47 protein-coding genes (2 of these 47 only partly in view) are annotated in these 57,671 nt (G+C 49.9%); 30 read left to right on the top strand and 17 right to left on the bottom strand.

Going from position 1 to position 57,671, the window contains the following annotated elements:
• From gntR to gntU, 3 genes are all read left to right on the top strand, one after another.
• On the top strand, positions 1-225 hold the 3' end of the coding sequence (gntR, locus tag A9587_RS13030; RefSeq protein WP_000730265.1) for a gluconate operon transcriptional repressor GntR. It extends 771 nt beyond the left edge of the window; only the last 225 of its 996 coding nucleotides appear in the window; the start codon falls outside the window, past its left edge; the stop codon is at positions 223-225.
• Positions 226-363: 138 nt separating this feature from the next.
• Entirely contained in the window at positions 364-891 is a 528-nt protein-coding gene (gene gntK / locus A9587_RS13025; protein WP_000108330.1) for a gluconokinase, read from the top strand.
• Between the two features lie 3 nt (positions 892-894).
• A complete protein-coding gene (gene gntU, locus A9587_RS13020; protein WP_105263305.1) occupies positions 895-2,235 on the top strand; it encodes a gluconate transporter in 1,341 nt (446 codons plus the stop codon).
• Between the two features lie 285 nt (positions 2,236-2,520).
• Here the strand turns inward: gntU and yhgN are convergent, their stop codons facing one another.
• Positions 2,521-3,114, bottom strand: a complete 594-nt coding sequence (yhgN, locus tag A9587_RS13015) for an NAAT family transporter YhgN (RefSeq protein WP_001002535.1) — start codon at positions 3,112-3,114, stop codon at positions 2,521-2,523.
• A gap of 192 nt (positions 3,115-3,306) precedes the next feature.
• On the opposite strand from yhgN, the gene asd reads away from it, so the two are divergent.
• The 16 genes from asd (at position 3,307) to A9587_RS12935 (ending at position 24,216) form a co-directional block, all read left to right on the top strand.
• Positions 3,307-4,410 (top strand): aspartate-semialdehyde dehydrogenase, encoded by a 1,104-nt coding sequence (gene asd / locus A9587_RS13010; protein ID WP_001517255.1) that lies wholly within the window; start codon positions 3,307-3,309, stop codon positions 4,408-4,410.
• Between the two features lie 271 nt (positions 4,411-4,681).
• Positions 4,682-6,868, top strand: coding sequence for a 1,4-alpha-glucan branching enzyme (glgB, locus tag A9587_RS13005; RefSeq protein WP_000116221.1), 2,187 nt, complete (start codon positions 4,682-4,684; stop codon positions 6,866-6,868).
• Complete coding sequence (glgX, locus tag A9587_RS13000) at positions 6,865-8,838, top strand: glycogen debranching protein GlgX (RefSeq protein WP_000192558.1); 1,974 nt, start codon at positions 6,865-6,867, stop codon at positions 8,836-8,838. The genes glgB and glgX overlap by 4 nt, the downstream gene beginning before the upstream one ends.
• Positions 8,839-8,855: 17 nt before the next feature.
• The gene (glgC, locus tag A9587_RS12995; RefSeq protein WP_000624233.1) at positions 8,856-10,151 is read left to right on the top strand and encodes a glucose-1-phosphate adenylyltransferase; all 1,296 of its coding nucleotides are present in this window, start codon (positions 8,856-8,858) and stop codon (positions 10,149-10,151) included.
• Positions 10,151-11,584 carry a glycogen synthase GlgA gene (gene glgA, locus A9587_RS12990; RefSeq protein ID WP_001197632.1) on the top strand — a complete coding sequence of 478 codons (1,434 nt, stop codon included), beginning with the start codon at positions 10,151-10,153 and terminating at the stop codon, positions 11,582-11,584. The genes glgC and glgA overlap by 1 nt, the downstream gene beginning before the upstream one ends.
• An 18-nt stretch (positions 11,585-11,602) precedes the next feature.
• A complete protein-coding gene (glgP, locus tag A9587_RS12985) occupies positions 11,603-14,050 on the top strand; it encodes a glycogen phosphorylase (protein ID WP_000993434.1) in 2,448 nt (815 codons plus the stop codon).
• 483 nt (positions 14,051-14,533) lie between these two features.
• Positions 14,534-15,238, top strand: a complete 705-nt coding sequence (locus tag A9587_RS12980; protein ID WP_001517251.1) for a fimbrial protein — start codon at positions 14,534-14,536, stop codon at positions 15,236-15,238.
• A 121-nt stretch (positions 15,239-15,359) separates the two neighbouring features.
• Positions 15,360-16,112, top strand: coding sequence for a fimbria/pilus periplasmic chaperone (locus tag A9587_RS12975; protein WP_105263304.1), 753 nt, complete (start codon positions 15,360-15,362; stop codon positions 16,110-16,112).
• 41 nt (positions 16,113-16,153) lie between these two features.
• Positions 16,154-18,745, top strand: coding sequence for a fimbrial biogenesis usher protein (locus tag A9587_RS12970; RefSeq protein WP_105263303.1), 2,592 nt, complete (start codon positions 16,154-16,156; stop codon positions 18,743-18,745).
• Between the two features lie 47 nt (positions 18,746-18,792).
• On the top strand, positions 18,793-19,308 hold the full coding sequence (locus tag A9587_RS12965; protein WP_432243049.1) for a fimbrial protein: 516 nt from the start codon (positions 18,793-18,795) through the stop codon (positions 19,306-19,308).
• A gap of 7 nt (positions 19,309-19,315) precedes the next feature.
• On the top strand, positions 19,316-19,840 hold the full coding sequence (locus A9587_RS12960) for a fimbrial protein (RefSeq protein WP_000199134.1): 525 nt from the start codon (positions 19,316-19,318) through the stop codon (positions 19,838-19,840).
• Positions 19,806-20,582, top strand: coding sequence for a fimbrial biogenesis chaperone (locus A9587_RS12955; protein WP_123057477.1), 777 nt, complete (start codon positions 19,806-19,808; stop codon positions 20,580-20,582). Before A9587_RS12960 ends, A9587_RS12955 begins: the two co-directional genes overlap by 35 nt.
• 13 nt (positions 20,583-20,595) lie before the next feature.
• Positions 20,596-21,726: a fimbrial protein gene (locus tag A9587_RS12950; protein WP_123057716.1), complete on the top strand. Its 1,131-nt coding sequence runs from the start codon at positions 20,596-20,598 to the stop codon at positions 21,724-21,726.
• Between the two features lie 81 nt (positions 21,727-21,807).
• Positions 21,808-23,322 (top strand): PstS family phosphate ABC transporter substrate-binding protein, encoded by a 1,515-nt coding sequence (locus tag A9587_RS12945; protein ID WP_123057475.1) that lies wholly within the window; start codon positions 21,808-21,810, stop codon positions 23,320-23,322.
• A 21-nt stretch (positions 23,323-23,343) separates the two neighbouring features.
• The gene (locus A9587_RS12940) at positions 23,344-23,748 is read left to right on the top strand and encodes a hypothetical protein (RefSeq protein WP_105263298.1); all 405 of its coding nucleotides are present in this window, start codon (positions 23,344-23,346) and stop codon (positions 23,746-23,748) included.
• Between the two features lie 3 nt (positions 23,749-23,751).
• A complete protein-coding gene (locus A9587_RS12935; RefSeq protein ID WP_105263297.1) occupies positions 23,752-24,216 on the top strand; it encodes a hypothetical protein in 465 nt (154 codons plus the stop codon).
• 337 nt (positions 24,217-24,553) lie between these two features.
• Here the strand turns inward: A9587_RS12935 and glpD are convergent, their stop codons facing one another.
• Positions 24,554-26,059: a glycerol-3-phosphate dehydrogenase gene (gene glpD, locus A9587_RS12930; RefSeq protein WP_105263296.1), complete on the bottom strand. Its 1,506-nt coding sequence runs from the start codon at positions 26,057-26,059 to the stop codon at positions 24,554-24,556.
• Positions 26,060-26,248: 189 nt separating this feature from the next.
• On the opposite strand from glpD, the gene glpE reads away from it, so the two are divergent.
• From glpE to A9587_RS12915, 3 genes are read left to right on the top strand one after another with little or no spacing between them, the layout of a single operon-like run.
• Positions 26,249-26,575 (top strand): thiosulfate sulfurtransferase GlpE, encoded by a 327-nt coding sequence (glpE, locus tag A9587_RS12925; RefSeq protein ID WP_001517242.1) that lies wholly within the window; start codon positions 26,249-26,251, stop codon positions 26,573-26,575.
• Positions 26,576-26,619: 44 nt separating this feature from the next.
• Positions 26,620-27,450 carry a rhomboid family intramembrane serine protease GlpG gene (glpG, locus tag A9587_RS12920; protein ID WP_001517241.1) on the top strand — a complete coding sequence of 277 codons (831 nt, stop codon included), beginning with the start codon at positions 26,620-26,622 and terminating at the stop codon, positions 27,448-27,450.
• A 16-nt stretch (positions 27,451-27,466) separates the two neighbouring features.
• Entirely contained in the window at positions 27,467-28,225 is a 759-nt protein-coding gene (locus tag A9587_RS12915; protein WP_000815101.1) for a DeoR/GlpR family transcriptional regulator, read from the top strand.
• Here A9587_RS12915 and rtcR read toward each other — a convergent pair.
• Positions 28,207-29,805, bottom strand: a complete 1,599-nt coding sequence (gene rtcR, locus A9587_RS12910) for a DNA-binding transcriptional regulator RtcR (protein ID WP_105263295.1) — start codon at positions 29,803-29,805, stop codon at positions 28,207-28,209. The two genes, A9587_RS12915 and rtcR, sit on opposite strands and share 19 nt — an antisense overlap.
• Before the next feature lie 188 nt (positions 29,806-29,993).
• Between rtcR and rtcB the strand changes: the two genes are divergently transcribed.
• Together rtcB and rtcA are read left to right on the top strand one after the other, a co-directional pair.
• Entirely contained in the window at positions 29,994-31,220 is a 1,227-nt protein-coding gene (gene rtcB / locus A9587_RS12905) for an RNA-splicing ligase RtcB (protein WP_001517240.1), read from the top strand.
• A 3-nt stretch (positions 31,221-31,223) separates the two neighbouring features.
• Positions 31,224-32,240: an RNA 3'-terminal phosphate cyclase gene (gene rtcA, locus A9587_RS12900; protein ID WP_001517239.1), complete on the top strand. Its 1,017-nt coding sequence runs from the start codon at positions 31,224-31,226 to the stop codon at positions 32,238-32,240.
• Positions 32,241-32,282: 42 nt separating this feature from the next.
• Here the strand turns inward: rtcA and malT are convergent, their stop codons facing one another.
• Positions 32,283-34,988, bottom strand: a complete 2,706-nt coding sequence (gene malT, locus A9587_RS12895; RefSeq protein ID WP_000907051.1) for an HTH-type transcriptional regulator MalT — start codon at positions 34,986-34,988, stop codon at positions 32,283-32,285.
• A gap of 623 nt (positions 34,989-35,611) precedes the next feature.
• Here malT and malP point away from each other — a divergent pair.
• Both malP and malQ read left to right on the top strand, forming a co-directional pair.
• Positions 35,612-38,005 carry a maltodextrin phosphorylase gene (gene malP, locus A9587_RS12890; RefSeq protein WP_000081932.1) on the top strand — a complete coding sequence of 798 codons (2,394 nt, stop codon included), beginning with the start codon at positions 35,612-35,614 and terminating at the stop codon, positions 38,003-38,005.
• Between the two features lie 9 nt (positions 38,006-38,014).
• Positions 38,015-40,099 carry a 4-alpha-glucanotransferase gene (gene malQ, locus A9587_RS12885; RefSeq protein ID WP_000444296.1) on the top strand — a complete coding sequence of 695 codons (2,085 nt, stop codon included), beginning with the start codon at positions 38,015-38,017 and terminating at the stop codon, positions 40,097-40,099.
• A 101-nt stretch (positions 40,100-40,200) separates the two neighbouring features.
• Here malQ and gntT read toward each other — a convergent pair whose 3' ends face one another.
• From gntT to gntX, 3 genes are all read right to left on the bottom strand, one after another.
• On the bottom strand, positions 40,201-41,517 hold the full coding sequence (gene gntT / locus A9587_RS12880; RefSeq protein WP_001131743.1) for a gluconate transporter: 1,317 nt from the start codon (positions 41,515-41,517) through the stop codon (positions 40,201-40,203).
• Positions 41,518-41,878: 361 nt separating this feature from the next.
• A complete protein-coding gene (nfuA, locus tag A9587_RS12875; RefSeq protein WP_000619389.1) occupies positions 41,879-42,454 on the bottom strand; it encodes a Fe-S biogenesis protein NfuA in 576 nt (191 codons plus the stop codon).
• 58 nt (positions 42,455-42,512) lie between these two features.
• Positions 42,513-43,196 (bottom strand): DNA utilization protein GntX, encoded by a 684-nt coding sequence (gene gntX, locus A9587_RS12870; protein WP_001517237.1) that lies wholly within the window; start codon positions 43,194-43,196, stop codon positions 42,513-42,515.
• Between the two features lie 37 nt (positions 43,197-43,233).
• Here gntX and bioH point away from each other — a divergent pair, with 37 nt between their 5' ends.
• Positions 43,234-44,004 (top strand): pimeloyl-ACP methyl ester esterase BioH, encoded by a 771-nt coding sequence (bioH, locus tag A9587_RS12865; RefSeq protein ID WP_001060066.1) that lies wholly within the window; start codon positions 43,234-43,236, stop codon positions 44,002-44,004.
• Between the two features lie 18 nt (positions 44,005-44,022).
• On the opposite strand, the gene A9587_RS12860 is transcribed toward bioH, so the two are convergent.
• The 8 genes from A9587_RS12860 to greB all read right to left on the bottom strand — a co-directional run bounded on the left by A9587_RS12860 (position 44,023) and on the right by greB (position 52,232).
• Positions 44,023-44,388, bottom strand: a complete 366-nt coding sequence (locus A9587_RS12860) for a type II toxin-antitoxin system PemK/MazF family toxin (RefSeq protein WP_105263294.1) — start codon at positions 44,386-44,388, stop codon at positions 44,023-44,025.
• Entirely contained in the window at positions 44,382-44,654 is a 273-nt protein-coding gene (locus A9587_RS12855; RefSeq protein ID WP_032141466.1) for an AbrB/MazE/SpoVT family DNA-binding domain-containing protein, read from the bottom strand. Before A9587_RS12855 ends, A9587_RS12860 begins: the two co-directional genes overlap by 7 nt.
• Before the next feature lie 19 nt (positions 44,655-44,673).
• Positions 44,674-45,612: a recombination-promoting nuclease RpnA gene (rpnA, locus tag A9587_RS12850; protein WP_105263293.1), complete on the bottom strand. Its 939-nt coding sequence runs from the start codon at positions 45,610-45,612 to the stop codon at positions 44,674-44,676.
• Between the two features lie 215 nt (positions 45,613-45,827).
• Positions 45,828-46,064 (bottom strand): [Fe-S]-dependent transcriptional repressor FeoC, encoded by a 237-nt coding sequence (gene feoC, locus A9587_RS12840; protein ID WP_000157586.1) that lies wholly within the window; start codon positions 46,062-46,064, stop codon positions 45,828-45,830.
• 10 nt (positions 46,065-46,074) lie between these two features.
• Positions 46,075-48,396: a Fe(2+) transporter permease subunit FeoB gene (gene feoB / locus A9587_RS12835; protein ID WP_000737036.1), complete on the bottom strand. Its 2,322-nt coding sequence runs from the start codon at positions 48,394-48,396 to the stop codon at positions 46,075-46,077.
• Between the two features lie 16 nt (positions 48,397-48,412).
• On the bottom strand, positions 48,413-48,640 hold the full coding sequence (gene feoA / locus A9587_RS12830; protein ID WP_001200455.1) for a ferrous iron transporter A: 228 nt from the start codon (positions 48,638-48,640) through the stop codon (positions 48,413-48,415).
• Positions 48,641-49,337: 697 nt separating this feature from the next.
• Positions 49,338-51,659, bottom strand: a complete 2,322-nt coding sequence (locus tag A9587_RS12820; RefSeq protein ID WP_000980770.1) for a Tex family protein — start codon at positions 51,657-51,659, stop codon at positions 49,338-49,340.
• A gap of 96 nt (positions 51,660-51,755) precedes the next feature.
• Positions 51,756-52,232 (bottom strand): transcription elongation factor GreB, encoded by a 477-nt coding sequence (greB, locus tag A9587_RS12815; protein WP_001517234.1) that lies wholly within the window; start codon positions 52,230-52,232, stop codon positions 51,756-51,758.
• A gap of 227 nt (positions 52,233-52,459) precedes the next feature.
• Between greB and ompR the strand changes: the two genes are divergently transcribed.
• Both ompR and envZ read left to right on the top strand, forming a co-directional pair.
• Positions 52,460-53,179, top strand: a complete 720-nt coding sequence (gene ompR / locus A9587_RS12805; protein ID WP_001157751.1) for an osmolarity response regulator transcription factor OmpR — start codon at positions 52,460-52,462, stop codon at positions 53,177-53,179.
• Positions 53,176-54,528, top strand: a complete 1,353-nt coding sequence (gene envZ / locus A9587_RS12800; protein WP_001253702.1) for a two-component system sensor histidine kinase EnvZ — start codon at positions 53,176-53,178, stop codon at positions 54,526-54,528. Before ompR ends, envZ begins: the two co-directional genes overlap by 4 nt.
• 90 nt (positions 54,529-54,618) lie before the next feature.
• Here the strand turns inward: envZ and A9587_RS12795 are convergent, their stop codons facing one another.
• Together A9587_RS12795 and pckA are read right to left on the bottom strand one after the other, a co-directional pair.
• A complete protein-coding gene (locus tag A9587_RS12795; protein WP_016249283.1) occupies positions 54,619-55,011 on the bottom strand; it encodes a hypothetical protein in 393 nt (130 codons plus the stop codon).
• A gap of 74 nt (positions 55,012-55,085) precedes the next feature.
• Positions 55,086-56,708 carry a phosphoenolpyruvate carboxykinase (ATP) gene (pckA, locus tag A9587_RS12790; RefSeq protein ID WP_001517232.1) on the bottom strand — a complete coding sequence of 541 codons (1,623 nt, stop codon included), beginning with the start codon at positions 56,706-56,708 and terminating at the stop codon, positions 55,086-55,088.
• Positions 56,709-57,085: 377 nt separating this feature from the next.
• On the opposite strand from pckA, the gene A9587_RS12785 reads away from it, so the two are divergent.
• Positions 57,086-57,671: the 5' end (the start) of a DUF4153 domain-containing protein gene (locus tag A9587_RS12785; protein ID WP_105263292.1), read on the top strand. 1,139 nt of this gene lie beyond the right edge of the window; only the first 586 of its 1,725 coding nucleotides appear in the window; its start codon is at positions 57,086-57,088; the stop codon falls past the right edge of the window.

Genomic DNA, 57,671 nt, shown 5'->3' with positions numbered 1-57,671 from the left:
TGTCAGCGCCTGGGGCTGAAAATCCCTGATGATATGGCGATCGCCGGTTTCCACGGTCACGATATTGGTCAGGTGATGGAGCCACGGTTGGCGAGCGTGCTGACGCCGCGTGAGCGGATGGGCAGCATTGGCGCTGAGCGCCTGCTGGCGCGTATTCGTGGCGAAGCGGTGACACCGAAAATGTTAGATTTAGGTTTCACCTTGTCACCGGGCGGATCTATTTAAGCTCACAAATTTGAAGTAGCTCACACTTATACACTTAAGGCACGGATGGATATTGCTTCTATTTTTGTCCGGCCGGACAATGTTACCGATAACAGTTACCCGTAACATTTTTAATTCTTGTACTGTGGGGGCACCACTTTGAGCACGACTAACCATGATCACCACATTTACGTTCTGATGGGCGTATCGGGCAGCGGCAAATCTGCGGTCGCCAGTGAAGTGGCGCATCAACTTCATGCCGCGTTTCTTGATGGCGATTTCCTCCATCCGCGTCGCAATATCGAAAAAATGGCGTCCGGTGAACCGTTGAATGATGATGATCGTAAACCGTGGTTACAGGCGCTGAACGACGCCGCGTTTGCCATGCAGCGTACCAATAAAGTGTCGCTGATCGTCTGTTCTGCACTGAAAAAGCACTATCGCGACCTGCTGCGTGAAGGTAATCCAAATCTCTCTTTCATCTACCTGAAAGGCGATTTTGATGTGATTGAAAGCCGCCTGAAAGCGCGCAAAGGCCATTTCTTTAAAACCCAAATGCTGGTGACGCAGTTTGAAACGCTGCAGGAACCGGGTGCGGACGAAACCGATGTACTGGTGGTAGATATCGATCAGCCGCTGGAAGGTGTTGTGGCAAGCACCATTGAGGTTATTAAAAAAGGCAAATAAGTAGTGACTACATTAACGCTTGTTTTAACAGCAGTAGGGTCTGTTTTACTGCTGCTGTTTTTAGTCATGAAGGCGCGTATGCATGCTTTCCTGGCTTTGATGGTGGTGTCTATGGGGGCAGGCCTTTTTTCCGGTATGCCGCTCGATAAAATCGCAGCGACGATGGAAAAAGGGATGGGAGGCACTCTTGGTTTCCTGGCGGTGGTTGTCGCCCTGGGGGCCATGTTTGGCAAGATCTTACATGAAACCGGCGCAGTCGATCAGATTGCCGTCAAAATGCTCAAATCCTTCGGTCACAGCCGCGCGCATTATGCCATTGGCCTTGCGGGTCTGGTCTGTGCGTTACCATTGTTCTTTGAAGTGGCGATTGTTCTGCTGATTAGCGTTGCATTCTCAATGGCGCGCCACACGGGCACAAACCTGGTAAAGCTGGTTATCCCGCTGTTTGCAGGCGTAGCAGCGGCAGCGGCGTTCTTGCTGCCGGGGCCAGCGCCAATGCTGCTGGCATCGCAGATGAATGCCGACTTTGGCTGGATGATCCTGATTGGCCTGTGTGCGGCAATTCCGGGGATGATTATTGCCGGCCCGCTGTGGGGTAATTTCATCAGCCGTTACGTTGAGCTGCATATTCCTGACGACATCAGTGAACCGCATCTTGGCGAAGGCAAAATGCCGTCCTTCGGATTCAGTTTGTCGCTGATCCTGCTGCCGTTAGTACTGGTTGGGCTGAAAACCATTGCTGCACGTTTTGTGCCAGAAGGGTCAACGGCTTATGAATGGTTTGAGTTTGTTGGCCATCCATTTACCGCGATTCTGGTTGCTTGTCTGGTGGCGATTTATGGTCTGGCGATGCGTCAGGGTATGCCGAAAGACAAAGTGATGGAGATTTGCGGTCACGCGCTGCAACCTGCGGGGATTATTCTGCTGGTGATTGGTGCGGGCGGTGTGTTCAAACAGGTGCTGGTTGACTCTGGCGTAGGTTCGGCGCTGGGCGAAGCGTTAACCGGGATGGGCCTGCCGATTGCGATCACCTGCTTCGTGCTGGCAGCGGCGGTGCGCATCATTCAGGGATCTGCAACCGTTGCCTGTTTAACGGCGGTGGGGCTGGTGATGCCGGTTATTGAACAACTGAATTACTCCGGTGCGCAAATGGCAGCGCTGTCGATTTGTATCGCTGGTGGTTCGATTGTAGTCAGCCATGTTAACGACGCCGGTTTCTGGTTGTTCGGTAAATTTACCGGCGCGACCGAAGCCGAAACGCTGAAAACCTGGACCATGATGGAAACCATTCTTGGTACTGTCGGTGCCATCGTCGGGATGATTGCGTTTCAGTTGTTGAGTTAATTACCGCGACAAATTACTGCGAGCTTGCTCGCAGTAATTCATTTCTCTTTTCCCCTCTCTTCATCTTTTTGATCTCTCTCGCAAAAACACTGGCTCATTATCCATTCTAATCACTGCGTTAACGGACGCAGGAGAAGATGATGGAGAAACACGGAGCTGAATTGCTGTTACAACGGATGTTAAGTAACGCCACCGCTACCTTCAGGGAAGGGCAATGAGAAGCTATAGATGCTGTGGTTAATCAGCGGCGAAAAATGCTGGTTGTGCGCAGCACCTGTTTGAACATTACCCCTTCATCCACATCCGAATACCGTCGAGGAACATCTGGGTTGCCATCATTACCAGAATCAACCCCATCAGGCGTTCCAGTGCGTTTACCCCTTTCTCGCCCAGCAGGCGCAAAAAGAGCGATGACTGTAGCAGGATGACAAATGTGCCGCCCCAGGCCAGCAGCAGGGCAATCACCAGATGACCCATCTGATTCGGGTACTGGTGTGACAGCAGCATCAGCGTGGCGAGGATAGTCGGCCCCGCCACCAGTGGAATTGCCAGCGGCACGATAAACGGCTCTTCACCTGCCGGAAGTCCACTACTGTTACCCGAGGCGCTGGGGAAAATCATCTTAATGGCAATCAGAAAAAGAATGATGCCGCCAGAAATAGAGACGGTTTCTGCCCGCAGGTTAAGAAATGCCAGAATTTTCTCGCCCGCAAACAGGAACACTAACATCAGCAATAGCGCGATGAGCAATTCTCGCACCATGATTGCCCGGCGTCTTTTCGGTTCAGTATGTTTTAGTACGGACATAAAAATAGGTAGGTTTCCGAGCGGATCCATAATCAGGATCAATAAAACTGCTGCAGAAATGATTTCATTCATAACTCAAGTTCCCTGATAATTGCGGTGGACTTTCTGCGTGCTGTTAAAGCAGGATAAGTCGCATTACTGATGGCTTCGCTATCATTGATTAATTTCACTTGCGACTTTGGCTGCTTTTTGTATGGTGAAAGATGTGCCATGAGGACACAGGCACATTTATACAGCACACATCTTTGCAGGAAAAAAACGCTTATGAAAAATGTTGGTTTTATCGGCTGGCGCGGTATGGTCGGCTCCGTTCTCATGCAACGCATGGTTGAAGAGCGCGATTTCGACGCCATTCGCCCTGTCTTCTTTTCGACTTCCCAGTCTGGCCAGGCTGCGCCGTCCTTTGGCGGCACCTCCGGCACACTTCAGGATGCTTTTGATCTGGAAGCGCTGAAGGCTCTCGATATCATCGTGACCTGTCAGGGCGGCGATTATACCAACGAAATCTATCCAAAGCTTCGTGAAAGCGGATGGCAAGGTTACTGGATTGACGCAGCATCGTCTCTGCGCATGAAAGATGACGCCATCATCATCCTTGACCCTGTTAATCAGGGCGTCATTACCGACGGATTAAATAAAGGCATCAGGACTTTTGTTGGCGGTAACTGTACTGTCAGCCTGATGTTGATGTCGTTGGGCGGTTTATTCGCTAATAATCTTGTTGATTGGGTTTCCGTTGCGACCTACCAGGCGGCTTCCGGCGGTGGTGCGCGACATATGCGTGAGTTATTAACCCAGATGGGTCAGTTGTATGGCCATGTGGCGGATGAACTTGCGACCCCCTCCTCTGCTATTCTCGAGATCGAACGCAAAGTTACGACGCTAACCCGCAGCGGCGAACTGCCAGTTGATAACTTTGGCGTGCCGCTGGCTGGTAGCCTGATTCCGTGGATCGACAAACAGCTCGATAATGGTCAGAGCCGCGAAGAGTGGAAAGGGCAGGCGGAAACTAACAAGATCCTCAACACATCTTCCGTGATCCCGGTAGATGGCTTATGTGTGCGTGTCGGGGCACTACGCTGCCACAGCCAGGCATTCACCATTAAATTGAAAAAAGATGTATCCATTCCGACCGTGGAAGAACTGCTGGCTGCGCACAATCCGTGGGCGAAAGTAGTACCAAACGATCGTGAAATCACGATGCGTGAGCTAACCCCAGCAGCCGTTACCGGCACGCTGACCACGCCTGTAGGCCGCCTGCGTAAACTGAATATGGGACCAGAATTCCTGTCAGCCTTTACCGTGGGTGATCAGTTGCTGTGGGGGGCCGCGGAGCCGCTGCGTCGGATGCTTCGTCAACTGGCGTAATCTTTATTCATTAAATTTGGGGCGCGATGCCGCCCCTTTTAGTGCGTAATACAGGAGTAAGCGCAGATGTTTCATGATTTACCGGGAGTTAGATAAAGCATTGGCTATTCTTTAAGGGTGGCAGAATACCTGGGTATTCACTGCCTTACCTGAAGGGAGGACGACGCAGAGAGGATGCACAGAGTGCTGCGTCGTTCAGGTCAAAAAAATGTCACAACCAGATGTCAAAAATCAGTTGGATGGGGTGACACAATAAAACAGGAAGACAAGCATGTCCGTTCGTATCGATAGAGACGTGATAAACGCGCTAATTGCAGGCCATTTTGCAGACCCATTTTCCGTACTGGGAATGCATAAAACTACAGCGGGACTGGAAGTCCGTGCCCTTTTACCTGATGCCACCGATGTGTGGGTGATTGAACCAAAAACCGGACGCAAAGTCGCTAAACTGGAGTGTCTCGACTCTCGTGGATTCTTTAGCGGCGTCATACCGCGGCGTAAGAATTTTTTCCGTTATCAGTTGGCTGTTGTCTGGCATGGTCAGCAGAACCTGATTGATGATCCTTACCGTTTTGGTCCTTTAATCCAGGAAATGGATGCCTGGCTGTTATCTGAAGGTACTCACCTGCGCCCATATGAAACCTTAGGCGCGCACGCTGATACTATGGATGGCGTTACCGGCACGCGTTTTTCTGTCTGGGCACCAAATGCCCGACGAGTCTCGGTCGTTGGGCAATTCAACTACTGGGATGGCCGCCGTCACCCAATGCGTCTGCGTAAAGAAAGCGGTATCTGGGAACTGTTTATCCCTGGCGCGCATAACGGTCAGCTCTATAAATACGAGATGATTGATGCTAACGGTAATCTCCGTCTGAAGTCTGATCCCTATGCTTTCGAAGCGCAGATGCGCCCGGAAACCGCTTCCCTTATTTGCGGACTGCCTGAAAAAGTCGTACAGACTGAAGAGCGCAAAAAAGCGAATCAGTTTGATGCGCCAATCTCTATCTATGAAGTTCACCTGGGCTCCTGGCGTCGTCACGCCGACAACAACTTCTGGCTAAGCTATCGCGAACTGGCTGATCAACTGGTGCCTTACGCCAAGTGGATGGGCTTTACCCACCTCGAACTGTTGCCGATTAATGAACATCCGTTCGATGGCAGTTGGGGCTATCAGCCGACGGGTCTGTATGCGCCAACTCGTCGTTTTGGTACTCGTGATGACTTCCGTTATTTCATTGATGCCGCACACGCAGCCGGTTTGAACGTTATTCTCGACTGGGTGCCGGGGCACTTCCCGACTGATGACTTTGCGCTTGCCGAATTTGACGGTACGAACCTGTATGAGCACAGCGATCCGCGTGAAGGCTACCACCAGGACTGGAATACCCTGATCTACAACTATGGACGTCGTGAAGTCAGCAATTTCCTCGTCGGTAACGCGCTGTACTGGGTTGAACGTTTTGGTATTGATGCGCTGCGTGTCGATGCAGTAGCGTCGATGATTTATCGTGATTACAGCCGTAAAGAGGGTGAGTGGATCCCCAACGAGTTTGGTGGACGCGAGAATCTGGAAGCGATTGAGTTCCTGCGCAATACCAACCGTATTATCGGTGAGCAAGTTCCTGGCGCGGTAACGATGGCGGAGGAGTCTACCGACTTCCCGAACGTTTCTCGTCCTCAGGATATTGGCGGCCTGGGCTTCTGGTACAAATGGAACCTGGGCTGGATGCACGACACCCTGGATTACATGAAGCTCGACCCGATTTATCGTCAATACCATCACGATAAACTCACCTTCGGGATGCTCTACAACTACACTGAAAACTTCGTCCTGCCGTTGTCGCACGACGAAGTGGTGCACGGCAAAAAATCGATTCTCGACAGAATGCCGGGTGATGCATGGCAGAAGTTTGCCAATCTGCGCGCCTACTATGCCTGGATGTGGGCGTTTCCGGGCAAAAAACTGCTGTTCATGGGTAATGAATTTGCCCAAGGGCGAGAGTGGAACCACGATGCCAGCCTCGACTGGCATCTGCTGGAAGGCGGTGACAACTGGCATCACGGTGTCCAGCGTCTGGTACGCGATCTGAACCACACTTATCGTCATCATAAAGCACTGCATGAGCTGGATTTCGACGCGTATGGCTTTGAATGGCTGGTGGTGGATGACCATGAACGCTCGGTGCTGATTTTTGTTCGCCGCGATAAAGAGGGGAATGAAATTATCGTTGCCAGTAACTTTACGCCGGTGCCGCGCTATGACTATCGCTTTGGCATTAATCAGCCGGGTAAATGGCGTGAAATCCTCAACACTGATTCCATGCACTACCACGGTAGTAATGCCGGCAATGGCGGCGCGGTACACAGCGATGAGATTGCCAGCCACGGTCGTCAGCATTCATTAAGCCTTACACTACCGCCGCTGGCCACTATCTGGCTGGTTCGGGAGGGAGAATGACACAACTTGCCATTGGCAAACCCGCTCCCCTTGGCGCGCATTACGACGGCCAGGGCGTCAACTTCACGCTCTTCTCCGCTCATGCCGAGCGGGTAGAGCTGTGTGTGTTTGACGCCCAGGACGTAGAACATCGGTATGACTTGCCAGGACGAAGTGGCGATATCTGGCACGGTTATCTGCCGGATGCGCGCCCGGGTTTGCGTTATGGTTATCGCGTTCATGGCCCATGGCAACCCGCCATGGGGCATCGCTTTAACCCGGCGAAGTTGTTGATTGATCCTTGCGCGCGGCAGATTGTCGGGGAATTTAAAGATAACCCGCTGCTGCACGCTGGCCATAGTGAACCTGACTATCGCGACAATGCTGCCATTGCGCCGAAATGTGTCGTGGTAGTGGACCACTATGATTGGGAAGATGATGCCCCGCCGTGCACGTCGTGGGGCAGCACTATCATTTATGAAGCCCATGTCAAAGGATTAACCTACTTGCACCCGGAGATCCCGGTAGAGATCCGCGGCACTTATAAAGCCCTGGGGCATCCGGTGATGATCAACTATTTAAAACAGTTGGGCATTACCGCACTGGAGCTGCTGCCGGTGGCGCAATTTGCCAGTGAGCCGCGTTTGCAACGCATGGGGCTAAGCAACTACTGGGGTTACAACCCGGTGGCGCTGTTTGCGCTGCATCCGGCGTATGCCTGCTCGCCAGAAACGGCGCTGGATGAGTTTCGTGATGCAGTCAAAGCCCTGCATAAAGCGGGCATTGAGGTCATTCTCGACATCGTGCTCAACCACAGTGCGGAACTGGATCTCGACGGTCCGGTATTCTCACTGCGCGGGATCGATAACCGTAGCTATTATTGGATAAGAGAAGACGGCGATTATCACAACTGGACCGGCTGTGGCAACACACTCAACTTGAGCCATCCGGCAGTGGTGGAATACGCCAGCGCCTGTCTACGCTATTGGGTGGAAACCTGTCACGTTGATGGCTTCCGTTTCGATCTCGCAACAGTCATGGGGCGAACGCCGGAGTTTCGTCAGGATGCGCCGCTGTTTATCGCTATCCAGAATTGCCCGGTGCTTTCGCAAGTGAAGCTGATTGCTGAACCGTGGGATATCGCACCCGGCGGCTATCAGGTGGGGAATTTCCCTCCGCTGTTTGCCGAGTGGAACGATCATTTCCGCGATGCCGCCCGCCGTTTCTGGCTGCATTATGATTTACCTCTGGGAGAGTTTGCCGGACGCTTTGCCGCATCCAGTGATGTTTTTAAACGTAATGGCCGTCTGCCGAGTGCTGCGATTAATCTGGTCACAGCACATGACGGTTTTACGCTTCGCGACTGCGTTTGTTTCAACCATAAACACAATGAAGCAAATGGAGAAGAAAATCGCGACGGAACCAACAACAATTACAGTAACAATCATGGTAAAGAAGGATTAGGCGGTACTCTTGATCTGGTTGAACGGCGGCGCGACAGCATTCACGCCCTGTTAACAACGTTGTTGCTCTCCCAGGGTACGCCGATGTTACTGGCCGGTGACGAACATGGTCACAGCCAGCATGGCAATAACAATGCTTACTGTCAGGATAACCAACTAACGTGGTTGGACTGGTCGCAAGCAAGCAGTGGTTTAATCGCGTTTACCGCCGCGTTAATCCATCTGCGCAAGCGCATTCCTGCTTTGGTAGAGGATCGCTGGTGGGAAGAAGGCGACGGCAATGTCCGTTGGCTAAATCGATATGCTCAATCTTTAAGCTCGGATGAGTGGCAGAACGGGCCGAAGCAACTGCAAATTTTGCTTTCGGATCGTTTCTTGATCGCAATAAACGCCACGCTTGAGGTAACAGAGATTGTTTTACCTGCAGGGGAGTGGCATGCCATTCCCCCATTCGCTGGAGAGGATAACCCAGTGATTACGGCTGTCTGGCCGGGACCTGCACACGGATTGTGTGTGTTCCAGAGATGATAAAAAAGGAGTTAGTCATGATTAGTTTAGAGAAGAACGATCACTTAATGTTGGCACGCCAGCTGCCATTGAAGTCTGTTGCCTTGATTCTGGCGGGGGGACGCGGTACTCGCCTGAAGGATTTAACCAATAAGAGAGCAAAGCCTGCCGTACACTTCGGCGGCAAGTTCCGCATTATCGACTTTGCTCTGTCCAACTGCATCAACTCCGGTATCCGCCGTATGGGCGTGATCACCCAGTACCAGTCTCACACCCTGGTGCAGCACATTCAGCGCGGCTGGTCGTTCTTCAATGAAGAAATGAACGAGTTTGTCGATCTGCTGCCAGCGCAGCAGAGAATGAAAGGGGAAAACTGGTATCGCGGTACGGCAGATGCAGTTACCCAAAACCTCGACATTATTCGCCGTTATAAAGCGGAGTATGTAGTGATCCTGGCGGGTGACCATATCTACAAGCAGGACTATTCGCGAATGCTTATCGACCACGTCGAAAAAGGTGCGCGTTGTACCGTTGCTTGTATGCCAGTCCCAATTGAAGAAGCCTCTGCATTTGGTGTTATGGCAGTCGATGAAAACGATAAAATTATCGAATTTGTTGAGAAACCGGCTAACCCACCGTCAATGCCAAACGATCCGAGCAAATCTTTGGCGAGTATGGGGATCTACGTCTTTGACGCAGACTACCTGTATGAACTGCTGGAAGAAGACGATCGCGATGAAAACTCCAGCCACGACTTTGGTAAAGATTTGATTCCAAAAATTACCGAAGAAGGCCTCGCCTATGCGCATCCATTCCCGCTCTCTTGTGTACAGTCCGACCCGGACGCCGAGCCGTACTGGCGCGATGTGGGGACGCTGGAAGCTTATTGGAAAGCGAACCTCGATCTGGCCTCTGTCGTGCCGGAACTGGATATGTACGATCGCAACTGGCCGATTCGTACCTACAATGAATCATTGCCGCCAGCGAAATTCGTTCAGGATCGCTCCGGTAGCCACGGGATGACCCTTAACTCCCTGGTTTCTGGCGGTTGTGTGATCTCTGGTTCGGTGGTGGTGCAGTCCGTTCTGTTCTCACGCGTTCGCGTGAATTCATTCTGCAACATTGATTCCGCCGTATTGCTACCAGAAGTATGGGTAGGTCGCTCGTGCCGTCTGCGTCGCTGTGTCATTGACCGCGCTTGTGTTATTCCGGAAGGCATGGTGATTGGTGAGGATGCAGAAGAGGATGCACGTCGTTTCTATCGTTCAGAAGAAGGCATCGTGCTGGTTACGCGCGAAATGCTACGGAAGTTAGGGTATAAACAGGAGCGATAATGCAGGTTTTACATGTATGTTCAGAGATGTTCCCGCTGCTTAAAACCGGCGGTCTGGCTGATGTTATTGGGGCATTACCCGCAGCACAAATCGCAGACGGCGTTGACGCTCGCGTACTGTTGCCTGCATTTCCCGATATTCGCCGCGGCGTGACCGATGCAAAGGTGGTATCTCGTCGTGATACCTTTGCCGGGCATTTCACGCTGCTGTTCGGGCATTACAACGGGGTTGGCATTTACCTGATTGATGCGCCACATCTCTACGATCGTCCCGGAAGCCCGTATCACGATACCAACTTATTTGCCTACACCGACAACGTATTGCGTTTTGCACTGCTGGGGTGGGTTGGGGCAGAGATGGCAAGCGGGCTTGACCCATTCTGGCGTCCCGATGTAGTGCATGCGCACGACTGGCATGCGGGCCTTGCGCCTGCGTATCTGGCGGCAAGTGGGCGTCCGGCGAAGTCGGTGTTTACTGTGCACAATCTGGCCTATCAAGGCATGTTTTATGCACATCACATGAATGACATCCAATTGCCATGGTCATTCTTTAATGTTCACGGACTGGAGTTCAACGGGCAAATCTCTTTCCTGAAAGCCGGATTGTATTACGCTGACCACATTACCGCGGTTAGTCCGACCTACGCTCGTGAGATTACTGAACCTCAGTTTGCCTACGGTATGGAAGGTCTGCTCCAGCAACGTCATCGTGAAGGGCGGCTTTCCGGCATACTGAACGGCGTGGACGAGAAAATATGGAGTCCAGAGACGGACTTACTTTTGGCCTCGCGTTACACCCGCGATTCATTGGAGGATAAAGCGGAGAATAAGCGCCAGTTGCAAATCGCAATGGGGCTTAAGGTTGACGATAAAGTGCCGCTTTTTGCAGTGGTGAGCCGTCTGACCAGCCAGAAAGGTCTTGACCTGGTGCTGGAGGCCTTACCGGGCCTTCTGGAACAGGGTGGACAACTGGCGTTACTCGGCGCGGGCGATCCGGTGTTGCAGGAAGGTTTTCTTGCCGCAGCGGCGGAACATCCCGGGCAGGTTGGTGTACAGATTGGTTATCACGAAGCATTTTCGCATCGCATTATGGGCGGCGCGGACGTCATTCTGGTGCCCAGTCGTTTTGAACCGTGCGGCTTAACGCAACTTTATGGATTGAAGTACGGCACGCTGCCGTTAGTGCGGCGTACCGGTGGGCTTGCTGATACGGTTTCTGACTGTTCTCTTGAGAACCTTGCAGATGGCGTCGCCAGTGGGTTTGTCTTTGAAGATAGTAATGCCTGGTCGTTGTTACGGGCTATTCGGCGCGCTTTTGTTCTGTGGTCCCGCCCTTCGCTGTGGCGGTTTGTGCAACGTCAGGCTATGGCAATGGATTTTAGCTGGCAGGTCGCGGCGAAGTCGTACCGTGAGCTTTACTATCGCTTGAAATAGTTTTCAGGAAACGCCTATATGAATGCTCCGTTTACATATTCATCGCCCACGCTTAGCGTAGAAGCTCTTAAGCACTCTATCGCTTATAAGCTGATGTTTACGATTGGAAAGGATCCGGTCGTAGCCAATAAACATGAATGGCTGAACGCAACGTTATTTGCTGTGCGCGATCGTCTCGTGGAGCGCTGGTTACGCTCGAATCGTGCCCAGCTATCGCAAGAAACTCGACAGGTTTACTACCTGTCGATGGAGTTTTTGATTGGCCGAACTCTCTCCAATGCCATGCTGTCGTTAGGTATTTATGACGATGTCCAGGGTGCGCTGGAGTCGATGGGATTAAATCTCGAAGAGTTGATTGATGAGGAAAATGACCCGGGCCTCGGTAACGGCGGCCTGGGGCGTCTGGCGGCCTGCTTCCTGGATTCACTGGCGACTTTAGGGTTGCCGGGACGCGGTTACGGAATCCGTTATGACTACGGTATGTTCAAACAGAACATCGTTAACGGCAGTCAGAAAGAGTCTCCGGACTACTGGCTGGAGTACGGTAATCCGTGGGAATTTAAACGCCACAATACGCGCTACAAAGTGCGTTTTGGCGGTCGTATTCAGCAAGAAGGCAAGAAAACGCGCTGGATTGAAACCGAAGAAATTTTGGCCGTGGCTTACGACCAAATCATCCCAGGTTATGATACTGACGCGACAAACACCTTGCGTCTGTGGAGCGCACAAGCCAGTAGCGAAATTAATCTCGGTAAATTTAACCAGGGCGATTACTTCGCGGCGGTGGAGGACAAAAACCACTCCGAGAACGTTTCCCGCGTGCTTTACCCGGATGATTCCACCTATTCCGGGCGTGAACTGCGGTTGCGTCAGGAGTATTTCCTGGTCTCCTCAACCATTCAGGACATTTTAAGTCGCCATTATCAGTTGCATAAAACCTACGATAATCTGGCGGATAAAATCGCGATTCATCTCAACGACACCCATCCGGTGCTGTCGATTCCTGAGCTGATGCGCCTGCTGATTGATGAGCACAAATTTAGCTGGGACGACGCTTTTGAAGTGTGCTGTGAGGTCTTCTCATACACCAACCACACGCTGATGAGCGAGGCGCTGGAAACCTGGCCGGTCGATATGCTGGGTAAAATTCTGCCGCGTCATTTGCAGATTATCTTTGAGATCAACGACTATTTCCTGAAAACCTTGCAGGAGCAGTATCCGAACGATACCGACTTGTTGGGACGGGCGTCGATCATTGATGAATCTAATGGGCGTCGTGTGCGGATGGCCTGGCTGGCTGTTGTGGTCAGTCACAAAGTTAACGGTGTGTCGGAGTTGCACTCTAATCTGATGGTGCAATCGCTGTTTGCCGACTTTGCGAAAATCTTCCCAGGGCGTTTCACCAACGTCACCAACGGTGTGACGCCGCGTCGTTGGCTGGCGGTGGCGAACCCGTCGCTTTCAGCCGTACTGGACGAACACCTGGGGCGTAACTGGCGTACCGACCTGAGCCAATTAAACGAGCTACAACAGCACTGTGATTTCCCGATGGTCAATCATGCTGTTCATCAGGCGAAGCTGGATAACAAAAAGCGTCTGGCGGAGTACATCGCACAACAACTGAATGTGGTGGTGAATCCGAAAGCGCTGTTTGATGTGCAAATCAAACGTATTCACGAATACAAACGTCAATTGATGAATGTGTTACACGTTATCACCCGCTATAACCGTATCAAGGCCGATCCTGATGCGAAATGGGTTCCGCGTGTGAATATTTTTGCCGGTAAGGCAGCATCGGCCTATTACATGGCGAAGCACATTATCCATTTGATCAACGATGTAGCGACGGTGATCAACAACGATCCGCAGATTGGCGACAAGTTGAAAGTGGTGTTTATCCCGAACTACAGCGTCAGCCTGGCGCAGTTGATCATCCCGGCGGCCGATCTTTCCGAACAGATCTCACTGGCAGGGACAGAAGCTTCTGGCACCAGCAACATGAAGTTTGCACTTAACGGTGCGCTGACTATCGGAACGCTGGACGGCGCGAATGTTGAGATGCTGGATCATGTCGGTGCGGACAACATCTTTATCTTTGGTAACACAGCGGAAGAAGTGGAAGAACTGCGTCGTCAGGGCTACAAACCGCGTGAATACTACGAGAAAGATGAAGAACTGCATCAGGTGCTGACGCAAATCGGCAGCGGCGTGTTCAGTCCGGAAGATCCGGGCCGCTACCGCGATCTGGTTGATTCGCTGATCAACTTTGGCGATCACTACCAGGTACTGGCGGATTATCGCAGCTATGTCGATTGCCAGGATAAGGTTGACGAACTTTACGAGCGTCCGGAAGAGTGGACAGCCAAAGCGATGCTGAACATCGCCAATATGGGCTACTTCTCTTCTGATCGAACCATCAAAGAGTACGCCGATCTTATCTGGCATATTGATCCAGTGAGATTGTAATTTCGCAAAGTGATAACTGCCGTGTGTTCCATTTAAAACTATCGTTAATGGGCATACGGCATTTTTATATCAGATAAATAATATGTCATGACGATTTACACACAGCATCTATTAATAATAAATTATTAATAAAAAATTTCATCTGAGTACGCATCATATAATAAACACCATAAATAAATAACCAATAAATCATTCGTTATATTTATATATTTCACCACTCCTCAGCTATTCTGTTTAAAATAAAACCCTTTATTTTCAATCTACTGTATGTTTATATAAAGTCACTCATTGCGAGTATGGGATTTTTTAGTTACATTGCTAAACAGCACATATAATATTTTTAAGTCAATCTATCCCTTAATATAATCCCCCTGGGATTCACCAACGCCAGCTTTGCTCATCTTAATAATGTGACTTGTTAAAGCTGAATGTAATAATAATCGCCAATATTGCTTGGATTTTTTAACAAAAGGAAAGGTATAAATGAAATTCAATCTATCTAATTTATCCGTAGTTTTACTCGCATCAGGTATGCTGATGTCAACTGCGGTAACCGCTGCGCCAGGCGATGCCTCACAATTTGGTGGTGCCGATACAGACTGGAGCACCGTTGATTATCCGAAACTTACCGATATGGATGACAACACCGATGCGATGGGCGGAAACATTCGTTTTACTGGTCGCGTGGTTAAAGCGACGTGTAAGATTGCAACAGAATCGAAACAGATTGAAGTGGTACTGCCAGTCGTACCTTCTAACGCTTTCACGGGCATCGATACTGAAGCAACGGGTGCCAGTAACCAGACTAACTTCAACATTAAACTAACCGATTGTAGCAATACGACCAGTCAAAATATTGAATTCCGTTTTACTGGTGCAGCTGACGGTGCCAACCAGACGCTTGCCAATGAAGTGGAAGGGGCTGCTGATGCTGATGGTACTGGCGAAGCGGGAGCAACTGGAGTAGGGATTCGTATTTATTCTAAAAACACGACAACTGATGGCCTGGTTAAACTGAATACACAATCTCCTCAGGGGAGTAGTTCTTCGGCGGCTTACGTGATTCCTGGCGATGCAACCGCCCATGATTTTATCGCTGCATTTACCGCGGGCTATGCTCAGAACGGTAGTACCGTTGCACCAGGTCTGGTGAAATCTACGGCAAGTTTCGTCGTGCTGTACGAATAATTACAACAATATAATTTCAGGTTACAGTTATTTGTAGCCTGAAATTAATACTACGTGTTTATTTATAATAAATATACACGAGTTAATAATTGCAGTTAATTTTCATCTACAAGGATGCAGTATGAGATGGATTTCAAAAAATAAATGTTTTGCAAATAGAAACATTAAACCTTCGCTGAAGACTCAATATGCCATAAGGGCCGGTGCTCTATTTTTTCTGTCCGCCATATCTATCAACGCTATTGCAGCGGGTGGTTTTGGTCTTGGTTCTACGCGTCTGGTTTATCCATCTGACAGTCAGCAAATTACGTTAAGTGTGCAGAATGGTGGGGCCAATACCAGCTATTTAATTCAGTCATGGGTGGATGACAATCAAAGCGGTAAGAAAAGTCCAAACTTTGTGGTTACGCCTCCATTATTTATGTTGCCAACCCGAAAAGAAGCATCACTGCGGATAATGTTTATTGGTAAAACACAGTTACCGACTGACCGTGAAACACTATTCTGGATGAACGTGAAAGCGATTCCGCCGACGGATGAGAAGAATACCCAGAAAAACACATTACAACTGGCGTTACAAAACAGGATTAAATTATTTTACCGTCCGACTAACTTACCCGTTCAGGCTGGTAAAGCACGGGATATGCTGCGATTTAAATACGAAGGTAAACAACTGAAAATCATTAACCCTTCTCCCTATTACCTGACGGTGACAGGAATCAGGGTGCAAGGGGCAAAATTACCCAATACGTTTGTTCCCCCAAAAAGCGACATCACAGTATCTTCTCCGGTGACGTTAGCGGGCGAAATTACTTATCAAACTATCAATGATTATGGTGCCACAACGGCCAGGCAAAAGGGAACGATGCAATAAACCTGGAAGATTAAAACGTTAAAGCAACTCAGGTCAGGGATATGAACCTAAAGCTCAAAAAACTCGAACACTGGATGGCAAGGAACAAGCAGATGGGGCAGTGTATACCGCTTCTACTGACACTTTTGCCTGCGTATTCAGTGGCGGGTATGCGCTTTAACCCTGCCTTTCTGTCGGGTGATACTGAAGCTGTTGCTGATTTATCTCGTTTTGAGAAAGGGATGACTTATCTACCTGGTAGTTATGAGGTTGAAATATGGGTCAATGATTCGCCTTTGACATCACGTAAGGTCACTTTCAAAGCTGATGAGCAGAATCAGTTGATTCCCTGTTTTTCGCTCGATGAATTAGTCATTTTAGGAATCAACAAAAGTGCATTGCCGGAGCAGGCGCAAGATGAGGGTAATCATTGTCTCGATTTGCGTATATGGTTTGCAGAAGTTCAATATACACCTGAACTTGATGCGCAACGACTCAAACTGACTTTCCCGCAGGCAATATTAAAGCATGAGGCACGTGGCTATATTCCACCTGAAGAATGGGATAATGGTATCCCGGCAGTTCTTATTAATTATGATTTTTCTGGCAATAGTGATCGTGGCGACTACGTGTCTGATAGCTATTATTTAAATCTGCGTTCAGGTTTAAATTTAGGGGCGTGGCGTTTTCGTGATTACTCTACATGGAGTCGTTCAGGTAATTCACCGGGGAAAATTGCACATGTGAGTAGTACATTACAACGGGTAATTATTCCTTTCAAAAGTGAATTAACACTGGGTGATACCTGGTCTTCATCAGATGTTTTCGACAGCGTGAGTATTCGTGGTGCTAAACTTGAGTCCGACGAAAACATGCTGCCCGATAGCCAAAGTGGTTTTGCCCCTACTGTGCGCGGCATTGCTAAAAGCAATGCTCAGGTAACGATTAAACAAAATGGCTATGTTATTTATCAGACTTATATTCCTCCCGGACCTTTTGAAATCAACGATCTGAACCCTACGTCTTCCGCAGGGGATTTGGAAGTTACGATTAAAGAGTCTGATAATTCCGAAACTATCTATACCATTCCTTACGCCGCTGTTCCCATCCTTCAACGCGAAGGCCATATAAAATATTCCGTGACGGCCGGTAAATATCGTACTAATAGCTACAATCAAAATAATCCATATATCTTTCAGGGCGATTTGATTTGGGGATTACCCTGGGATATTACTGCATATGGAGGAATACAATATTCTGATAATTATCGGGCAATAGCTCTCGGGCTGGGGTTCAACCTTGGTATGTTTGGAGCGACGTCATTCGATTTGACGCAAGCCAATAGCACGCTTGCCGATGGCAGTAAACATCAAGGGAAATCGTACCGTTTTCTATACTCAAAATCATTAGTGCAAACAGGTACGGCTTTTCAGATTATTGGTTATCGTTACTCGACGGAAGGATTTTATTCGTTGAGTGATACCACATATAAACAAATGTCGGGGACAGTTATCGATCCAGATACTCTTAATGAAAAAGACTATGTTTATAACTGGAATGATTTTTACAATTTGCGTTATAACAAAAGAGGAAAGTTTCAGGCAAATATATCGCAACCATTAGGCAAATATGGTTCTATGTATTTGGCGGCAAGTCAGCAAAGTTACTGGAATACGAATAATAAAGATACCTTATATCAGGTCGGCTATAATACGAGCGTGCATGGGGTTTATTTAAATGTTGCTTATAATTATAGCAAATCACCGGGTTCTGATGCTGACAGAATCTTATCCGTCAATGTCTCATTGCCGATCAGCAATTGGCTATCACCAGCCGTTGATGGGCGTAATGCATCAAATTCTATGACTGCGACTTATGGTTACAGTCAGGATAATAGCGGCCATGTGAATCAGTATGCTGGAGTATCAGGCTCACTGCTGGAGCAACATAATCTTAACTATAACATTCAACAAAATTTCGCCAATCAGAATAATGGTGGGAATGGATCGGTAGGTTTAAACTACCGTGGTGCTTATGGTTCACTAAATTCAGGATACAGCTACGATAATAATGGTAACCAGCAATTTAACTATGGTTTAAGTGGTGCCCTGGTTGTTCATGAAAATGGTCTCACGCTAAGCCAGCCGTTAGGTGAAACAAATATACTGATAAAAGCACCTGGGGCAAACAATGTAAATGTGGAACGTGGAACGGGAGTGAAGACAGACTGGCGTGGCTATGCTGTCGTACCTTATGCCACGGAATACCGGCGTAATAATATCTCTTTAGATCCTATGTCTATGAGTATGCATACAGAATTAGATGCTACCAGCATGGAAGTGATACCCAGTAAAGGCGCTTTAGTTCGCGCTGAGTTTAATGCCCATGTCGGTATTCGTGGTTTATTTAATGTTCGCTATCGTAATAAACCTGTTCCATTTGGTGCGACAGCCAGTGTACCCACTGAGGGGACGACTCAGATTACAGGAATAGTTGGCGACAGTGGTCAGGTTTATCTCTCCGGTTTGCCTTTACAAGGCATAATAAATATACAGTGGGGAGACGGTTCTTATCAGCAATGTCAGGCAAGCTATCAATTACCGAAAAGCGAGATAGATAATGCTATTAGCTATGCAAATCTGGAGTGCCGCTAATGAATATATTACAGAAATTTATTTTATTAATTTTTACTTCATTATTCATGGTGGTGGTTTCATGTAATGCACTTGCTAACGATACCGTCGTGGTCACATTTACAGGTCAGTTATTAGCAAAAACATGTGATATTACAACTGGAAGTAAAGACCAGCCAGTAAACATGGGAACTTATGACGCCAATGATTTTTTAAATGTGGGGGATGTTTCTGGTAGTCATACATTTACGATAAATCTGGAAGGATGTCCAACGGCAACCAGTACTATTTATAGTTCAGGAGTCAGTGCTAATGTGCGGTTTAGCGGGGATACAGACACCATCAATACCACCTTATTACGCCTTACTTCCAGTGCAGATAGTGCAACTGGAGTGGGCGTCGAAATTTTAGATAACGATGATAAAGTTATTGCAATTAATGATGAGTCAGGTTTCAAAGAATTAGTTTTAGATAATAATGGCGATGCCAGTTTAGACTTTAAACTCCGCTATAAGTCAACTCAGCAAAACGTACATGCGGGGCAGGCAAATGCACTGTTGTACTTTGATATAGACTATCAGTGAGGATAATATGACGCGCTATTGTAATTTAATTGCTTTGTTATTCTCTGTGATATCAATATCATCCATTGCTGATGATACAACGCATACAGGTGTTGTACGTATAGAAGGAATAATAACGGCAAAGACTTGCATTGTTGCCGATGAGTCTAAAAATTTTACGGTCAACATGCCAGATGTGCCCAGTTATAGGGTTAGAAATTCAGGAGATGTCACTGAAAAAATTGACTTCTCTATAAAATTAACCCGCTGTGGCAGTGATGTCAGTAATGCCAATATCAAATTTGATGGAACATCAGTAAGTGAAGATACCACCCTGTATAAACTGGATGAGGGATCTGTTGAGGGGTTAGCGCTGGCTATTTTTGATAACAACAGACAAAGTATTAGTAATGGTATAATAAGCACCAGTTATGCTCTTACGCCATTGGTAGATAACACATTGCATTTCTTTGCGGCTTATAAAGCCATAAAAAATGATGTACAACCAGGAGATGCGAATGCATCAGTTTCCTTTATCGTCACTTATGATTAATGTGCTGATATTCTTTTTAATATGTTGCACAAATGCGCAAGCAGGGGTTGTCGTTGGCAGTACCCGTTTTGTTTACCCAGAAAAGCAGTCATCAATATCGGTCGAGCTTAAAAATACTGCCAGTAGAGATATGTTGGTTAAAATTTCCGTGACACCTGATGATGGACGTCAGTTAAAAGGGACAGTGGAATCCCAGCCTTTACTTCCAGATAAAATATTTATTGCGACGCCACCATTATTAGTACTTAAACAAGATAAACATACCAAAATAAGAATTAATCACGTGGGTGGCCAGTTACCTACAGATCGTGAGAGTTTATTTATACTGAATATTGCAGCGTTACCTGCTCAGGAACCAAACTCACAGCTTAAGAACGAAAATCAACTCCAGGTAGCCGTACGCAATAGGATGAAAATATTTTATCGCCCGGAGACATTATCAGGTAATCCACTTGACGCTTATAAACAGTTACGTTGGTCGCGAAACAATGAAACTGTCACCATTTTTAACCCTACCCCCTGGTATGTGACACTCTATAATTTATCTATTGATGGTAAAAGCATAAATGGTGGCATGGTCGCACCATTTAGCCATCGTCAACAGAATTGGTGTTTGCGGCAAGGATATTGTGAGGTTAACTGGCAAACGTTGGATCTTTATAATAATGCCTTACCTGTATGGAACGTGAAATTAAATGTTTTGCAAAATAATGCTATGGGTGCAGTAGCGATACATGGATAACCGGAGAAGCAGAATGTTAATTTATTCCTGGGGGAATATAAAAGTAATTTGTATATTGTTTTTTCTTTTAATTAGTAGTTGCTATAACATCGTGTATGCAGAAGATATGGGACGGGATCGCGCTTTTTGTTATCCTGGAAAGCCAGGCAATAATACTACTCCTGCGACATTTTCTTATAATTTGGGTACTGTTACTGTCTCAGATGTTAATAATAATGCTCCCGGGAAAATATTACCAGTACAGAACTGGAAAATAGGGACTTATCAAGCGTATTGCAATTCCCTGGATGATTACGAGATTTATTTTTCAGCCAAATCTGGCATAGATCCATCAGGTGCGTCTGGTGATCATCAGGGAAGCGATATATTTATTCAGTTGACTCATGAAATATCGGTTTCAACACATATAAAACTCCATAAAAGAGATGGAACAATGACAGATAAGACAGTTCCTTTTGACAACTACAGCACCGATTATCCAAAAGACAGAAGTAAACCATCGAGTTGGTCATCCGGAACAGAAGGCTATATAAAAATCAGACTTGATAAAAAAATAATATCCGACATCTCAATAAATAACGTGCTGCTGGTTTCTTTGTATGCCAGCCAGCTCCCAACGGAGCACGGACCAGTTCCTGTATTTAATGCTTATATTGGTAACTTAAATATTGAGGTTCCACAAGGGTGCACAATTAATGAGGGCACTAGTTTTACCGTTAATATGCCGGATGTCTGGGCCAGTGAGCTAAGTCGGGCTGGTGCTGGAGTGAAACCAACGGGCGTTTCCCCGGTTGCAACCACTATTCCGATAAACTGTACAAATAAAGATATTGATGCCGTAATGACGCTGGTTTTTGATGGCAATATTTCATCAACGAGAGATGTTAATGGTCGGCAAAGCATTATTCAGGCGGAGGATAACCCAGACGTTGGCATTATGATTATGGATAGCCAACAGGAGTCCGTAGACTTGAATGAGCTGGCTGCGCATGTTGGCGTGCCATTTAAGTTAGTTGAAAACCGGGCTGAGTCAGCTCAGACGGCAGACGTGACTTTTCTGTCTCTCCCCGTCAGTACCACAGGGCGGCTACCTGCTGCGGGTCGTTATAATGCCCTGGCTATTTTGCGGGTGGAATATCAGTAATGTGTGTGAGTACAGAATCGGATTAGCCCGCTTTTAGCCATCGGTGCAAAATAAAGCGCAGTAACAGCAAGGATGAATAATATGCAAAACGGAAAATGGATTTTGACCTCGCTGGTAATGACTTTTTTCGGCATCCCCATACTGACGCAATTTTTGGCAGCGGTTGTTGCCATGCTGGGGAGCGGGCTTACCGCCATTCTTGAGGTTTGCAATTTACTCTTCACGCCAACAATTTACCTTCTGCTTAACATTTTTATGTTGGCGCTGGGCGCGATAATGCTATTTTTCTCGGGGCGAGTATGGGCGGGCGATAGCGCTCCAGAAAAAAGAGAAATAGCCGCCTGGCGACAATGCTTTTTTCTGTTACCGGCACTATTAATCCTGATTGGCTGGATAATCACGCTACATCTGGCAGATTATCAATTTCGCCAGATGGGAGCAGATTGGTTGGCAAACCTTATGCTTCCCTGGCTGGGCGTTTTGTTAGTCTCATTAGTTGGTGGTGAGTTCTGGTGGATAGTCATAATTCCCGTTGGGGCGCATATCAGTTTTTCGCTGGGATACGCCTGGCCAACCAGACATTCTTTAACCGGCACATCCGGGCTACGTTGCCGTAATTCTCTCCTGTTTATCCTTCTCATGCTTGGTTTTGTCGCTGGTTATCAGGCTTATTTATATAAACAGCTCAATCCCGGCGTTGGTGTACGCGAAAATATTGATACCTGGGCCTGGCGACCCGATAAACTCAATAATCAACTTACAGCGCTGCGTGGTAAACCACAAATCCAGTTTACGCAAAACTGGCCGCGACTCGATGGCGCTACGGCAGCGTACCCAATTTATGCCTCTGCATTTTATGCGTTAAGCGTAATACCGGAAGATTTACACACCCGGGAATATTTGGCGAACTCTCGCACGCCGGAGGCGTATAACAAAATCGTTAAGGGAGACGCTGATATTATTTTTGTGGCTCAACCTTCCGGTGGGCAGAAAAAACGTGCAGAGGAATCAGGTGTTACTTTGATGTACACACCTTTTGCTCGCGAAGCATTTGTTTTCATCGTCAATGCGGATAACCCGGTTAATTCCCTGACTGAACAACAAGTGCGTGACATCTTCAGTGGCGCAATTACCAACTGGCGCACGGTTGGCGGTAATGATCAGGAGATCCAGACCTGGCAACGCCCGGAAGACTCGGGTAGTCAGACGGTGATGCAATCACAGGTCATGAAAAATATCCGCATGATCTCTCCGCAGGAAACAGAAGTAGCAAGTGTGATGGAAGGAATGATTAAAGTCGTTGCCGAATACCGTAATACAAACAACGCAATTGGTTACACCTTCCGCTATTACGCCACGCAAATGAATGCTGATAAGAATATAAAATTATTAGCGATTAACGGCATTGCGCCGACTGCGGAAAACATTCGCAACGGCAAATATCCGTACATCGTCGATGCGTTCATGGTGACGCGGGAAAATACAACGTCAGAAACACAAAAACTGGTGGAGTGGTTTTTAACGCCACAAGGGCAGAGCCTGGTAGATGATGTTGGTTATGTGCCGCTGTATAAAACGTTATCAGATATTAAATAATAAAGTAAACAGGGGGCAGATATGGATATGAAGATTTTATTACCTATCAGCAGTTGCTTACTCTTTCTTCCTGAGAGTAATGCTGCCCACCAGAGTATTTCACCGCCTTTCCTGCATTACACATTAGCTTGTGAAAGAGAGCAAATTAACCCCGGAATTAATTTGTCTGAGTATTATTCAGAAAATGAATTTGACTTGTACCAATATTATGCTTTTCGTTGCCCGGATATAGAGAATCAAGTCAGAGGGCCATCAGTTTCTGTTTTATTGAGAGTGAGCGTGAAAAGTCCGTTTGAGGACAGGTTAAATATTTCAACATCATATGCAGTTTACCCTGATTATAATATCGATAAATTAATTTACTGGAGTGATGATGGCAACAGGGAGAAATCAACGCTAAACGACTCTGTTAATGTTACTCAATAAAATATGAAACAAAAAATAGAAAAAGCTTTAACGGTTTTGCTTATGATTTACGCCGGATCCGCAGTTGCCGAAGGCAAAGTGAACGATTTATGCCACATAGGTAATCGTGTAGATAAACTAGAGATTATAAATTATCCGCAGGGATACACTTCGCCAGTTTCAATTGATGAGGGACGGCTGAATGAAATTTATAAATACAAGGTTGAAATCACTGAGCTTGATGATAAAGAAAGTAAAAAAATTGTTGAGCTATTACAGATGGATTATGCTGAACAAGAGGAAAATGTTACTAATCTGAGGTGGCGCGTGAATATCACTTCATATCAAAATAAAAAATGTGATATCTATTTTGATGGTTTTGGTTTATGTGGAAAAATTAACGGTGAGAATGTCTGCTTCAGGCATAATGAAATGATACGATGGATAGAGTTCCATATTTCTGTGTTTCTACATAGCGTTAATGAATGAGCGTTATGAAATAATGGATTTATCAACAAACCCCTGACATTCTCAATAGCCTTGCACAGTTTTTTATTGCACGGATTTTGAATAGATATCATCTAGAGGATAGGTTTATCCTGACAGTTTAAACTGTCCGTTAATAATAAAGGACAACCAAATGGAATTAGTGCGCTTTGTTCATGCCGGATGCGGCGTGAACGCCTTATCCGGCCTACAAAACCATGCAAATTCAATATATTGCATAAACCACGTAGGCCTGATAAGCGTAGCGCATCAGGCCGCTTTTGCGTTTGTCATCAGTCTCAGGTCAGATTGAAATCTGACCTGGCCTGCTTACGTTAAATCATGACGCTAGCGATAACCTCTGCTGCGTATACTCCACCAACCACTGACTCATGCGAGATTGTTGTTCTGCATTCAGCCACATGCCTTGTTTTGTGCGACGCCACAGGGCATCGTCGGCGCGGCGTACCCATTCGTGGTCAACCAGATATTTCAGCTCCGCTTCGTAAAACTCATGACCGAAATCTTCCCCGAGATCGTTTATCGCCTCCGCATTGCCGAGCAGCAGTTCGCTGTTGCTGCCGTAAGTACGTGCGTAATGACGTGCCAGCGATTCAGTCAGGAACGGATAGCGGCGGCGCAGGCGGGCTGCGTAGTCGTCGCGGTCGCCTTCGATGGCTCCACCAGGTAATACGCTCTCTTTCGTCCACGCCGGGCCAATACCCTGATAATACGGCGTCAGTTTTTCCAGCGCGTGTTCCGCCAGTTTACGATAGGTCGTCAGCTTGCCGCCAAATACCGACAGCAGCGGTGCTTTGCCGTTTTCATCATGGATATCGAGCGTGTAATCACGAGTGATTGCCTGCGGTGAGTCGGATTCATCATCACACAGCGGACGCACGCCGGAGTAAGTCCAGACGATATCGTCACGGCTTAACTGTTTTTTAAAGTGCGCGTTATACACCTTCAGCAGGTAATTTATTTCGCTCTCTTCAATCTTCACTGCTTTCGGAGCGCCTTTGTATTCCACATCGGTGGTGCCGATGATGGAAAACTCATCCATCCACGGGATCACGAACACAATACGTTTATCTTCGTTTTGCAGAATGTAGGCCTGTTTCTGGGTATGCACACGCGGCACCACAATATGGCTGCCTTTGATCAGGCGAATGCCATAAGGTGAAGGCAGATGCATTCCTTCGTCGAAGAACTGTTTCACCCACGGACCGGTGGCGTTAACCAGGCCGCGAGCCTGCCATGTATATTTTTTGCCGGTATCGATATCTTCCGCTTCCACAATCCACAAACCGTTTTCGCGGCGGGCAGACGTGGCACGAGTACGGGTAAGCACTTCGCCGCCTTTACGCACGACCATCTGGGCGTTGGCTAATACCAGACGGGCGTCGTCGACCCAACAGTCGGAATATTCGAATCCGCGCGTAATTTCCGGTTTTAATACTGAATTTGCGCCAAAACGCAAACCGGTTGATCCCGGCAGGCTGGTTCGTTTACCCAAATGATCGTACATAAACAGACCAATGCGGATCATCCACGCCGGGCGTAGATGCGGACGATGCGGCAGGCGAAAACGCATTGGGAAAGCGATATGCGGGGCCATTTTCAGCAACACTTCACGTTCTGCCAGCGCCTCGCTGACCAGACGGAATTCATAGTGTTCAAGGTAACGCAGGCCACCGTGAATGAGTTTTGAACTGGCGGAAGATGTCGCACAAGCGAGATCCTGCGCTTCCAGCATTAGCACGGATAAACCGCGTCCAGCGGCGTCTGCCGCGATACCAGCACCATTGATGCCGCCACCTATCACAATCAGATCTTTGGTTTCCATGCTGCCCTCATTCACTTTCGTTAAAGCTCATAAATGTTCGTTATCGAACATAATAGCAAACAAACGCGCTTTGAGTAACATTGAAAAAACATTTTAGAGTGATATGCATAACATTATGGCGTTTATCTGCCGCTCCGACGTAAACTGTGCGATAAATTTGCCCACTTGTTTGTAAAGAAAGAGAGACGCATGGATCAGTTCGAATGTATTAACGTTGCCGACGCGCACCAGAAGTTGCAGGAAAAAGAGGCGGTGCTGGTCGATATTCGCGATCCACAAAGTTTCGCAATGGGGCATGCGGCGCAGGCTTTCCATCTAACCAATGACACGCTGGGTGCGTTCATGCGCGAAAATGACTTCGATACCCCGGTAATGGTGATGTGTTACCACGGTAATAGCAGCAAAGGCGCGGCGCAGTATCTGCTGCAACAGGGTTATGATGTGGTTTACAGTATCGATGGTGGCTTTGAAGCCTGGCAGCGTCAGTTTCCCGCAGAGGTGGCTTACGGCGCGTAACGCTTTATACTGTCCCCTTTTGTGTGGAATAAGCGACAGCAACGATGTTGATGATTACCTCTTTTGCTAACCCCCGCGTGGCGCAGGCATTTGTTGATTACATGGCGACACAGGGCGTTATCCTCACGATTCAACAACATAACCAAAGCGATGTCTGGCTGGCGGATGAATCCCAGGCCGAACGCGTGCGGGCAGAGCTGGCGCGTTTTCTCGAAAACCCGGCAGATCCGCGTTATCTCGCCGCCAGTTGGCAGTCAGGTCATACCGGTAGTGGCCTGCACTATCGCCGTTTTCCTTTCTTTGCCACTTTGCGTGAACGTGCAGGCCCGGTCACCTGGGTAGTGATGATTGCCTGCGTGCTGGTGTTTATCGCCATGCAAATTCTTGGCGATCAGGAAGTGATGTTATGGCTGGCCTGGCCATTCGATCCGACGCTGAAATTTGAGTTCTGGCGCTACTTCACGCATGCGTTAATGCACTTCTCGCTGATGCATATCCTCTTTAACCTGCTCTGGTGGTGGTATCTCGGTGGCGCAGTGGAAAAACGCCTCGGTAGCGGTAAGCTGATAGTCATTACTCTCATCAGCGCCCTGTTAAGCGGCTATGTGCAGCAAAAGTTCAGTGGGCCGTGGTTTGGCGGGCTTTCCGGCGTGGTTTATGCACTGATGGGCTACGTCTGGCTACGCGGCGAGCGCGATCCACAAAGCGGTATTTACCTGCAACGTGGGTTAATCATCTTTGCGCTGATCTGGATTGTTGCCGGATGGTTTGATTTGTTTGGGATGTCGATGGCGAATGGAGCACACATCGCCGGGTTAGCCGTGGGTTTAGCGATGGCTTTTGTTGATTCGCTCAATGCGCGAAAACGAAAATAATTCCAGGGATTTATAAATGAAACAAACACAACGACACAACGGTATTATCGAACTGGTTAAGCAGCAGGGCTATGTCAGCACCGAAGAGCTGGTAGAGCATTTTTCCGTCAGCCCGCAGACTATTCGCCGTGACCTCAATGAACTGGCGGAACAGAACCTGATCCTGCGCCATCATGGCGGCGCGGCGCTGCCTTCCAGTTCGGTTAACACGCCGTGGCACGATCGCAAAGCTACCCAGACCGAAGAAAAAGAGCGTATCGCCCGTAAAGTGGCCGAGCAGATCCCCAACGGTTCGACGCTGTTTATTGATATCGGCACCACGCCGGAAGCGGTGGCGCACGCGCTGCTCAATCACAGCAATTTGCGCATTGTCACCAACAATCTCAATGTCGCTAATACGCTGATGGTGAAAGAAGATTTCCGCATTATTCTCGCCGGTGGTGAATTGCGTAGCCGCGATGGCGGGATCATTGGCGAAGCGACGCTGGATTTTATCTCTCAGTTCCGCCTCGATTTCGGCATTCTTGGGATCAGCGGCATTGACAGCGACGGCTCGTTACTGGAGTTCGATTACCATGAAGTTCGCACCAAACGCGCCATTATTGAGAACTCGCGCCACGTTATGCTGGTTGTCGATCACTCAAAATTTGGCCGTAATGCGATGGTAAACATGGGCAGCATCAGCATGGTCGATGCCGTTTACACCGACACCATGCCGCCTGCGGGGGTGATGCAGGTGCTGACGGACCATCATATTCAACTGGAACTGTGCTGAGTCAGTACCGATTCCCACGTCAGACCAAAACGCGCCAGGTATTTGCGTAGCCGATCCGCGTCATTAACGCTGGCTCTGCCCTGGCGCGAAACGTCAAAAAGTTCACGTCCGGCGGCGGAAAGCGATTTTGCCTGGCGACAAATGGCAATCACGTTTTCCAGTTGCATTCGGTCGAAGAGATCGATGTTCTCCACCTCTGCGCCCAGCAACGTCGTAAGTGCCGAAGGGTGACTCTCCTGCCAGTTATAGTGCAGACGGCGAATCTCATCTTCCACAGCTTCCAGAGTGATGCGTCCGCTATTGGCGAACGTCGCCATACGCGTAACACTGGCAGAAAGTTCGCGAAAATTACCGCGCCATGTTGCCTGGGGGGATGTCGCAAAAGCCAGCCATGCGCGCCGCGCTTCGGTGTTAAAACGCACGCTATCGCCGGTGAGTGAGGCGTGGCGCTCCACTTCATAATCCAGGTTAGGCTCAATATCCTCCTGACGCTGGCGTAGTCCTGGCAGAGTGAAGGTCCAGAGATTTATCCGCGCATACAGGTCTTCACGAAATCTCCCTTCAGCGACCAACTGGCGCAAATCGCGCACCGTTCCGGCGATAAGCTGAAAATCGCTACTCACCTGGCGATCGCTGCCAAACGGATAAAAAGTTTTCTCTTCAATGGCTTTCAGCAACATGGCTTGTTCATCTGCGCCCAGTTCGCCAATTTCATCAAGAAACAACATGCCGCCGTTGGCGCTGCGTAATAACCCTTCCCGCGCCTCTCTCGCGCCGGTGAACGCACCTTTCACATGACCAAACAGCGCCGACATGGCGGTATCACCGCGCAGCGTGGCGCAGTTCACTTCAACAAACGCGCCGCTAAACTGATGCCGTGCCTGTTTTAATTCGAAGATGCGTCGTGCCAGAAACGACTTGCCCGCGCCGGTCGGGCCATTAAGCAGGATTGGCGCGCGGGATTTAATCGCTACTTTTTCGATCTGTTCAATCATGCGGTTGAAGTGTGGGTTACGCGTGGCGATGCCTGACTTAAGAAAATCGAGCGTTTGCTGGCGTTCTTCGGCAAAGCGGCTGGCGATAGCGTTATAACGGCTTAAATCGAGATCGATAATCGTCACTGCGCCTGCGCTATCCGGCTGTTCTTTCTTGCGCGGCGGGGAAGTTTGCGCCAGTCGGGCGGGCAGGTAACGCGCTTCTGCCAGCAAAAACCAGCAAATTTGCGCTACGTGGGTGCCAGTGGTGATGTGAATTAAATAGTCTTCTTTATCAGGTTGAAAAGCGTAACCACGGGCGAAATCATGCAGGCAGGCGTAGACCTCTTCGAAATCCCACGGATTATGGAGTTCCACTTCTACACCTACAACCTGCGTTTCTGGTGAAATGCTGGCGATATCGCGTTTAAGCGTTTCAAACAGCGAGCGTGAGCGGGCGTCGTGTAATAATTCCAGTCGATCAATCACCAATGATTCTTGCTGGCATAAACAGAGTGTCGGCCGCCATTTCGACCAGCGTTGGCTACCGCGCCCGGCATAATCCAGTACGGTTCCGACAAAACCAAAAGCCACTGTTTTACGCATCTTAGATATCCTTATAAAAGACGATATTTCATTATCGGTTAAGTGGCTTTATAGAAAATCTCCGTATACGGACTTTGTTCTTTTAATTAAATAAAAACAATTAATTATAGATTTAATCTGCTGATTTAATTTTCTGGCACGACGGTTGCAATTATCAGGACAGCAAACAACGAAACGAGAAAAAGAAAATGAATTACGAATTACTGACCACTGAAAATGCCCCGGTAAAAATGTGGACCAAAGGCGTGCCGGTAGAAGACGATGCGCGCCAGCAACTGATAAATACGGCGAAGATGCCGTTTATTTTCAAGCATATTGCGGTGATGCCCGATGTGCACCTGGGGAAAGGTTCCACCATTGGTAGCGTGATCCCGACCAAAGGGGCGATTATTCCGGCGGCGGTGGGCGTGGATATCGGCTGTGGAATGAACGCACTGCGTACCGCGTTAACGGCGGCAGACTTGCCTGAAAACCTGGCGGAGCTGCGTCAGGCAATTGAAACTGCCGTGCCACACGGGCGTACTACCGGGCGTTGTAAACGTGATAAAGGCGCATGGGAAAATCCGCCTGTCAACGTCGATGCTAAATGGGCCGAGTTGGAAGCCGGTTATCAGTGGTTAACGCAAAAATACTCGCGTTTCCTGAATACCAATAACTATAAACACCTGGGAACGCTGGGAACGGGTAACCACTTTATTGAAATCTGCCTTGATGAGGCGGATCGGGTGTGGATTATGCTGCACTCCGGTTCACGCGGAATTGGTAACGCCATCGGAACTTACTTTATCGACCTGGCGCAAAAAGAGATGCAGGAACAGCTTGAAACGTTGCCGTCACGTGATCTCGCGTACTTCCTTGAAGGAACGGAATATTTTGACGATTACCTGAAAGCAGTGGCCTGGGCGCAGCTTTTTGCCAGCCTCAACCGTGATGCGATGATGGAAAACGTGGTATCGGCGTTGCAGAGCATTACGCATAAAACGGTGAGACAGCCGCAAACGCTGGCAATGGAAGAGATCAACTGCCACCACAACTATGTGCAAAAAGAGCTGCACTTTGGCGAAGAGATCTATGTGACGCGGAAAGGCGCGGTGTCTGCGCGTGCCGGGCAGTACGGAATTATTCCTGGGTCGATGGGGGCGAAAAGCTTTATCGTGCGTGGGCTGGGAAATGAAGAGTCTTTCTGCTCATGCAGCCACGGTGCAGGTCGCGTGATGAGCCGTACCAAAGCGAAAAAACTGTTTAGTGTGGAAGATCAGATCCGTGCTACAGCGCATGTGGAATGCCGTAAAGATGCCGAGGTGATCGACGAAATCCCGATGGCGTATAAGGACATTGATGCAGTAATGGCAGCACAAAGCGATCTGGTGGAAGTCGTCTACACCCTGCGTCAGGTGGTGTGCGTAAAAGGATAAATGATGAAAAGGATGATTGCGCTGGATGGTGCACAGGGCGAAGGCGGCGGGCAGATCCTGCGCTCGGCGTTAAGTCTGTCGATGATAACCGGTAAGCCGTTTACCATCACAGGCATTCGTGCCGGACGGGCGAAACCGGGGCTGTTGCGCCAGCATCTGACCGCGGTAAAGGCGGCGACGGAAATTTGCGGAGCTATAGTAGACGGCGCGGAACTGGGTTCGCAGCGCTTGGTCTTCCGGCCCGGTAATGTGCGTGGCGGCGATTATCGCTTTGCTATCGGTAGTGCCGGAAGCTGCATGTTGGTGCTGCAAACGGTGTTGCCTGCGCTGTGGTTTGCCGATGGACCTTCTCGCGTAGAAGTCAGCGGTGGCACCGAAAACCCGTCGGCGCCGCCCGCGGGTTTTATCTGCCGCGTGCTGGAACCTCTGCTGGCACAAATGGGGATTCATCAGCAAACCACGCTGTTACGCCACGGTTTTTACCCTGCCGGAGGCGGTGTGGTGGTAGCGGAAGTCACGCCCGTGGCATCACTAAACGCGTTACAACTGGGCGAGCGGGGCACCGTTATGCGATTACGCGGCGAAGTATTATTAGCTGGTGTGCCGCGGCATGTCGGAGAACGTGAACTCGTTGCGCTGGCAGCCAGTTTTTCGCTGTATGAGCAGAATATCCATCTCTTGCCGCGTGAGCAGGGACCGGGAAATACCGTCTCGCTAGAAGTGGAAAGCGAAAATATTACCGAACGCTTTTTTGCCGTCGGTGAAAAGCGCGTCAGTGCCGAAGTGGTAGCAGCGCAGTTGGTTAAAGAAGTGAAACGTTACCTGGCAAGTCCGGCGGCAGTAGGTGAATATCTCGCAGATCAACTGGTGTTGCCCATGGCGTTGGCGGGTGCGGGGGCGTTTACGGTCGCGCATCCCTCATGCCATCTGCTGACCAATATCGCGGTGGTGGAACGGTTCTTACCTGTGCGGTTTACTCTGACTGAAACAGACGATGTAACGCGAGTTAGCGTTGAATAATGCAGGGATGTAAGTCGGAGCAGGAATGTTATCCGACCAAACTTACACCCCATATCCCATCATCTTCAGCAGTTTCTGTGCGTGCTGTACCGCAGCCTGACGGTGGGCAACGCCGAGTTTCTGATACAGATTGCGGATATGCGTTTTGATGGTGGTCGCTGCCACTTCCAGTTCGCCCGCAATTTGTTCATTGCTGTAACCGGAGTAAATCAGCCCCAGCACCTGCCATTCGCGTTGGGTCAGCGGGCTGGTACGGATAAGTTCCGGCACTTCCGGGTGATTTAGCAGACGTTCGACAAAGGTCTCATCAAAGTGAGCGAACTTATGCCGGTGATGTTGGTTTATTTCCCGCAAAATACGCTGCGCGCGGTGCTGTTCCAGTTCCGGCAGCGTATTGAGCTGAATCAGTTGGCGTAACTGCTGCGCCATGGCTTCGCCTTCGATGACAAAGTGACTGATAAATCCTGTGCGATTCGCCAGTTTTAATGCGTCCAGCAATACGCGCTGGGCGTCACTTTTCCGCCCTGCCTGCCAGTACAACTGATTGAGTAAAAGCAGGTTGCGGTTCAGATCGCTCATCAACCGCAGACTGCGGGCGTTTTCGTTGAGTTCCTCGAGGACAATTTCCGCAGGTTCAAACTCGCCCAGCAAGATTTGTGCACGGGCAATGTTGCGCCATTGACCTTGCAGGAAGTGGTTATTGGCAAACTCCGGCTTCGCAGTATGGCGCAACCAGTTTGCTGCGGCGGCTTTATCGCCGGTCATCTGCCAGTAAATAACGCGAACTTTGTTGGCGTTAGAGATCCAGTCGCTGTGATATTTGCCATTCCCCAGCAGGTTTTCCAGGCGGTTAAGTTGGCTACGGGCGTTATCCAGATCGCCACGAGCCAGCGAACATTGAATTAACATTGCCAGACACTGGAGCTGTTGCTGTGGCTGATAAGACGATAAGACTTCAATTCCACTACGCGCCGAGGCTTCGGCTTCATCCAGCCGTGCCCATGCCCATAACAGTTGCGCGCGGATACGTACTAAAAATTCATGCATCGGCAACTGTTCCAGATGCTGTTCGTTAATCAACTGGAACGCTTTTTCCTGCGTTTCCCACGCAGTTTGCAGGAATCCTTGAGCAAACAGAATTTCGCTTTGCTGAATCAGACTCCACAAGGCGTAGTGCCAGACATCGTGCTGACGCGCCATCTGCTCAGTTTGTTGCATTAATGCCAGCGAGCGGGTCAGCTCACCTTTACAGTGCAACACTTCGCCAAGCACAGAGGTCGCAACAATGCGGCTATAGAACCAACCCGGAGGCAGATCTTCCAGAGCCAGTTTTGCCAGTCGTTCGGCTTCTTCCGGATTACCGTCGTTAATGGCCACCTGGGCGCGCAGGGCGTTGAACTCTGCATGCATGGTGCCTTCTCTGATGTCCTGGAGCTCGTGTTCGGCTCGCGCCAGCAGGGTGTTCACTTCGCCGTAGCGATGTTGGCTTTGCATCAACCAGGCCTGCAATAACACCAACTGTGGATTTTCCAGCAGACTGTCCCACGGCAGGGCTTTGAGTGACTCTTCCAGCAGCGACAGTTCACTATGGTTGAACAGGCTCCAGGCGTGATTAAGCAAAATATCGCGCAACATCAAAGCATCGCCTGCCGCCAGCGCATGATGAATAGCTTCGCTGGGAAAGCCTTGTGCCATCCAGCTTTCTGCGGCGGCACGGTGGATTTCTGGCAGCTCCGCCGCCAGCTCCCACTGGCAGCGTTGGCGCAGGAAGTTACCAAACAGCGGGTGATAGCAGAACCATTCGCCAGTATCATCCATCCGTTGCAAAAACAGCCCCTGGCGCTCAATTTCTTCAAGACGCATTTGCCCGTTTTCTTCGCCGGTCACGCGGGTGATTAGCGCATCATTCATTGAGCGCAAAATGGCGCTTTTTAGCAGGAAATGGCGTGTCGCCAGATCAACGTTATCTAGCACTTCATCGACCAGATAATCAGAAAGATGGCTGGCATTGATGCCCGCCAGACGGCGCGCTGATTTATGGGCCGAGTGGGTATTTTGCCGCGCAGAGAGCGCGATTAGCTGCAACGCCGTCGCCCAACCGGACACATCATCGCAAATCCGACCGCTTTCGGTCGCTTCAATCGGTGATGACAGACGACAATCAAAAAACTGCTTGGCTTCCTGATGGGTAAAAGCCAGTTGCTGGCTGCCAATTTCTAATAGTTGTTCACGTACGCGCAGATTGGCAATGCCCAATTGCGGAAGATTGCGTGACAGCACCACCAGGGTGAGATTTTCTGGTTGATGACGAATGAAGAAGCGCATGGATTCGTGGATAACCGGATTGGTGATCAGATGGTAATCGTCAATCACCAGGAAAAGTGGGCTATGCCATTCCGCCAGCTCAATGAAAAGCTGGGCAAACAGTGACGTCAGGCTGGCATACTGTCGTTTTTGCGTCATTGTTTCACTGATGACGCAGTGCCCGCTGGTTGCCTGTTGCACGGCGGCAATCAGATAGCTGGCGAAACGTTCTTGCTGGTTATCGCCGTCATCAAGCGAGTACCAGCCCAAATCGTTTTTTCCTGCCGCCCATTGGGATATGAGTGTTGTCTTTCCGTAACCCGCAGGACTTGTGATCAGCACCAGCCTGAAGTTGTTCGCGCCGGAAAGTTTAGCCAGCAGGCGCTCACGAACCACAGTATGGTCGAGTCGAACCGGACGACTTAATTTTGACGGAATCAGCATAGTTAATCACTTCACTGTGGAAATTGAGGAAATATTATTTTTTTTGCGCTTCGTAATTAATAGTTATAAGTTCGGCCAGAAACCTGTGCAATGCAAGCGATGACAATTTTTTATGTGTCTGAATTTGCACTCTGTCACAATTCCAAACGTTTATTAATGCCTCATCTTAAAACAACGCAAATGCAGTGTGGATATTGGATCCTAGGGTGTTTTCCCTTAATCCAAAAGGTTCATTAAAGCAATGAAACCTCCTTAATTCCTGATGAAAGGTCTCTCTGGAAAGATGATCTTAATAAATCTATTAAGAATGAGATGCCCTTTGATGGATATTTCATTGTTGAAACTATTTCGCCGCTTTACTTAATTTATAGAGTTACTTTCCGCTTTTTGATAATACGCAACGGCCATTTCTGACTGTTAATAACAGGTTTTCTGCGCTCTCTGGCACTGAGCTGATACTTTTGCAGTTGATTGCACTACCTTTAAGTGGGCGCGATCACATTTTCTTGCTCATCCCCGTCACTCCTCCCCGCCTAATCCCCCGTAGGATGAGGAAGGTCAACATGGAGCCTGGCAAACTAACGATAACGTTGTGTTTAATATCTAAGAAAACTGGAACTCCTATGTCACAACCCATTTTTAATGAAAAGCAATTTCAGGAAGCCCTGTCACGCCAGTGGCAGCGTTATGGTTTAACTTCAGCGGCTGAGATGACCCCTCACCAATGGTGGCTGGCTGTGAGTGAAGCGTTGGCGGAAATGCTGCGGGCCCAGCCTTTTGCCAAACCGGCGGCGAATCAGCGTCATGTTAACTACATCTCAATGGAGTTTTTGATTGGTCGTCTGACAGGCAACAATCTGTTAAACCTCGGCTGGTATCAGGCTGTTCAGGATTCATTGAAGTCTTATGACATCAACCTGACAGACCTGCTGGAAGAAGAGATCGACCCGGCGTTGGGGAACGGTGGCCTGGGGCGTCTGGCTGCGTGTTTCCTCGACTCAATGGCAACCGTTGGGCAGTCAGCTACTGGCTATGGTCTTAACTACCAGTATGGTCTGTTCCGTCAGTCCTTTGTCGGTGGCAAACAGTCTGAAGCGCCAGACGACTGGCATCGTGGCAACTATCCGTGGTTTAGCCATAACGAAGCGCTGGATGTGCAGGTGGGCATTGGCGGCAAAGTGACGAAAGATGGACGCTGGGAACCGGAATTTACCATTACCGGGCAAGCGTGGGATCTTCCGGTGTTGGGCTACCGTAACGGCGTAGCACAGCCGCTACGTTTGTGGCAGGCGACTCATGCTCATCCGTTCAATCTTACCAAATTTAATGACGGTGATTTCCTGCGTGCTGAACAACAGGGCATCAACGCGGAAAAACTGACTAAAGTTCTCTATCCAAACGACAACCATACCGCCGGTAAAAAATTGCGCCTGATGCAGCAATACTTCCAGTGCGCCTGTTCGATTGCTGACATTCTTCGTCGCCATCATCTGGCGGGGCGTAAACTGCACGAGCTGGCGGATTACGAAGTCATTCAACTTAACGACACACACCCGACTATTGCCATTCCTGAACTGCTGCGTGTACTGATAGATGAGCACCAAATGAGCTGGGATGACGCCTGGGCAATCACCAGTAAAACCTTCGCTTATACCAACCATACCCTGATGCCAGAAGCACTGGAGTGCTGGGATGAGAAGCTGATTAAAGCGCTGTTGCCACGCCATATGCAGGTAATCAACGAAATCAATAACCGCTTTAAGAAGCTGGTGGAACAAACCTGGCCGGGCGACAAGGCGGTATGGGCGAAACTGGCGGTGGTACATGACAAACAAGTTCGTATGGCCAATATGTGTGTGGTTAGCGGCTTTGCGGTGAATGGCGTGGCGGCGCTGCACTCGGATCTGGTGGTGAAAGATTTGTTCCCGGAATACCACCAGTTGTGGCCGAACAAATTCCATAACGTCACTAATGGTATTACTCCGCGTCGCTGGATCAAACAGTGCAACCCGGCACTGGCGGCGTTGCTGGATAAATCGCTGAAAAAAGAGTGGGCTAACGATCTCGATCAGTTGATTAATCTGGAAAAATTCGCTGATGACGCGAAATTCCGCCAGCAATATCGCGAAATCAAACAGGCGAATAAAGTTCGTCTGGCAGAGTTTGTAAAAGCGCGTACTGGTATTGAAATCAACCCGCAGGCAATTTTCGACGTCCAAATTAAACGTCTGCACGAGTACAAACGGCAACACCTGAATCTGCTGCATATTCTGGCGTTGTACAAAGAGATTCGCGAAAACCCGCAAGCTGACCGCGTACCGCGCGTGTTCCTGTTCGGGGCGAAAGCCGCGCCGGGCTACTATCTGGCGAAGAACATTATTTTTGCGATCAATAAAGTGGCTGAAGTGATCAACAACGATCCAAAAGTGGGTGACAAGCTGAAAGTGGTGTTCCTGCCGGATTACTGTGTCTCGGCGGCGGAAATGCTGATCCCGGCGGCGGATATCTCTGAGCAGATCTCGACTGCTGGGAAAGAGGCTTCTGGCACGGGCAATATGAAACTGGCTCTTAATGGTGCGCTCACTGTCGGTACGCTGGATGGCGCAAATGTCGAAATTGCTGAAAAAGTCGGTGAAGAAAATATCTTTATCTTCGGTCATACCGTGGAGCAGGTTAAGGCATTGAAAGCGAAGGGCTACGATCCGCTCAAATGGCGTAAGAAAGACAAGCAGCTCGATGCAGTATTGAAAGAGCTGGAAAGCGGTAAATACAGCGACGGCGATAAACATGCGTTTGACCAGATGCTGCACAGTATCGGTAAGCAGGGCGGCGATCCATATCTGGTGATGGCGGATTTCGCAGCCTATGTAGAGGCACAAAAGCAGGTGGATGTGCTGTACCGCGACCAGGAAGCCTGGACACGCGCGGCGATCCTCAATACCGCCCGCTGCGGTATGTTTAGCTCGGATCGCTCTATTCGCGATTATCAGGCTCGTATCTGGCAGGCAAAACGCTAAGGAAGCTCGATGGAAAGCAAACGTCTGGATAATGCCGCGCTGGCGGCGGGGATCAGCCCCAATTACATCAATGCCCACGGTAAACCGCAGTCGATTGGCGCCGAAACCAAACGGCGTTTGCTTGACGCGATGCATCGGAGTACCGCCACGAAAGTGGCGGTAACGCCAGTACCCAACGTCATGGTGTATACCTTCGGTAAAAAAATGCCAATGGCGGTGGAGGGCAGCGGCGAATTTAGCTGGCTGCTGACTACCGAAGAAGGAACACAGTACAAAGGCCACGTGAGTGGTGGCAAAGCCTTCAATCTTCCGGCGAAGCTGCCGGAAGGTTATCACACGCTGACGCTTACCCAGGACGAACAGCGCGCCCATTGTCGGGTGATTGTCGCACCGAAACGCTGCTACGAACCGCAGGCATTGTTGAATAAACAAAAACTGTGGGGCGCTTGCGTTCAGCTTTATACCCTGCGATCGGAAAAAAACTGGGGCATCGGTGATTTTGGCGATCTCAAAGCCATGTTGGTGGATGTGGCGAAACGCGGCGGGTCGTTCATTGGCCTGAACCCGATTCATGCGCTCTATCCGGCAAACCCGGAAAGTGCCAGCCCGTATAGCCCGTCTTCTCGCCGCTGGCTGAACGTGATTTATATTGATGTTAACGCCGTTGAAGATTTCCATCTTAGCGAGGAGGCGCAGGCCTGGTGGCACATGCCGACTACGCAACAGGCGCTGCAACAGGCGCGGGATACTGACTGGGTCGATTACTCTACCGTCACCGCACTGAAAATGACCGCACTGCGGATGGCGTGGAAAGTCTTCGCACAACGTGATGATGGACAAATGGTAGCGTTTCGCCAGTTTGTTGCTGAACAGGGCGACAGCCTGTTCTGGCAGGCGGCGTTTGATGCGCTACATGCACAACAAGTAAAAGAAGACGAAATGCGCTGGGGCTGGCCAGCATGGCCCGAGATGTATCAGAACGTAGACTCGCCAGAAGTGCGTCAGTTCTGTGAGGAACATCGTGATGACGTCGATTTTTATCTCTGGCTGCAGTGGCTGGCCTACAGCCAGTTTGCCGCCTGCTGGGAGATAAGCCAGGGCTATGAAATGCCGATTGGCTTGTATCGTGACCTGGCGGTTGGCGTAGCGGAAGGTGGGGCAGAAACCTGGTGTGACCGTGAGTTGTATTGCCTGAAAGCATCGGTTGGCGCACCGCCAGATATCCTTGGCCCGTTAGGGCAAAACTGGGGTTTGCCGCCGATGGACCCGCATATCATCACCGCGCGCGCCTATGAACCGTTTATCGAACTGCTGCGCGCGAACATGCAAAACTGCGGCGCATTGCGAATTGACCATGTGATGTCGATGCTGCGTTTGTGGTGGATACCGTATGGCGAAACGGCGGATCAGGGAGCGTATGTTCACTATCCGGTGGATGATCTGCTCGCTATTCTGGCTCTGGAAAGCAAACGCCATCGCTGCATGGTGATTGGCGAAGATCTCGGCACTGTACCGGTAGAGATTGTCGGTAAGCTGCGCAGTAGCGGGGTTTACTCCTACAAAGTGCTCTATTTCGAAAGTGACCATGAGAAGACGTTCCGCGCACCGAAAGCGTATCCGGAACAGTCGATGGCAGTAGCAGCAACGCACGACCTGCCAACGCTGCGTGGTTACTGGGAGAGCGGGGATTTAACGCTGGGCAAAACGCTGGGGCTGTACCCGGATGAAGTAGTGCTGCGCGGTTTGTATCAGGATCGCGAGCTGGCGAAGCAAGGGCTACTGGATGCGCTGCATAAATATGGTTGTCTGCCAAAACGTGCCGGACATAAGGCATCGCTGATGTCGATGACGCCGATGCTTAATCGTGGTTTGCAGCGGTACATTGCCGACAGTAACAGCGCTCTGTTAGGGCTACAGCCGGAAGACTGGCTGGATATGGCGGAACCGGTGAATATTCCTGGCACCAGTTACCAGTACAAAAACTGGCGGCGCAAGTTGTCTACAACCCTTGAGACGATGTTTTCCGATGATGGCGTGAACAAGTTACTGAAGGATTTGGACAGACGGCGCAGGGCGGCAGGGAAGAAGACGTAGAGTGCGGTTAATGCCGGATGCGACGCTTGATGCGTCTTATCCGGCCTACTCATTAGAGCCGCCGGATAAGACATTCACGCCATATCCGGCAGTCAGTGTTATCAAATCACCATATTCAGCAGCAGGCAGCCTACCAGACCGCACACCGAGATAATGGTTTCCAGCATCGACCAGGACTTGATGGTCTCACCGATAGTCAGGTTAAAGTACTCTTTGAACAGCCAGAAGCCCGGATCGTTCACGTGAGAGAAAATCACACTACCGGAACCAACCGCGATAACCATCAACTCTGGGCTGACGCCAGTTGTTGCAATCAGCGGCGCAGCGATACCGCCCGCAGTAATTGCCGCAACGGTTGCGGAACCCAGCGCGATACGCAGTACGGCGGCAATAGACCAGGCCATCAGCAGCGGGGAAATATTGGTTTCGTGCATCATGGAGGCGATATATTTGTCCACGCCACTGTCTACCAACACCTGCTTGAACGCACCGCCACCACCGATGATTAGCAGCATCATGGCGATGATTTTGATCGAAGAAACCAGCGTGTCGTTAATTTGATCCATTGAGCGACCACGGTTCAGACCAAAGGTGAACATCGCGATTAGTACGGCAATCAGCGTTGCCATTACCGGGTCACCTAAGAACTCTGCTACCGGCAGGAAAGCGTGACCTTTCGGCAGGATCATTTCAGCGATGGCTCGCATTGCCATCAGTACAACCGGAACCAGAGAAGTCCAGACGCTGACGCCAAAGCTCGGCATCTCTTCTTCACTAAAGGTTTTCGCGCTGTACAGGCCTTCCGGGATCGGCTTATCAATGCCTTTCAGCACGCGAGCGTAAACCGGACCCGCGAGAATAACGGTCGGGATTGCCAGAATAGTACCGTACAGCAGGGTTTTACCCATATCGGCATTGAAAATGGTTGCAATCGCAGTCGGGCCAGGATGCGGTGGCAGGAAGCCGTGGGTTACGGAAAGCGCAGCGGCCATCGGTACACCAACATACAGCAGCGGGATATTTGCAGCAGCGGCGATGGTAAACACCAGCGGCAGCATCAGTACGAAGCCCACTTCATAGAACAGGGCAAAACCGACGGTAAAACCGGTCAGTACCACTGCCCACTGAATGTGCTTTTTACCAAATTTGGCGATCAGCGTGGTGGCGATACGTTGTGCGCCGCCGCAGTCTGCCAGCATTTTGCCCAGCATTGCGCCAAAACCCATGATCAGGGCAAGGCTACCGAGCGTTCCGCCGACACCGGCTTTGATAGAGCCAATAACTTTATCCAGCGGCATCCCTTGCATTAATCCAACAGCAAGCGCCACCAGGACGAGAGCGATGAAGCCGTTCATTTTGAAGCGGATCATCAGGAGTAATAACAAGATTACACCGATAGCAACAATGACTAATGGCATGATTTACCTGGCCTTTAATTTGTTATGGGTAACGTCAGGTTTCTGACGACAAATCCTGGTTGTCCCAACTGGGAACAGAGATATAACGGCACCACGGCTGATGACTCCTAAAACGAGTTAGTGTAGTCAAATGTTATGAATGTGTTCGGTGCCCATGAGAATGATACGGGTAACATTATGCGCTTGAGAATCACCAGTGCGGGGTAAATTTAAATTATGAGAGGTTGGTCATATTATCGTGGGGAAATGAAGGGATTAGATTTACTGAGGTAATACCGTGCCAACGTCTGGCACATGTTCAACGTAGCCCGATAAGACGCTTTAGCGTCGCATCGGGCAATCTACAAAAGAGGGGGATAACTTAGTAGTAAGAGTGTTCGCCGCGCTGGTGTTCGGTGAGGTCACGTACACCTTTCAGTTCCGGGAATTCGTTCAGCAACTGCTTTTCGATCCCTTCTTTCAGCGTCACGTCGACCATGGAACAACCGTTACAGCCGCCGCCAAATTGCAGAATGGCATAACCGTCTTCGGTGATTTCCATCAGCGAGACACGACCACCGTGACCGGCAAGCTGCGGGTTAATCTGCGATTGCAGCATATACTCCACGCGCTCCATCAGCGGCGCATCGTCAGCCACTTTACGCATTTTGGCGTTCGGGGCTTTCAGCGTTAGCTGAGAACCCAGTTGGTCGGTAACAAAATCAATCTCTGCATCTTCCAGGTAAGGTGCGCTTAGTTCATCAACATACGCGGTCAGCAGGTCAAATTTCAGGGCAGTATCGGTGGCTTCTACGGCGTCTGGCGGACAATAAGATACGCCACATTCAGCGTTAGGCGTGCCAGGGTTAATCACAAATACGCGGATTTGTGTCCCTTCTTCCTGGTTTGCCAGCAGTTTGGCAAAGTGCGCTTGTGCAGCATCGGAAATACGGATCATAGTAATGGCCTAATAGTTGACTATTTTAGTTGGTTATAATACGCCCATCATCGAGGCTCTACAAGGTTCGACAAAGGCACCAGACCTGGACTGTCGCCGCACCATTGCGTAAAAGCAACTGCGCAATCTCTGCGACGGTACTTCCGGTGGTAACGACATCATCCACAATCACCATATGGCGACCTTGCACGGGCAATTCAAGGCGAAAGGCATTTTTCAGGTTGCGCTTGCGCAGCCGGGCACTGAGGAAATGCTGGGTCGCAGTGGCTCTTATACGCGTGACGGCGTCGCTATCCCATTGGCAGTGCAGCCAGCGCGATAAAGGCTGGCACAGCAAATCGCTTTGATTGAATCCCCGACGCCAGTGGCGGCGCTGCCATAACGGAACACTGACGATACGATCCGGCAGTTGTAATCCGGTAGTCCGATGGGCGTGTAAGACTTCTAATAGTAACAGACGTGACAGGCCGCTGGCGATTTCACTACGTCGCAAAAACTTAAGCTGGTGAATGAGCGGGCTTAATGGAGGTGCATAGTTGGCAACAGTGATCAGTCTTTGCCACGGTGGCGGTTTTTTCAGGCAGCGACCGCAGGGAAGATGTGAGTGTGAAGCCGGTAATCCACACTGCGGGCATAACGTTTTATGTGTACGTGCGGCGCGGGAGCAGACAGAACAGATTCCCCAATGACCTAACGCCAGCGGCATTCGGCATAGCCAGCATAATCCCGGTACTGTTAGCATATATTCATCCTTGTGAGTCAAAAGAGAACAATAGCGGATGAATAACATCTGGTGGCAGACCAAAGGTCAGGGGAATGTTCATCTTGTGCTGTTGCACGGATGGGGACTGAATGCCGAAGTGTGGCGTTGCATCGATGAGGAACTCAGCTCGCATTTTACGCTGCATCTTGTTGATCTGCCTGGCTTCGGGCGCAGCCAGGGATATGGCGCGATGTCGCTTTCTGACATGGCGGAATGCGTGCTGCAACGGGCACCGAATAAAGCCATCTGGTTGGGCTGGAGTCTGGGCGGGCTGGTGGCAAGTCAGATTGCGTTAACCCATCCCGAGCGTGTTCAGGCGCTGGTTACCGTAGCTTCGTCACCGTGTTTCAGTGCTCGTGATGAGTGGCCGGGGATAAAACCGGACGTGCTGGCGGGTTTTCAGCAGCAGCTAAGTGAAGATTTTCAGCGTACAGTGGAACGGTTCCTTGCACTACAAACGATGGGCACGGAAACGGCGCGTCAGGATGCGCGAGCGCTGAAGAAAACCGTTCTGGCGTTACCGATGCCGGAGGTTGACGTGCTTAATGGTGGGCTGGAAATTCTGAAAACGGTCGATCTCCGTCAGCCGTTGCAAAGCGTACAAATGCCGTTTTTGCGCTTATATGGCTATCTTGACGGTCTGGTGCCGCGCAAAGTAGTGCCAATGCTGGATGAACTATGGCCTCACAGCAAATCATATATCTTCGCCAAAGCGGCTCATGCGCCGTTTATTTCGCATCCGGATGAGTTTTGTCACCTGCTGGTGGCGTTGAAGCAGAGGGTGTAGGTGGTAAGTAAGGGCAAATTATTGTGGGTCGATTAAATTTACCAGTTTACCGAGTACCTTACTAATCAATGTTTCATCGGCAACGGTATGAAATTTAGCGCCACGGGCAATAAGATCGACAGCTTTTAGCTGGTGACAAAGCACAACGCCATGCAGGTTACCGGTTTGCGTATCATGGGGGAGGACGTTCACCGTCACCCCTGTGGAACGTGTTGCATTTGCCTCTGTTGAAATCGGACAACACATAGCAACTTTTAAGACATTGTTGAGTTCTTTGTCTGTTACCACAATGCAATAATGTGGACCCCGAAGTTCATGCCCGGCAACCGGAGCAGGGTTAAAATACCAGATCTCACCACGATGTGGCGTCCGTGCCTTTACCATGCTTCATTACCTTTTTTCCCTTCTGCCCATCCTTCTGTCGACTGATTTAGCTCCGTAATTTCGCTTTCATCGATCTGGCTCAACAATTGCGCGACGGTAAGACGCCCACGCGGCTTGTGCTCTGTGGCGCGCAAATTAACGCTATCGCCTTTTTTCTCCACGGTAATCTCTGTGCCCGGTGACCAGCCAGGATCGGTGGCAAGATCTCGTGGGATAGTAACGATCATGGCTCCTCCTTGTTGCCGTAATCTTTCTGCAATAGTCATTAAACTCTCCTTTTTTTTATCAATGGATAATTTCTTTAAGCTCCTCCATCGTCAGGCTGGTAAATAAGATTATGTCTTCGTGGGGGATACCCGCTTTCAGCATCGTTTGGGCAATATCCAGGGCTTCCAGGCGTCGTCCTTGCTGTACACCTTGCTGTACACCTTGCTGTACACCTTGTTGTACCCCTTGACGATGTCCCTCCTGCCGCAATCTTTCCGCAATAGTCATTAAACTCTCCTTGTGTTTCGGTGAACGTTTGGCCACATCATCGATAAAATCGTTAAAACGTACCGCATCGCCTGTTTGTAGTATGTAATTAAACAGCCCTTTGATTTGTCTGTCATTAGCGTATCCACTACTTAATAAGCAGGCCATTTGCTCTACCAGTCCCATCAGGTCGCGTTGACGAATATGTTTTTGAATTAACTCCAGCAGCGCCATGCGTCGGTGTTGCATGATTTCATCATCAGGCATGACGGTGACATCAATCAGCGGAAATGCAGAGGCATAAAGCTGCCTTGCCAGGTTGGGATCGGCGAAACAATCCAGCCAACACAGCGAATAGGGATAGGGGCTTTCAATACCATGGTAAAACAACAACGGCACCACCATCGGCAACGTTTTGTATCCGGCATCCAGGTGATTTTGCATTGCGGCAATGGCGTAACGCATCATGCGAAATGCGATCAGTTTGTTTGAGGTGCTTTGATGTTCAATCAGGCAATAGATGTATCCTGGTCCTTGCTCGGTTTTCACCGACCACAGCACGTCAGAGTAGCTTTCACGCAGATCGTCATCAATAAAACTGCTCGACTCCAGCTTGAGGGTTTTCATATCACAGAGCGCGTGAATGGGGGCCGGTAAATGGAACGCAAGAAAATCGCGCGCCGTGTCCGGTTGGCGTAAAAAGAGTTTGAACAGTGCATCGTGTGGGGTGGAACTCTGCTTTTTGCTCATGGCGTTCCTTCACCTGTTGTTTGAATGCCGCGACTCTACGCGCCACTCCACACCTGTGCATTAGCCAGTTTTCATCCCTGCGAGACTCTTTCAGAGGAATTTACGTCGTGCTGCAAGAGTTGCATTTTTATGGAAAGTGGCACGCAAAAAAGCCCGGTAGCAAACGCATACCGGGCTTTTCAAAACAGGTGGTGGAACAATGTTGTGGAACAATGTTAACGCAACGCCCACCACTCACGCAGACAGGCTTTTCCTTCCGGGCAGCTTTTGCAACTGCCGGAGAGGCAGCCGTCAGGTTCTTCCTGAATTCGCACGGCTTTGCCCATACTTTCCAGTTGTTGCAGCATTGCGTTAATCATCGGTTGTGGAGTGTTCAGCGTCTGGCTGATTTGGGCCGCTTCCATACGGCCCCGTAACGCCAGCAAATCACGCACCTGGATGAGCGAAGCCATTGCCGTATCCTTAGTGGCAATCGCCAGAGGTGCTGGCTGCGCAGCAACTGCTTACCGATTTGCGCGTTGCCAGCAGTTCGATATCAACCCGGCTACGCGCGCGACGCAGCAGGCCAATGACCACGATGTTAAACAGGATCACCGCCAGAATGCACACCAGACTGTAGGTTGGGTGCTGGCTGTAGCTGGCAACCTGATAGAACAAGGTGGCGAGCGAGTAAGCGATATTCAGCCCCCACAGGATGGAGAAGCCCATCCAGCCACGGCTTGATTCACGAGCGATGGCGCCCATTACCGAGATGCACGGTACATACAGCAGGACAAAAATCAGATAGCTGTAAGCTGCTGCCGCGCTACCGAATTTTTGATCCATCACGCCCATCGCCCCGGTGCCCATTTCACCGTCGCCTTTGCTGGCTTCAATTGGGTTCATCAGTACGCTAAGGCTAAAGGTGTCTTTCAGACTCTGCCAGGTTTCATCTACCGCGCTGAACAGCTCTTCACCAAGGTTGAATTCCGCCGGATTGAACTCTTCGTCCTGAATATTTTCTGCGGTGTAGAGGGTGTTGAGCGTACCCACCACCACTTCTTTCGCCATGGCACCCGTGAACAGGCCAACCGTTGCCTGCCAGTTATCTTCATGTACACCAATCGGCTTGAAGACCGGGGTGATCACACGGCTGACAGAAGCCAGCGCTGAGTCGTTGATGTTGTCGACGATTTTCCCGCTTAGCGAGAAGCTGTTGAAGGCACTCAGGAAAATACTGACGATGATAATCACTTTACCGGCGCGCAGAACGAAACCTTTCAGACGCTGCCAGGTCTGGATAATCAGGCTCTTAACGTGTGGTACGTGGTATACCGGCAACTCCATGACAAACGGCGTCGCTTCACCGCGCATGATGGTGTATTTGAGCATCAGGCCAGTCAGCACAGCCATCACGATACCCAGCATATACAGTGAGAACACAGCCAGCGCGCCGTTCTGCCCAAAGAACGCAGCCGCAAATACCGCGAAGATTGCCAGACGTGCGCCGCAGGACATAAATGGAGCCATCATGATGGTCATCAGGCGTTCACGCGGTGCATCAAGGGTTCGCGCGCCCATCACCGACGGCACGTTACAACCGAAGCCAACAATCAATGGCACAAAAGATTTACCCGGTAATCCCAACGCCTGCATCAGACGGTCCATCACAAACGCCGCACGCGCCATATATCCGGAGTCTTCCAGGAAGGAGAGGAACAGGTACATCATGCCAATTTGCGGCACCAGTGGCAGAACGGTGTTAATACCACCACCCAAGCCCTGGGCGAGGAAGATAGTCAGCCAGTCCGGGAAGTGGAGTGTGTAACCAATCCACTGAATACCATGTACAAACAGCGCCACGGAACCGACGTCAAACAGCGGTTGTAGCGCCCCGCCGATATTGATAGCCAGCAGGAACATCAGGTACATCACAAAGAGGAAAATCGGCAGACCAAGGAATCGGTTAAGCACGATTTTATCTACGGCAGTGGTGAAACGGCTGGGTTCTGCCGTCAGGGTGTTGCTCACCACATCACAGATGGCGGCAATACACTGGTAACGCGCATCGGCAATGTGTAGCGCCGGATCGTCCATCTCATTACGCAGACGGGCGAGAGCAGCATCCAGATGCTGCGATGCTTCACCAGCGTAGGCGCGGCTGTAAATATCGCCTTCCAACATTTGCAGACCCAGCCAGCGGCGATGTTTCAGCGGGATGTCGGACGGCATCACTTTCGCCAGTGCGTCGGCTTCATTGATTAGCGGTTGGGCGTAATGCACCAGTTCTACATTCTCGTTGGCTTTGTAGCGGTCAATTGCCAGTTTCAGCGCTTCAATACCACGACCACGAGTGGAGACCAGTGGAACCACCGGGCAGCCAAGACGCGCCGCCAGGGCATCAATTTCAATGCGAATATTTTGCTTCTCGGCAATGTCGAGCATGTTCAGCGCCACGATGCACGGAATACCCAGCTCCAGTAGTTGCAGCGTCAGGTAAAGGTTACGTTCAAGGTTAGACGCATCCACCACGTTAATCAGCAGATCGGCATCGCCGCTTAAAATGTAGTGACAGGCGATTTGCTCATCCAGCGAAGTCTGCGAAGAGATGGTGGTCAGAGAATAAGTGCCGGGCAGATCCACCAGGGTGACTTGATGATCGGTAGTGGTGAACTGACCCTCTTTACGTTCGACGGTAACACCAGCCCAGTTTCCTACACGCTGACGAGCCCCGGTGAGCTGGTTAAATAAAGTTGTCTTGCCAGAATTTGGATTACCAATTAAGCCAATGGTTAATTTTTTCATTGTTATTCTCACCGTATTAACAGGAAACCGCTTCCACTTCTAATAAGGCCAGATCTTTTTTCCGTAATACCAGGCTTACACGACGGGTTTCGATATGAATAGGATCACCGAGTGGAGCGACGCGCACCACATTAAAAGAGGAGCCAGGTAACATGCCAAGAGAAAGCAGCTTCTGACGATATGCCGGGCTAATTTCACGGGAAAAGCCAGTGATTTTCCACGCAGTATCTGGGGTGTATTGCATAGGTGCCTACTTGTTTCTCGCTATACTCGTCATAATTCAAATTGCATGTGCTGCGGCTTCGGTCGCTCACCCCAGTTACTTACTGGGGTAAGTACCTGGGGACTCTCTCACTTGCCGCCTTCCTGCAACTCGAATTATTTAGAGTAAAACTGGTTAACTACCTCATGGGGCGTTTGACAGCGACATGAGACCAGATGATTCGCCAACGAAGGAGAGATTAAATAATCAACAGTACAATGATAATGAGAATGGTTTCTATCAGCAATACTTAAAATGTGTGCGAATGTTGGTTTAGATAATAATTTGCGCCAATGTTGATGTGGCTCAAGGTTATATCAGAGCAAAAATATAATTCGGAGGGCGAATTATTATGGCTGCTTAATGTTTTATTAAGGTTTCAATTGTTAATGATGTGATAAATATTAGCGGAATATATTGTGGTTTTGGCTGTGGAATAAAAATACCGGAGCCAGGCAAGTGCACGGATGGTCCCCTCGCCCCATCGGGGAGAGGGCTAGGGAGAGGGGGGAAAGTTGTGCCTGTTTTGACCCGTAAGCGAGTTTGTCAGCAATCTCAAATGCCGGAGATGTTCTCCGGCACTTTTATGTCAGTTAAGGCGTTTATTGCCAGATGCGGCGTGAACGCCTTATCTGGCCTACGAACCCGTGCAAAGCTGAACCGTAGGCCAGTCGGGTGTTTAACGTTTTTTGCCCATCGCCGCTGCCAGCGCATCCATCATCGCGCTGTTACCGGCAGGCTGCGTTTCACGGCCACGCGGTTTTGCTGCCGGGCGGTTGTTTTGCGGACGATCGTTACCGCCGCCACGACGGACGTTGGTTTCACCAGGCTGTTCGTCCAGACGCATGGTCAGGGCGATACGTTTACGCTGGAGATCCACTTCCAGCACTTTCACCTTCACAATGTCACCCGCTTTCACCACGGTGTGCGGATCTTCCACAAACTTATTCGACAGGGAAGAGATGTGAACCAGACCGTCCTGATGTACGCCGATATCGACAAACGCGCCAAAGTTGGTGACGTTGGTGACTGCACCTTCGAGGATCATACCCGGTTGCAGGTCGTTCATTGTCTCGACGCCATCGGCAAACTGAGCGGTTTTAAATTCCGGACGCGGGTCGCGACCCGGTTTTTCCAGCTCTTTGATAATGTCGGTTACCGTCGGCACACCGAATTTCTCATCGGTAAAGTCAGAGGCTTTCAGGTTACGCAGTTCGCTGCTGTTACCCATCAGATCTTTCAGTGCCTGTTGCGTTGCCGCCAGAATGCGTTCGACCACCGGATAGGCTTCCGGGTGAACGGTAGACGCGTCCAGCGGGTTATCGCCGTGGTTAATACGCAGGAAGCCCGCACACTGCTCGAAGGCTTTAGGCCCTAAACGGCTAACTTTTAACAATTGCTGACGGTTTTTGAATTGCCCATTCTCATCGCGCCAGGCAACGATGTTTTGTGCCATCATGCGCGTCAGACCCGCCACGCGAGTTAACAGCGGAACAGAAGCGGTGTTGAGATCGACGCCAACGGCGTTTACGCAGTCTTCCACCACTGCATCCAGTTTGCGAGCCAGTTGTGTCTGGCTGACGTCATGCTGATACTGACCCACGCCGATGGATTTCGGATCGATTTTCACCAGCTCCGCCAGCGGATCTTGCAAACGACGGGCGATAGATACCGCGCCACGCAGAGAAACATCGAGATCCGGGAACTCCTGTGCTGCCAGTTCGGAAGCAGAGTAAACCGATGCGCCTGCTTCGCTGACGATCACTTTTTGCGCCGTCACTTTCGGGAACTGCTTCTGAACGTCGAGATAGAAACGCTCGGTTTCGCGGGAAGCCGTACCGTTACCAATCGCCACCAGTTCAACGTTATGTTTTTCGCACAGAGCAGCAACGGTCATCGCTGCTTTTGCGGCCTGCCCGGTGTGCGGATAAATGGTGTCGGTTGCCACCAGTTTACCGGTCGCATCGACTACCGCTACTTTTACCCCGGTACGCAGACCCGGATCGAGACCCATCGTCGCACGCAGCCCGGCAGGAGCCGCCATCAGCAGATCATGCAGGTTACGGGCAAAAACGTTGATTGCTTCATCTTCTGCGCGTTCGCGCACGGTGCCCATCAGTTCGGTTTCCAGATGCATCAGCACCTTGATGCGCCAGGTCCAGCTCACCACGCCCTTGCGCCAGCTATCCGCCGGAGCATTGTTCAGGCGCAGGCCGAGGTGATCCATAATGATTTGTTCGCAATAGCTCTCTTTCGGTGGCTCGTCGAACTGCGGATCGGCATTCAGCGAAAGCTGGAGTACGCCTTCATTACGCCCACGGAACATCGCCAGCGCGCGGTGAGAGGGCACCGTTGACAGCGGTTCGTGATGATCGAAATAGTCGCGAAATTTTGCCCCTTCCTCTTCTTTACCGCTCACTACGGTTGAGACCAGATGTGCGTTCTTCCACAGATAATCACGCACTTTCGCCAACAGGGCGGCATCTTCGGCAAAACGTTCCATCAGTATATAGCGCGCGCCGTCCAGCGCGGCTTTGGTATCCGCTACGCCTTTATCAGCATCAACAAATTGCGCAGCGGCAATTTCCGGCGTTTGCGATGGATCGTTCCACAACAGGTCAGCTAACGGCTCAAGACCTGCTTCAATGGCGATTTGCCCACGGGTGCGGCGTTTAGGTTTATAGGGCAGATAGAGGTCTTCGAGTTCGGTTTTGCTTAAAGTGGCGTTGATGGCATTCGCCAGCTCATCGGTGAGTTTACCTTGCTCAGAAATGGACTTGAGGATCGCCTGACGTCTCTCTTCCAGCTCGCGCAAATATCCCAGACGCGTTTCCAGATTACGCAACTGCGTGTCATCCAGACCGCCGGTGATTTCCTTACGATAACGTGCGATAAACGGCACGGTATTCCCTTCGTCAAGCAGGCGAACGGCGGCTTCAACCTGTTCCGGGCGCGCCTGAATTTCACCCGCAATAATGCGGCAGAACGAATCATTCATCATGGTTTGAGTTCATCTTTTCGGATCAAAAATCAGGGGATAGTTATACGGACTGGCTGGCAAAAATGCCAGCCATCGGCAGGAGGTTAAGACTCTTCCTTACGGTTTCACATACTCGATGGCATTAACATACCAGCTCGCTTCCCCGGCAGGGGTATTCACCACCGCCAGATCGCCAACCTCTTTTTTCAGCAATGCGCGGGCCATTGGGGAATCAATAGAGATGTAATCTTTACGGCCAAAAATTTCATCGTAGCCGACGATACGAAAACGGTGGGTAACACCATCGTCGTTTTCAATCTCCACCCACGCGCCAAAGAACACTTTGCCTTCCTGCTGCGGGGAATAATCGACGATTTTGAGATTTTCCATGCATTTAGTGAGGTAGCGCACGCGGCGGTCGATTTCACGCAGGCGCTTTTTATTATACTGATAGTCAGCATTTTCGCTGCGGTCGCCCAGACTTGCAGCCCAGGTCACCTTTTTTGTGACCTCGGGGCGTTCTTCACGCCAGAGATAATTGAGCTCTTGTTTGAGTTTTTCATACCCTTCCCGGGTAATCAGGGGCGTTTTCATCTCGTTGATTCCCTTTGTCTGTTTGATAATGCGCACATTGGGTATAACGTGATCATATCAACAGAATCAATAATGTTCCGCCGAATAAATTGTATACTTAAACTGCTGTTTAATATGCTTTGTAACAATTTAGGCTGAAATTTATACCAGATTTAGCTGGTGACGAACGTAAGCTTTTTTAAGAATACACGCTTACAAATTGTTGCGAACCTTTGGGAGTATAAACAATGCAAGAGAACTACAAGATTCTGGTGGTCGATGACGACATGCGCCTGCGCGCGCTGCTGGAGCGTTATCTCACCGAACAAGGCTTCCAGGTTCGAAGCGTCGCTAATGCAGAACAGATGGATCGCCTGCTCACCCGTGAATCTTTCCATCTTATGGTACTGGATTTGATGTTACCTGGTGAAGATGGCTTGTCGATTTGCCGACGTCTTCGTAGCCAGAGTAACCCGATGCCGATCATTATGGTGACGGCGAAAGGGGAAGAAGTTGACCGTATCGTTGGCCTGGAGATTGGCGCTGACGATTACATTCCGAAACCGTTTAACCCACGTGAACTGCTGGCTCGTATTCGTGCGGTACTGCGTCGTCAGGCGAACGAGTTGCCGGGCGCGCCGTCGCAGGAAGAAGCGGTAATTGCTTTCGGTAAGTTCAAACTTAACCTCGGTACGCGCGAAATGTTCCGTGAAGATGAGCCGATGCCGCTCACCAGCGGTGAATTTGCGGTACTGAAGGCGCTGGTCAGTCATCCGCGTGAGCCGCTCTCCCGCGATAAATTGATGAACCTTGCCCGTGGACGTGAATATTCCGCAATGGAACGCTCCATCGACGTGCAGATCTCGCGTCTGCGCCGCATGGTGGAAGAAGATCCGGCGCACCCACGTTACATTCAGACCGTCTGGGGTCTGGGCTACGTCTTCGTGCCGGACGGTTCTAAAGCATGAGGCGATTGCGCTTCTCGCCACGAAGTTCATTTGCCCGCACGTTATTGCTCATCGTCACCTTGCTGTTCGTCAGCCTGGTGACGACTTACCTGGTGGTACTGAACTTCGCGATTTTGCCGAGCCTTCAGCAGTTTAATAAAGTCCTCGCATACGAAGTACGTATGTTGATGACCGACAAACTGCAACTGGAGGACGGCACGCAGTTGGTTGTGCCTCCCGCTTTTCGTCGGGAGATCTACCGTGAGCTGGGGATCTCTCTCTATTCCAACGAAGCTGCCGAAGAGGCAGGGCTGCGTTGGGCGCAACACTATGAATTCTTAAGCCATCAGATGGCGCAGCAACTGGGCGGTCCGACGGAAGTTCGCGTCGAGGTCAACAAAAGCTCGCCTGTCGTCTGGCTGAAAACCTGGCTGTCGCCCAATATCTGGGTGCGTGTGCCGCTGACCGAAATTCATCAGGGTGATTTCTCCCCGCTGTTCCGCTATACGCTGGCGATAATGCTGTTGGCGATAGGCGGCGCGTGGCTGTTTATTCGTATTCAGAACCGACCGTTAGTCGATCTCGAACATGCGGCTTTGCAGGTGGGTAAGGGGATTATTCCTCCGCCGCTGCGTGAATATGGTGCTTCGGAGGTGCGTTCGGTTACCCGTGCCTTCAACCATATGGCGGCTGGCGTCAAGCAACTGGCGGATGACCGCACGTTGTTGATGGCAGGGGTGAGTCATGACCTGCGCACGCCGCTGACGCGTATTCGCCTGGCAACGGAGATGATGAGTGAGCAGGATGGCTACCTGGCGGAATCGATCAACAAGGATATCGAAGAGTGCAATGCCATCATTGAGCAATTTATCGACTATCTACGTACCGGGCAGGAGATGCCGATGGAGTTGGCCGATCTTAATGCCGTGCTTGGTGAGGTGATTGCTGCGGAAAGTGGCTATGAGCGGGAAATTGAAACCGCGCTTGAGCCGGGCAGCATTGAAGTAAAAATGCATCCGCTCTCCATCAAACGCGCAGTGGCAAATATGGTGGTGAACGCCGCCCGTTACGGCAATGGCTGGATTAAAGTCAGTAGCGGTACGGAGCCGAATCGCGCCTGGTTCCAGGTGGAAGATGATGGTCCTGGTATTGAACCAGAGCAGCGTAAGCACTTATTCCAGCCGTTTGTCCGCGGCGACAGCGCGCGCACCATTAGCGGAACGGGGTTAGGGCTGGCAATTGTGCAGCGTATCATCGATAACCATAACGGGATGCTGGAGCTCGGCACCAGCGAGCGAGGCGGGCTTTCCATTCGCGCCTGGTTGCCTGTACCGGTCACGCGAGCGCAGGGCACGACAAAAGAAGGGTAAAAAAATGGGAGGCGATGAGCCTCCCGTTTTTTTCGCTTCTAATACATTATGCTCACAACACGAGAATATAGACTCATCGTGTTGATAAGATTATTCAACTTCCATATTGCTACTTACATTGCAAAAACCAACTTGATGAAGGTGAGCTATTTCACGAACTTTTTTCAATGCGTCATCTGCTACAGACCAGCTAAATGCCATATAGATAATATTTTTTCCAATTGAATAGTCGGTCAAATAAACATCTAATCCTGACTCATCCAGCTTATCGAACTGTTCGTCATCGGGGGCATCCGGCCCATTTAAATTAGGGAAGGTTTGAATCAGAGTTGAGTAAAAATTTCTAAGGGCGGGGCTGCTTATTTCTGAATTATTGTAGTCGTGTTGTTCACTCCACGAAGTTTGCTTCTCATACCATTCCATAAAAACAGCCGGATCTTGTGGGGCTGCACTACGTTCAAACACCATTAAATCGTAGCTCATTGATGCTTCCTTTCTACTATAAAAAATCCCCCGTATCTTGCGAAACGGGGGCTTTTGTCTCTTAACTTAACTGATTACAGCTTCGGGCCAGCAGCGACCAGCGCGGCACCCGCAGGGGTGTCGGTGTATTTATCGAAGTTGTCGATAAACAGTTTCGCCAGCGTTTCAGCTTTTTCCTGCCACTGTTCCGGAGAGGCGTAGGTGTTACGCGGATCGAGGATCTTCGTGTCTACGCCCGGCAGCTCGGTTGGGATCGCCAGGTTAAACATCGGCAGGGTGAAGGTTTCTGCGTTATCCAGCGAACCGTTCAGGATGGCATCGATAATGGCGCGGGTATCTTTAATGGAGATACGTTTGCCAGTGCCGTTCCAGCCGGTGTTAACGAGATATGCCTGCGCACCCGCCGCCTGCATACGTTTCACCAGCACTTCTGCGTACTGAGTCGGGTGCAGCGACAGGAATGCCGCGCCGAAACAGGCAGAGAAGGTTGGCGTCGGTTCGGTGATGCCACGCTCAGTACCGGCCAGTTTGGCGGTGAAGCCTGAGAGGAAGTGGTACTGGGTTTGATCGGCAGTCAGGCGAGAAACCGGCGGCAGTACGCCAAAAGCATCTGCGGTCAGGAAGATCACTTTAGTCGCGTGGCCCGCTTTGGAGACTGGCTTAACGATGTTTTCGATATGATAGATCGGATAAGAAACGCGGGTATTCTCGGTTTTTGAACCATCATCAAAGTCGATAGTGCCATCTTCACGCACGGTGACGTTTTCCAGCAGCGCATCGCGACGGATGGCGTTGTAGATTTCGGGTTCTGCTTCTTTCGACAGCTTGATGGTTTTCGCGTAGCAGCCGCCTTCGAAGTTAAATACGCCGTCATCATCCCAGCCGTGCTCGTCATCGCCAATCAGGCGACGTTTCGGGTCGGTGGAAAGGGTGGTTTTACCGGTGCCGGAAAGGCCGAAGAACACCGCAACATCGCCTTTCTCGCCAACGTTGGCGGAGCAGTGCATGGAGGCAATGCCTTTCAGTGGCAGCAGGTAGTTCATCATTGAGAACATCCCTTTCTTCATCTCACCGCCGTACCAGGTGCCACCAATCAACTGCATGCGCTCAGTCAGGTTAAACGCAACGAAGTTTTCAGAGTTCAGACCCTGTTCTTTCCACTGCGGGTTGGTGCACTTCGCGCCGTTCATGACGATAAAGTCTGGTTTGAAATCTTCCAGCTCTTCATCACTCGGGCGAATAAACATGTTCTTGACGAAATGCGCCTGCCAGGCCACTTCGGTGATGAAACGCACGGAAAGGCGAGTGTCCGGGTTAGCGCCACAGAAAGCGTCAACGACAAACAGGCGTTTGCCGGAAAGCTGTTTGGTCACCAGGCCTTTCAGATGCTGCCAGGTTTCCGGAGAGAGAGGTTTGTTGTCGTTCTTACCTTTGCCTTTGTCGGCCCACCAGAAGGTATCGCGGGTAGTATCGTCACGGACGATATACTTATCTTTTGGTGAGCGGCCGGTGAAGATCCCGGTATCGACGGCAACAGCACCCAGGTTAGTTAACACCCCGCGCTCATAACCGGTCAGGTTTGGATCAAGCTCTTCCTGATACAACAGATCATAGCTTGGGTTGTAAACGATATCATGTACGTCACTGATACCATAAGCCTCGAGTTCTTGCGGGGTCAAACCATTGTTAACGCGCATTTCACTGCTCCTTAGCCAATATGTATTGCCTGAATAGTAAAGTCTTTTTGGGGGTGTTAACCGCGACAAGGCTCATAGATTTACGTATCTGGAGAAATTCATATTTGACAAAAAACTCCGTGATTCCTGTCACGAAACGGTTGCTATTATCGCAGAAATAGCATTCCCGGTGTGGAAAATGTTCTTAAAAGGTTAAAAATTGGTTTATATGGCAGGGATATTGTGAGCGTAATCGCATTCATTTATGAAACTGATGAAAATTCAATAGATAAAGTATCGATTCACCACGCTAACTTTTTTTGATTATTTTCTGAAAAAAGCAAATTAGTCCTGCCTGGATGCGATAATTAACTCTCCTTTCGAATCTGGATACCAACATGGACAACGTTGAACTTTCACCCGTAACACGCTGGGGAATGGTTGCTACCGGATTACTCCAGGGGCTGGTTTGCTACTTGCTGATAACCTGGCTTGCCGGAAAAAATAACAGTTGGATTGTCTATGGTGTGCCTGCGACCCTGGCGCTTTCATCTGTTTTACTCTTCACCGTGGTGTCCTTCAAACAGAAGCGACTTTGGGGATGGTTGGCGATAGTGTTGATTGCCACTCTCGGGATGAGCGGCTGGCTGAAGTGGCAAATTGATGGCATGAGTCCCTGGAGAGCGGAAAAGGCGCTTTGGGATTTTGGTTGTTATCTGCTGTTGATGGGAGTGATGTTGCTGCCGTGGATACAACAGAGCCTGCGTGTGCACAATGACATTACCCGCTATAGCTATTTTTACCAGTCGGTATGGCATAACGTACTTGTATTATTAGTGATTTTTATCACCAATGGCCTGACGTGGCTGGTGCTTTTACTGTGGAGTGAGTTATTTAAACTTGTTGGCATCACGTTTTTCAAAACGCTCTTTTTTTCATCCGACTGGTTTATTTATCTTACGCTTGGGCTGGTTACTGCGCTGG

Origin of the sequence: Escherichia sp. MOD1-EC6162, assembly GCF_002965125.1 — a bacterium.
Lineage (GTDB): Bacteria > Pseudomonadota > Gammaproteobacteria > Enterobacterales > Enterobacteriaceae > Escherichia > Escherichia marmotae.
The sequence above is the reverse complement of the archived record's forward strand: the minus strand, read 5'-3'. Positions and strand labels throughout refer to the sequence as shown.

Bases quoted from the DNA above. Each gene is read 5' to 3' on its own strand.
- A9587_RS12965 (WP_432243049.1), top strand. From the start codon at position 18,793: ATGGTGGTGGTTTCATGTAATGCACTTGCTAACGATACCGTCGTGGTC.
- malT (WP_000907051.1), bottom strand. From the start codon at position 34,988: ATGCTGATTCCGTCAAAATTAAGTCGTCCGGTTCGACTCGACCATACT.
- glgX (WP_000192558.1), top strand. From the start codon at position 6,865: ATGACACAACTTGCCATTGGCAAACCCGCTCCCCTTGGCGCGCATTAC.
- A9587_RS12970 (WP_105263303.1), top strand. From the start codon at position 16,154: ATGAACCTAAAGCTCAAAAAACTCGAACACTGGATGGCAAGGAACAAG.
- A9587_RS12855 (WP_032141466.1), bottom strand. From the start codon at position 44,654: ATGACTATTGCAGAAAGATTACGGCAACAAGGAGGAGCCATGATCGTT.
- feoB (WP_000737036.1), bottom strand. From the start codon at position 48,396: ATGAAAAAATTAACCATTGGCTTAATTGGTAATCCAAATTCTGGCAAG.
- yhgN (WP_001002535.1), bottom strand. From the start codon at position 3,114: ATGAATGAAATCATTTCTGCAGCAGTTTTATTGATCCTGATTATGGAT.
- gntX (WP_001517237.1), bottom strand. From the start codon at position 43,196: ATGCTAACAGTACCGGGATTATGCTGGCTATGCCGAATGCCGCTGGCG.
- rtcB (WP_001517240.1), top strand. From the start codon at position 29,994: ATGAATTACGAATTACTGACCACTGAAAATGCCCCGGTAAAAATGTGG.
- pckA (WP_001517232.1), bottom strand. From the start codon at position 56,708: ATGCGCGTTAACAATGGTTTGACCCCGCAAGAACTCGAGGCTTATGGT.
- feoC (WP_000157586.1), bottom strand. From the start codon at position 46,064: ATGGCTTCGCTCATCCAGGTGCGTGATTTGCTGGCGTTACGGGGCCGT.
- greB (WP_001517234.1), bottom strand. From the start codon at position 52,232: ATGAAAACGCCCCTGATTACCCGGGAAGGGTATGAAAAACTCAAACAA.
- A9587_RS12860 (WP_105263294.1), bottom strand. From the start codon at position 44,388: ATGGTAAAGGCACGGACGCCACATCGTGGTGAGATCTGGTATTTTAAC.
- rpnA (WP_105263293.1), bottom strand. From the start codon at position 45,612: ATGAGCAAAAAGCAGAGTTCCACCCCACACGATGCACTGTTCAAACTC.
- A9587_RS12980 (WP_001517251.1), top strand. From the start codon at position 14,534: ATGAAATTCAATCTATCTAATTTATCCGTAGTTTTACTCGCATCAGGT.
- bioH (WP_001060066.1), top strand. From the start codon at position 43,234: ATGAATAACATCTGGTGGCAGACCAAAGGTCAGGGGAATGTTCATCTT.
- glpE (WP_001517242.1), top strand. From the start codon at position 26,249: ATGGATCAGTTCGAATGTATTAACGTTGCCGACGCGCACCAGAAGTTG.
- A9587_RS12960 (WP_000199134.1), top strand. From the start codon at position 19,316: ATGACGCGCTATTGTAATTTAATTGCTTTGTTATTCTCTGTGATATCA.
- asd (WP_001517255.1), top strand. From the start codon at position 3,307: ATGAAAAATGTTGGTTTTATCGGCTGGCGCGGTATGGTCGGCTCCGTT.
- glgP (WP_000993434.1), top strand. From the start codon at position 11,603: ATGAATGCTCCGTTTACATATTCATCGCCCACGCTTAGCGTAGAAGCT.
- A9587_RS12945 (WP_123057475.1), top strand. From the start codon at position 21,808: ATGCAAAACGGAAAATGGATTTTGACCTCGCTGGTAATGACTTTTTTC.
- A9587_RS12915 (WP_000815101.1), top strand. From the start codon at position 27,467: ATGAAACAAACACAACGACACAACGGTATTATCGAACTGGTTAAGCAG.
- gntT (WP_001131743.1), bottom strand. From the start codon at position 41,517: ATGCCATTAGTCATTGTTGCTATCGGTGTAATCTTGTTATTACTCCTG.
- A9587_RS12950 (WP_123057716.1), top strand. From the start codon at position 20,596: ATGTTAATTTATTCCTGGGGGAATATAAAAGTAATTTGTATATTGTTT.
- A9587_RS12975 (WP_105263304.1), top strand. From the start codon at position 15,360: ATGAGATGGATTTCAAAAAATAAATGTTTTGCAAATAGAAACATTAAA.
- A9587_RS12820 (WP_000980770.1), bottom strand. From the start codon at position 51,659: ATGATGAATGATTCGTTCTGCCGCATTATTGCGGGTGAAATTCAGGCG.
- glgC (WP_000624233.1), top strand. From the start codon at position 8,856: ATGATTAGTTTAGAGAAGAACGATCACTTAATGTTGGCACGCCAGCTG.
- ompR (WP_001157751.1), top strand. From the start codon at position 52,460: ATGCAAGAGAACTACAAGATTCTGGTGGTCGATGACGACATGCGCCTG.
- A9587_RS12795 (WP_016249283.1), bottom strand. From the start codon at position 55,011: ATGAGCTACGATTTAATGGTGTTTGAACGTAGTGCAGCCCCACAAGAT.
- glgB (WP_000116221.1), top strand. From the start codon at position 4,682: ATGTCCGTTCGTATCGATAGAGACGTGATAAACGCGCTAATTGCAGGC.
- envZ (WP_001253702.1), top strand. From the start codon at position 53,176: ATGAGGCGATTGCGCTTCTCGCCACGAAGTTCATTTGCCCGCACGTTA.
- A9587_RS12940 (WP_105263298.1), top strand. From the start codon at position 23,344: ATGGATATGAAGATTTTATTACCTATCAGCAGTTGCTTACTCTTTCTT.
- feoA (WP_001200455.1), bottom strand. From the start codon at position 48,640: ATGCAATACACCCCAGATACTGCGTGGAAAATCACTGGCTTTTCCCGT.
- rtcA (WP_001517239.1), top strand. From the start codon at position 31,224: ATGAAAAGGATGATTGCGCTGGATGGTGCACAGGGCGAAGGCGGCGGG.
- malP (WP_000081932.1), top strand. From the start codon at position 35,612: ATGTCACAACCCATTTTTAATGAAAAGCAATTTCAGGAAGCCCTGTCA.
- glgA (WP_001197632.1), top strand. From the start codon at position 10,151: ATGCAGGTTTTACATGTATGTTCAGAGATGTTCCCGCTGCTTAAAACC.
- glpG (WP_001517241.1), top strand. From the start codon at position 26,620: ATGTTGATGATTACCTCTTTTGCTAACCCCCGCGTGGCGCAGGCATTT.
- nfuA (WP_000619389.1), bottom strand. From the start codon at position 42,454: ATGATCCGTATTTCCGATGCTGCACAAGCGCACTTTGCCAAACTGCTG.
- A9587_RS12935 (WP_105263297.1), top strand. From the start codon at position 23,752: ATGAAACAAAAAATAGAAAAAGCTTTAACGGTTTTGCTTATGATTTAC.
- malQ (WP_000444296.1), top strand. From the start codon at position 38,015: ATGGAAAGCAAACGTCTGGATAATGCCGCGCTGGCGGCGGGGATCAGC.
- glpD (WP_105263296.1), bottom strand. From the start codon at position 26,059: ATGGAAACCAAAGATCTGATTGTGATAGGTGGCGGCATCAATGGTGCT.
- A9587_RS12955 (WP_123057477.1), top strand. From the start codon at position 19,806: ATGCATCAGTTTCCTTTATCGTCACTTATGATTAATGTGCTGATATTC.
- rtcR (WP_105263295.1), bottom strand. From the start codon at position 29,805: ATGCGTAAAACAGTGGCTTTTGGTTTTGTCGGAACCGTACTGGATTAT.